Annotated in this window: 33 protein-coding genes (2 of these 33 cut by a window edge); 22 read left to right on the top strand and 11 right to left on the bottom strand. The window is 35.4% G+C overall.

Going from position 1 to position 57,671, the window contains the following annotated elements; all coding sequences use genetic code 11:
* The 3 genes from ACWA1F_RS14550 to ACWA1F_RS14560 form a co-directional block, all read left to right on the top strand.
* Positions 1 to 2,515: the end of a glycine-rich domain-containing protein gene (locus tag ACWA1F_RS14550; RefSeq protein ID WP_456894539.1), read on the top strand. The gene continues 3,032 nt to the left of window position 1, outside the view; the window shows 2,515 of its 5,547 coding nt (coding positions 3,033-5,547); its start codon lies beyond the left edge, outside the window; its stop codon occupies positions 2,513 to 2,515.
* Positions 2,516 to 2,668: 153 nt separating this feature from the next.
* Entirely contained in the window at positions 2,669 to 6,523 is a 3,855-nt protein-coding gene (locus ACWA1F_RS14555) for a T9SS sorting signal type C domain-containing protein (protein ID WP_456894541.1), read from the top strand.
* A 441-nt stretch (positions 6,524 to 6,964) separates the two neighbouring features.
* Positions 6,965 to 12,061, top strand: coding sequence for a T9SS sorting signal type C domain-containing protein (locus ACWA1F_RS14560; RefSeq protein WP_456894543.1), 5,097 nt, complete (start codon positions 6,965 to 6,967; stop codon positions 12,059 to 12,061).
* Positions 12,062 to 12,109: 48 nt separating this feature from the next.
* On the opposite strand, the gene ACWA1F_RS14565 is transcribed toward ACWA1F_RS14560, so the two are convergent.
* From ACWA1F_RS14565 to ACWA1F_RS14575, 3 genes are all read right to left on the bottom strand, one after another.
* The gene (locus ACWA1F_RS14565) at positions 12,110 to 12,976 is read right to left on the bottom strand and encodes a cupin-like domain-containing protein (protein ID WP_456894545.1); all 867 of its coding nucleotides are present in this window, start codon (positions 12,974 to 12,976) and stop codon (positions 12,110 to 12,112) included.
* A gap of 163 nt (positions 12,977 to 13,139) precedes the next feature.
* Positions 13,140 to 13,577: a hypothetical protein gene (locus tag ACWA1F_RS14570; protein WP_306153671.1), complete on the bottom strand. Its 438-nt coding sequence runs from the start codon at positions 13,575 to 13,577 to the stop codon at positions 13,140 to 13,142.
* A gap of 98 nt (positions 13,578 to 13,675) precedes the next feature.
* On the bottom strand, positions 13,676 to 14,623 hold the full coding sequence (locus tag ACWA1F_RS14575; protein ID WP_456894547.1) for a bifunctional riboflavin kinase/FAD synthetase: 948 nt from the start codon (positions 14,621 to 14,623) through the stop codon (positions 13,676 to 13,678).
* Between the two features lie 192 nt (positions 14,624 to 14,815).
* Between ACWA1F_RS14575 and ACWA1F_RS14580 the strand changes: the two genes are divergently transcribed.
* Positions 14,816 to 17,488 carry a zinc-dependent metalloprotease gene (locus ACWA1F_RS14580; RefSeq protein ID WP_456894549.1) on the top strand — a complete coding sequence of 891 codons (2,673 nt, stop codon included), beginning with the start codon at positions 14,816 to 14,818 and terminating at the stop codon, positions 17,486 to 17,488.
* A gap of 19 nt (positions 17,489 to 17,507) precedes the next feature.
* On the opposite strand, the gene ACWA1F_RS14585 is transcribed toward ACWA1F_RS14580, so the two are convergent.
* Positions 17,508 to 18,188, bottom strand: coding sequence for a ComF family protein (locus tag ACWA1F_RS14585; RefSeq protein WP_456894551.1), 681 nt, complete (start codon positions 18,186 to 18,188; stop codon positions 17,508 to 17,510).
* Positions 18,189 to 18,286: 98 nt separating this feature from the next.
* On the opposite strand from ACWA1F_RS14585, the gene ACWA1F_RS14590 reads away from it, so the two are divergent.
* The 5 genes from ACWA1F_RS14590 to ACWA1F_RS14610 all read left to right on the top strand — a co-directional run bounded on the left by ACWA1F_RS14590 (position 18,287) and on the right by ACWA1F_RS14610 (position 24,514).
* Positions 18,287 to 20,164 (top strand): glycine--tRNA ligase, encoded by a 1,878-nt coding sequence (locus ACWA1F_RS14590; RefSeq protein WP_456894553.1) that lies wholly within the window; start codon positions 18,287 to 18,289, stop codon positions 20,162 to 20,164.
* 268 nt (positions 20,165 to 20,432) lie between these two features.
* Positions 20,433 to 21,242 (top strand): LytR/AlgR family response regulator transcription factor, encoded by an 810-nt coding sequence (locus ACWA1F_RS14595; protein ID WP_456894555.1) that lies wholly within the window; start codon positions 20,433 to 20,435, stop codon positions 21,240 to 21,242.
* Between the two features lie 177 nt (positions 21,243 to 21,419).
* Positions 21,420 to 21,677 (top strand): hypothetical protein, encoded by a 258-nt coding sequence (locus tag ACWA1F_RS14600; protein ID WP_456894557.1) that lies wholly within the window; start codon positions 21,420 to 21,422, stop codon positions 21,675 to 21,677.
* Between the two features lie 94 nt (positions 21,678 to 21,771).
* Positions 21,772 to 23,826: a tetratricopeptide repeat-containing sensor histidine kinase gene (locus ACWA1F_RS14605; protein WP_456894559.1), complete on the top strand. Its 2,055-nt coding sequence runs from the start codon at positions 21,772 to 21,774 to the stop codon at positions 23,824 to 23,826.
* Complete coding sequence (locus ACWA1F_RS14610) at positions 23,816 to 24,514, top strand: response regulator (protein ID WP_456894561.1); 699 nt, start codon at positions 23,816 to 23,818, stop codon at positions 24,512 to 24,514. The genes ACWA1F_RS14605 and ACWA1F_RS14610 overlap by 11 nt, the downstream gene beginning before the upstream one ends.
* 87 nt (positions 24,515 to 24,601) lie before the next feature.
* Here ACWA1F_RS14610 and thiL read toward each other — a convergent pair whose 3' ends face one another.
* Positions 24,602 to 25,648, bottom strand: a complete 1,047-nt coding sequence (gene thiL / locus ACWA1F_RS14615; RefSeq protein ID WP_456894563.1) for a thiamine-phosphate kinase — start codon at positions 25,646 to 25,648, stop codon at positions 24,602 to 24,604.
* 309 nt (positions 25,649 to 25,957) lie between these two features.
* On the opposite strand from thiL, the gene ACWA1F_RS14620 reads away from it, so the two are divergent.
* Positions 25,958 to 26,440 (top strand): DinB family protein, encoded by a 483-nt coding sequence (locus tag ACWA1F_RS14620; protein ID WP_456894565.1) that lies wholly within the window; start codon positions 25,958 to 25,960, stop codon positions 26,438 to 26,440.
* Positions 26,441 to 26,470: 30 nt separating this feature from the next.
* Positions 26,471 to 26,968 (top strand): DinB family protein, encoded by a 498-nt coding sequence (locus ACWA1F_RS14625; protein ID WP_456894567.1) that lies wholly within the window; start codon positions 26,471 to 26,473, stop codon positions 26,966 to 26,968.
* A gap of 39 nt (positions 26,969 to 27,007) precedes the next feature.
* Here ACWA1F_RS14625 and ACWA1F_RS14630 read toward each other — a convergent pair whose 3' ends face one another.
* The 5 genes from ACWA1F_RS14630 to ACWA1F_RS14650 form a co-directional block, all read right to left on the bottom strand.
* On the bottom strand, positions 27,008 to 27,964 hold the full coding sequence (locus ACWA1F_RS14630) for a helix-turn-helix transcriptional regulator (protein WP_456894569.1): 957 nt from the start codon (positions 27,962 to 27,964) through the stop codon (positions 27,008 to 27,010).
* A gap of 115 nt (positions 27,965 to 28,079) precedes the next feature.
* On the bottom strand, positions 28,080 to 28,697 hold the full coding sequence (locus tag ACWA1F_RS14635; protein ID WP_306153644.1) for an outer membrane beta-barrel protein: 618 nt from the start codon (positions 28,695 to 28,697) through the stop codon (positions 28,080 to 28,082).
* 232 nt (positions 28,698 to 28,929) lie between these two features.
* Entirely contained in the window at positions 28,930 to 30,726 is a 1,797-nt protein-coding gene (gene lepA, locus ACWA1F_RS14640; RefSeq protein ID WP_456894571.1) for a translation elongation factor 4, read from the bottom strand.
* Between the two features lie 164 nt (positions 30,727 to 30,890).
* Positions 30,891 to 31,592, bottom strand: coding sequence for an NUDIX hydrolase (locus ACWA1F_RS14645; protein WP_456894573.1), 702 nt, complete (start codon positions 31,590 to 31,592; stop codon positions 30,891 to 30,893).
* A gap of 24 nt (positions 31,593 to 31,616) precedes the next feature.
* Entirely contained in the window at positions 31,617 to 32,333 is a 717-nt protein-coding gene (locus ACWA1F_RS14650) for an NUDIX hydrolase (protein ID WP_306153638.1), read from the bottom strand.
* Between the two features lie 638 nt (positions 32,334 to 32,971).
* Here ACWA1F_RS14650 and ACWA1F_RS14655 point away from each other — a divergent pair.
* The 11 genes from ACWA1F_RS14655 to ACWA1F_RS14705 all read left to right on the top strand — a co-directional run bounded on the left by ACWA1F_RS14655 (position 32,972) and on the right by ACWA1F_RS14705 (position 56,707).
* Positions 32,972 to 36,061, top strand: a complete 3,090-nt coding sequence (locus tag ACWA1F_RS14655; RefSeq protein ID WP_456894576.1) for a SusC/RagA family TonB-linked outer membrane protein — start codon at positions 32,972 to 32,974, stop codon at positions 36,059 to 36,061.
* A 12-nt stretch (positions 36,062 to 36,073) separates the two neighbouring features.
* Positions 36,074 to 37,654 (top strand): RagB/SusD family nutrient uptake outer membrane protein, encoded by a 1,581-nt coding sequence (locus tag ACWA1F_RS14660; RefSeq protein ID WP_456894578.1) that lies wholly within the window; start codon positions 36,074 to 36,076, stop codon positions 37,652 to 37,654.
* A gap of 17 nt (positions 37,655 to 37,671) precedes the next feature.
* Positions 37,672 to 38,526, top strand: coding sequence for a hypothetical protein (locus ACWA1F_RS14665; protein ID WP_456894580.1), 855 nt, complete (start codon positions 37,672 to 37,674; stop codon positions 38,524 to 38,526).
* Between the two features lie 136 nt (positions 38,527 to 38,662).
* On the top strand, positions 38,663 to 41,149 hold the full coding sequence (locus ACWA1F_RS14670; RefSeq protein WP_456894582.1) for a glycoside hydrolase family 2 TIM barrel-domain containing protein: 2,487 nt from the start codon (positions 38,663 to 38,665) through the stop codon (positions 41,147 to 41,149).
* A 285-nt stretch (positions 41,150 to 41,434) separates the two neighbouring features.
* Positions 41,435 to 43,834 carry a glycoside hydrolase family 31 protein gene (locus ACWA1F_RS14675; RefSeq protein WP_456894584.1) on the top strand — a complete coding sequence of 800 codons (2,400 nt, stop codon included), beginning with the start codon at positions 41,435 to 41,437 and terminating at the stop codon, positions 43,832 to 43,834.
* Between the two features lie 299 nt (positions 43,835 to 44,133).
* Positions 44,134 to 46,140, top strand: a complete 2,007-nt coding sequence (locus ACWA1F_RS14680; RefSeq protein ID WP_456894586.1) for a glycoside hydrolase family 97 protein — start codon at positions 44,134 to 44,136, stop codon at positions 46,138 to 46,140.
* 225 nt (positions 46,141 to 46,365) lie between these two features.
* Positions 46,366 to 47,922, top strand: a complete 1,557-nt coding sequence (locus ACWA1F_RS14685; RefSeq protein ID WP_456894588.1) for a GH39 family glycosyl hydrolase — start codon at positions 46,366 to 46,368, stop codon at positions 47,920 to 47,922.
* A 97-nt stretch (positions 47,923 to 48,019) separates the two neighbouring features.
* On the top strand, positions 48,020 to 50,254 hold the full coding sequence (locus ACWA1F_RS14690) for a glycoside hydrolase family 3 C-terminal domain-containing protein (RefSeq protein ID WP_456894590.1): 2,235 nt from the start codon (positions 48,020 to 48,022) through the stop codon (positions 50,252 to 50,254).
* Between the two features lie 99 nt (positions 50,255 to 50,353).
* The gene (locus ACWA1F_RS14695; RefSeq protein WP_456894592.1) at positions 50,354 to 51,856 is read left to right on the top strand and encodes a cellulase family glycosylhydrolase; all 1,503 of its coding nucleotides are present in this window, start codon (positions 50,354 to 50,356) and stop codon (positions 51,854 to 51,856) included.
* A gap of 112 nt (positions 51,857 to 51,968) precedes the next feature.
* The gene (locus ACWA1F_RS14700) at positions 51,969 to 53,915 is read left to right on the top strand and encodes a sialate O-acetylesterase (RefSeq protein WP_456894594.1); all 1,947 of its coding nucleotides are present in this window, start codon (positions 51,969 to 51,971) and stop codon (positions 53,913 to 53,915) included.
* Between the two features lie 326 nt (positions 53,916 to 54,241).
* Positions 54,242 to 56,707, top strand: coding sequence for a glycoside hydrolase family 95 protein (locus ACWA1F_RS14705; RefSeq protein ID WP_456894596.1), 2,466 nt, complete (start codon positions 54,242 to 54,244; stop codon positions 56,705 to 56,707).
* 500 nt (positions 56,708 to 57,207) lie between these two features.
* On the opposite strand, the gene ACWA1F_RS14710 is transcribed toward ACWA1F_RS14705, so the two are convergent.
* Positions 57,208 to 57,671: the 3' portion of a hypothetical protein gene (locus tag ACWA1F_RS14710; protein ID WP_456894598.1), read on the bottom strand. The gene runs 208 nt beyond the window's last position; only the last 464 of its 672 coding nucleotides appear in the window; the start codon falls outside the window, past its right edge — the gene reads right to left on this strand; it ends in the stop codon at positions 57,208 to 57,210.

A 57,671-nucleotide genomic window follows, 5' to 3' on the forward strand; every position in this document is an offset into this window, starting at 1 on the left:
GACATCAAATGCAACTTGTGCTACAGGAAGCCCTGCAATGTCAAATCAGATTACAATGACTGTAAACCCAAATCTTCCAGCTTCTGTAACTATTGCGGCTTCTCCGTCTAACGTAATCTGTTCTGGCGCTTCAGTAACCTTTACAGCTACGCCTACTAATGGCGGAACGTCTCCTTCCTATCAGTGGTATAATGGGGCAACAGCGATAACAAATGCTACGAATTCAACATACACAACTACAGGATTGGCAAATTCAAATGTTATAAGTGTTCGAATGACATCAAATGCAACTTGTGCTACAGGAAGCCCTGCAACGTCAAATCAGATTACAATGACTGTAAATCCAAATCTTCCGGCTTCTGTAACTATTGCAACTTCTCCGTCTAACGTAATCTGTTCTGGCGCTTCAGTAACCTTTACAGCTACGCCTACTAATGGCGGAACAGCTCCATCTTACCAATGGTATAATGGATCAACTGCTATAACGAACGAAACGAATTCAACATACACGAGTACAGGATTATCAAATGCAGATGTTATAACCGTGCGCATGACATCAAATGCGACATGTGCGACGGGAAGTCCTGCTACATCTAATGGAATAACAATGGTTGTAAATCCAAAACCTACAACGCCATCAACTTCATTTACAAATGTATCTTGTGGCAATTTAGGAACGATTACACTGAGCGGTTTGCCATCAGTAAACTGGACTGTTAATCAAACAGGTCAAACGGTAACGACGTATAATCGTCAAACTAATGAAACCACTCTGACTATTGAAAATTTACAAGCAGGGACATATCATTTCACGGTTACAAATAATGACACTTCTTGTATTTCAAGTACAGCAGATGTTATAATATCAGACCTCAGAACTATTACAGAGTGGAACGGCTCAGGATGGTCAAATGGTAATCCAGATGTAAACAAAACGGTTAGAATTACTTCAGCAGCTAGCCAGCCTTTTTCTGCTAGTACGCTAAATTTGACAATATGTTCTTTAGAAATTGCGATTACAGGTCCAGATTCACTTATAATTCCATCAAATATGACTTTAACCGTTACAAACGGTATAACAAGTAATGGAAAATTAGTGTTTGAAAGCGGTTCAAGTTTATTACAAGGAGATAACGCTGTAAATTCTGGTAATATTTCGTATAAACGAAAAGTTAGTTTGACTCGTTATGATGTGGTTTACTGGGCAAGTCCAGTAACCGATGCAACGATGAGCATGTACAAGTTTTCTCCAAATACGTTATCGGATAAATACCATTATTGGAATCCTAATAACGAAACATGGGTGCTTAATAGGAATGGTCCAGAAATTATGAAAATAGGAAGAGGTTATAGTATCAGAGCACCTCAGTCTTTTGATCTAGCAACTCCTAGTATATTTGAAGGTACATTTGTAGGGGTGCCAAATAATGGAGATGTGACGGTTACAACTGTAAAAGATAAATTAAATATGATAGGAAATCCTTATCCTTCTGCAATCGATGCAAGTGAATTAATTTTGGAAACGAACAAAGATGTCTTAGGTGCGATATATATATGGTCGCATAACCAACCTCCTCAACGTGTTCCAGGAACTAATACTTTCAGATATATAAGTTCAGATTTTATTGTTTTTAATGGAGTCGGTTCAGTAAGACTAGATGTAGTTAATGGTCCTTTAGATGAATTTGACGGATATGTTGGAGCAGGGCAAAGCTTCTTTGCAACACCAACTGTAAATGAGATTAAATTTAATAATGCGCTTCGTAAAGGAAGTACTGATAATACACAATTTTATAAAACAGCTAAAACCAATAAAATTGAGAAAAATCGTTTGTGGCTAAATATTGCAAATACGGAAGGTGTTTTTAAACAGTTATTGATTGGTTATATGGATGGAGCAACAAATCATAATGATTTGAGCTATGATGCGGAAACGATGAATAGCAACTCATATATTGATTTTTATACGATCAACGAATCTACCAATTTAACTATTCAAGGTCGTGCGCTTCCTTTTGATAATACTGAAGTAATTCCTTTAGGATATAGAACTGGCGTTGATGATAAAGGCGATCGTAATTTTACAATTTCTATTGATCATGCAGACGGATTCTTTGATACTCAGGAAGTGTATTTAGAAGATAAGGTAACAGGTAAAATAATAGATTTAAGAAAAGAGAATTATACTTTCTTTAGTGCAGCAACAACAAATACAACTCGTTTTGTTCTTCGTTATACGAATAAAACTTTAGGAACAGGTGATTTTGAAAATCTTGAAAATTCAGTTTTAGTTTCGGTTAAAGACAAAGCTGTAAAAATTACTTCGTCTAAAGAAACGATAAAAGAGGTAAATATTTATAATGTTGGAGCGCAACAGTTATACAGTAATAACAAAGTGAACGCTTCAGAATTGCAGATCACAAATTTACATTCTTCTGATCAGGTTATATTGGTAAAAATAACTTTAGAAAACGGTCATACTTTTACTAAAAAAGTTGTTTTTTCTAATCTATAATTAAGTAAAAACCGAGATAATAAGAAGTCCATTCCGTAAAAAGAATGGACTTTTTTTATGGACTAAAAATCCCTAAATCTTGGTATTGTAGACTTCACTTCAACTTTATAATTTTAAATTAATTCTTACAAGATTAACTTTAATTATATTATTTTGATTAGAAATTTACTTTATTATCTGATTTTGCTTCTTTTCATTCCTTGTTCAAATCTTTTAGCGCAGCAGGGAAAATTAGATCCCACTTTTAACACATTGGATGATGGGCAAAATGGCGATGGATTTAATGGTGCAGTACGAACTCTCCTTTTACAAAAAAATGGGAACTTGATTGTAGGAGGCGATTACCTCAGTTTAAATGGATTTCCAGTTTCTTATCTTACATGTTTAACACCCGATGGTACAATCGATGAAAGCTTTAATACCGGTAGTGGTTTTAATGGAAAAATCTATGCATCCTATTTACAAGCAGATGGTAAAATTATTTTGGGCGGAAGTTTTACCATGTACAATGGGATTAACGTAGGAAGGCTCATTCGCTTAAATTCTGACGGATCTTACGATGCTACTTTCAACACCACAATAGGAGCAACAACAGGAATTATTTATGATATCGCAATGCAGTCAGATGGTAAAATAATAATTGTCGGAAGTTTTACTAAATATGCCAATACTACAGTAAATCGTGTTGCACGTTTGCTTCCTAATGGAGCGCTCGATTCTTCATTTTTGACAGGATCTGGTTCAGCATTAAATATTACTCATGCTACTATTACCACTGATGAAAAAATAATTCTTACTGGGAATTTTATCACATTTAATGGAAATTCAGCCAATAGAATTGTCCGTTTAAATAATAATGGAAGTTTCGATTCAACTTTTAAAAGCGGAAATGGTTTTAATGATGATGTAAATGCTGTCGCATTACAGCCTGATGGCAAAATAATAGTAGGGGGCAATTTTACAGCTTTTAATGATGTTTCTGCTAATCGAATTATTCGCTTAAATGCTGATGGAACAAAAGATGAAAGTTTTGTAACAGGAACAGGTTTTAGTAAAGAAGGTGTACAAACAATTAAAATTGATTTCAAAGGAAATTTAATGGTGGGCGGGTCTTTTACAGGTTTTTATAATAATATTGAGGTTAATAGAGTCGTTTTTCTAAATGCAGATGGAACTTTAAAATCAGATTTTGATATTGGTTCAGGGCCAGCTTCTGCTTCTGTTTTGAGTTTAGAATTTGATGACGAAGGAGCTTGGTTTATTGGAGGATCTTTTTCTGTTTTCAACGGACTAAACCAAGGTAGGCTGGCTAAAATTGACAGTGGAGGAGAACACGATATTGCTTATTTGTCTTCGGGAATTGGTTTTGATAACTCCGTTTTTAGCGTATTGCCTCTTTCGAATCAGAAAACAATTGTTGGTGGAAATTTTAATAGATTCAATGGAGCGTCGGTTTCAAAAATAACTTGTCTTCTAGAAGATGGTTCTATTGATGCGTCTTTTAACGCTGGAAATTCGGGAGCAAATAATGTAATAAAAACAACAGTACTACAAGCAGATGGAAAAGTCATTATTGGCGGAAATTTTACAAAATACAATGATGTAAATAGTTACAGAATTATTAGGATTTTACCAAACGGAGAAAGAGATAATTCTTTTACCAGTGGAGATGGATTTAATGCCCAGGTTTATGCACTGGCGGTTCAGCCTGATCAAAAAATAATTGCTACAGGTTCATTTACAAAATACAACGGATCAAACTTAAATAACAATAGAGTTATTAGGCTTCTACCAGATGGGACTAAAGACAATGATTTCAATACTGGTTCAGGTGCTGATGGAATTGTCGAAATAGTGACATTGCAGCCTGACGGAAAAATTCTTTTGGGAGGACGGTTTAAAAATTTTAACGATAAGCCTTATTCTGGTTTAGTTCGTCTAAATACTGATGGAAGTATTGATTCAAGTTTTGATATCCAAAAGGGATTTGATAAAAATGTCTATGCAATTGCGCTTCAGTCAGATCAAAAGATAATTATAGGCGGTTCTTTTTTAACCTTCGATGACATTTCTGAAAAAAGGATTGTACGCTTAAACTCTAATGGAAGTCTAGATACGACATTTGATTCTGGTATAGGTTTTAGTAAAGGCGATGTTCGCTCTATATTGGTACAGCCAGATGAAAGGATCTTAGTTGGAGGTGCTTTCTCGGGAACTTATAGAAATACAGCTTCTTTAAGACTTGTTAGATTAATGCCTTCTGGAATTTTTGATAGTTCATTTAGCGCGCCTTTGAATAATACCCTTTATAACATGAAGTTTACAGAAGATTACAAATTACTCATTGGAGGTAATTTTAATTCAGTTGCAGGTGTTTCCAAACATAGAATTGCCCGTTTAAAACTTTGTGTAAATACTACTGTTTGGAATGGGATTTCTTGGACAAATGGCCCGCCTTCAGCAGGAAAAGATGTATACTTTAAAGAAAATTTTCCGCAGTTGACGAGCACTTCCATTTGCGGATGTAACATTGACCAAGGTAAGACCGTAACATTATTGGAGAACAATACTCTAGCAATAGAATTTGCATACACTGGTTCTGGAACTTTAGTCTTAGAAGATTCAGCAAGTTTATATCAATCAGATGATGATATGGTAAATACTGGAATTGTCCGTGTAATAAGAAAAACAAAGCCAGTAATTCGTTATGATATGACGTATTGGTCTTCGCCTGTTAACGAGCAAAAGATGTTCGATTTTTCACCAAGTACTCTTAGAGATAAATACTATTGGCAAGATCCAATTACTGGCTGGAATATCAATTACAATGGAACTATGAATATGATTCCAGGACAAGGTTACTGTATTAGGGCGCCGCAAAATTATTCAATTACAGAGCGTCAAGTATTTGAAGGAGTCTTTAAAGGAGTTCCAAATAATGGAAAAATAGAAGCAGAGCTTAAAGTAAAAGATGGTCATTATTTAATAGGAAATCCTTATCCATCTGCTATAAGTGCAGATCTTTTTATCATAGCCAATTCTTCTAAAATAAAAGGAGCTCTATATTTTTGGACACATGCAACACCGCCTTCCAGTGGTAAATATTCAGCAAATGACTGCGTGGTATATAATCTTTTAGGAGGTGTTGGAATAACTTCGTCATTAAATTCAGATTACACGACTACAGTGCCAGATGGGACAATAGCTTCGGGACAAGGATTTTTTATAGAAAATAGTTCTGAGGGTTTTATAGAATTTAATAACAGTATGAGAATTAAGTCTTTTAATAGCAGTTTTTTTAAACCAAGTAAAGATTCTTCGGCTGAAATAGATAATGAAAAACTTCGATTCTGGCTTAACCTCCATAATGGAAAAGGTCCGCTAAAACAGATTTTGCTGGGCTATGCCAAAGAGGCTTCCAATTCATTAGATTATTATGATGCATTGTCATTTGGTTCAAATCAAGAAATTGATTTTTATAGCGTTTTAGACAATAAAGAACTTGTTATTCAAGGAAGGGCGATGCCTTTGGAAGAGACTGATTCTATTAAGTTGGGATATAAAACAGACGTTAAAGCGACTTTGAATATAGAGATCGATCATCAAGATGCCTTGTTTAATCAAATCAATATTTTTCTTGTGGATAAAACGCTGGATAAACATCATAATCTTTCTGATGGGCCGTATCAGTTTGTTTCAGAAGTAGGGACTTTTAATAATCGTTTTGAAATTATTTATACTAATAAAACTTTAGGAAATAAAGCTTTCGAAGACAACTTTAAAGGGATTTCAGTATCTCTTAAAAATCGAGTAATAAATATTGAATCTTTTAAAGAGAACATAAAAGAGGTTCTTGTTTTTGATGTTTCTGGGAATCAGTTGTATAGAGGAAATAAGTTCCAAACTAAAAAAGTAGCTATCGAAGACCTACACTCCTCACACCAGATTCTATTTGTGAAAATTGTTTTTGAAGATGGAAAATCAACTTCTAGAAAGGTTATTTTTTAAGAAAAATAGAATGCCTGCCGTCTTTTTATACTGTAAATAAAGATTTATGGATAAGTATTTGATTTTTAAGTGTTTAATAAGTGTGTTTTTATAAATTAACAGTTTTTTCTTAATTTTTATATTTTTCCAATATTAGGTGTTAAAATTATATGTTTAATACTACATTGCGAATTTCAATGTAAATAAAATCGTACCTTGTAGTTATATTTAATCGATTAAACGCTTTTTAAACCGACTAAATGCATTTTGTACAAGCCTTCTCAATTTAATTTTTTTTCAAAATAAATGTTTTTTATCTGCCATAAGTTAATTGTCAAAATTGAATCACTTTTATAAATTCTTTTGGCACTTAGTCTTGTGATACGACTAAATGTCTTTCAATTCTACAATTAATCTTTTTTTGAGTTTGAATTTATTTTTCAATTACTAAAATGCCACAAGATGAAAAAAGATTTACTTTTAATGCTGAATTTCCTCAGCTTTTCAACTTTAGTAACTTATATTGAAAAACAGCTAAAATTTGGCTGGAGTTCTAAAATCCTTGTTGTTTTAATTTTACTATTTTCCCATACAGCTTTAAAAGCACAAATTATAACACGTTCAGTTGCTGTTAGCGATCCTTCTTTCCTCTTACCTGCTGGTATTGATGTTGTTACTGTTGAAGCTTGGGGTGCCGGAGGTGCTGGAGGTGCTGCAAGGGTGACCCCATTAGTCGGAAGAAGTGGCGGTGGCGGCGGTGGCGGCGCTTATGCAAGAGGAACAATCACAACAACAGGATTGTCAAGTTTGAACGTTGTAGTTGGACCAGCTACCGCAGGAGGAACTAGTGATGGAGCATCAGGAGGAGCTTCATACATAACGGGATTTACAGGTTCTTTTAATGCGCCTGGTGGATTCGGTGGTAATGCTAATATTGCAACGACCTCTAATCCAACTGGAGGAAATGGCGGTGTTGGAGTTGGAAATCTGGCAACAGGAACAGGAGGAAATGGAACAAATGGTAGTAATTCAGCATTAAGCGCATTTGCATCTACAGGCGCAGGTGGTAATGGAGCTAATTTTGGTTCAGGTGGAGGAGCTGGTGGGCCTTCGCAAAGCGCCGTAATATTAACAGACTTGACAGGGACTAATGGTTCAACTTATGGCGGTGGCGGTGGTGGAGCGATGAGCGCTAATGCATTAAGAAATGGGGGAAGTGGCGCGAGAGGGCATGTTAATATTACTTATACTTGTAAAACATATAGTTTAACCGGTATATCGGCTCCAAATGTTTGTACAGGAACAACTACACAAGTGCAGTTAACAGGTACAGCAGCAAGTCTTCCCGTTGGTACATACACGGTAAGATATAATACAAGTCGGCCAAATGCGGTAGGACTAACAGCAAATATGGTGGTTACAACCGCAGGATCTGGAAGTTTTACTGCAGCAGGATTGAATTCTTTAGGGAATAGTACCATTACCGTTACTTCTTTGACTTCGGTAGATTGTGTTTCTACTCTTATTGCAAATAATGTTGTAAATATAATAGTTAGTGCTTTACCAACGATAACTTTAGGAACTGTTACACCTGTATGCGCAAGCGCAAGTCTTCAAAATGTAACATTACCTTATACTGCAGTAACTAATGATCCAACAAACTATAGTATTACATGGAATGCCAGTCCTACAAATAGTTTTTTGCCAGTTACAAATGCTGCATTAACAGCCAGTCCAATCACTATTGCAGTTCCGGCAGGAACAGCTCCGGGCACTTACACGGGATCGCTAACAGTACGAAATGCTGCTGGGTGCGTATCTGCTGTAGCAAGTAATTTTACCATAACTGTAAATCCGTTACCGACCATAACATTAGGTGCGACTACAGCAGTGTGCGTAAGTTCAAGTGCGCAAAGTACAACATTGCCTTATACTGCTGTTGCAAACTCTCCAACAACTTACAGTATAACTTGGAATGCATCACCTGCGAATAGCTTTGTAGCAATTACAAATGTGGCTTTACCTGCTAGTTCAATCAATATTTCTATTCCTGCGGGAACGGCAGCGGGAACATACACGGGAACTTTAACAGTACGAAATGCAAATGGCTGTGTGTCTTCTGGCAATAATTTTACCATTACTGTAAATCCGCTTCCAACTATTACACTCGGTACTGCGGCAGTGTGTTTTAATGCGTCATCGCAAACCGCAAGCCTGAGTTATAGCGCCGCAACGAATTCACCAACGACATACAGTATAACTTGGAATGCCAGTCCAGCAAATAGTTTTGCGGCAGTTACAAACGTAGCTTTACCGGCAAGTCCAATTAATATTGCAGTTCCTGCTGGAACTCCAGCGGGAGCATATACAGGAATTTTAACGGTAAGAAATGCCAATGGCTGTGTTTCTTCAGCAAACAATTTTACGGTGACGGTAAATCCTTTACCGACCATAACATTAGAGACCGCCGCCACAGTATGCACAAGTCCAAATACGCAAAGCACAACACTGCCTTATACAGCTGTAACGAATTCACCAACCACCTACAGCATAACTTGGAATGCCAGTCCAGCAAATAGTTTTGCGGCGGTTACAAACGTAGCCTTACCGGCAAGTCCAATTAATATTGCAGTTCCTGCTGGAACTCCAGCGGGAGCATATACAGGAATTTTAACGGTAAGAAATGCCAATGGCTGTGTTTCTTCTGCAAACAATTTTACGGTGACGGTAAATCCTTTACCGACCCTAACATTAGGGACCGCCGCCACAGTATGCGCAAGTACAAATGTCCAAAGCACAGCATTGCCTTATACGTCTGTAACAAATTCGCCAACCACTTATAGCATAACATGGAACGCGAGTCCTGCAAATAGTTTTACGGCAATTACAAATCTGGCTTTACCAGCAAGTCCAATCAATATTACAGTTCCAGCAGGAACATCTCCGGGAACTTATACAGGATTGCTTACAGTTAGAAATGCCAATGGATGTGTATCTTCTGCAAATAATTTTACTGTAACGGTAAATCCTTTACCGACCATAACCTTGGGAACAGCCGCCGCAGTCTGTATAAGTGCAAATGTCCAAAGTACAGCATTGCCTTATACTGCTGTCGCGAATTCACCCACAACTTACAGCATAACTTGGAGCACAAGTCCGACAAATAGTTTTGCCGCAGTTACAGACGCAGCATTAACATCTAGTCCCATCAATATTACAGTTCCAGCAGGAACAGCTCCAGGAACTTATACAGGATTGCTTACAGTTAGAAACGCGAATGGCTGTGTATCTTCTTCAAATAATTTTACTGTAATGGTAAATCCTTTACCGACAATAACTCTGGGAACTGCTGTAGCAGTATGCACAAATACAAATGCTCAAAACACAATATTGCCTTATACTGCTGTCACGAATTCACCAACAACTTACAGCATAACTTGGAGCGCTAGTCCTGCAAATAGTTTTGTGGCAGTTACAGACGAATCTTTAACAGCTAGTCCAATCAGTATTTCAATTCCTGCGGGTACAGCAGGAGGAACCTATTCAGGAATTTTAACAGTGAAAAATGCGAATGGCTGTGTTTCGGCTGGCAATAATTTTACAGTAATAATTAATTCAGCTTCTACTCCAACGGCATCGGTAACCCAGCAGCCAACTTGTATAAACAATACGGGAGTTATTACGGTTACTTCGCCTGCTTCGGGAACAGGATATACATACAGTATTGACGGAGTAGATTTTAGTAATACTGCAGGGATATTTACTGGTTTGTCTTCTGGATCTTATGATGTACAAACTAGAAATAACACATCGGGCTGTGTATCAGAAGTAACACAAATTACAATAAATGCCTTTGTTACTAAAGTATGGAATGGAAATGTTGATGCGAATTGGGGAAATCCTGCAAATTGGACTCCTTCTGGAGTTCCTATTGCTTCTGATTGTATAGATATTCCAGACGTAGGAGTTGATCCTATTATTTCAGGAACAAATGCAAGTTTTTTTGCGAGCAGATTAACGATTCAAAACAATGGATCTTTAATTGTAAATGGAACTAATACTATAACCGTAACAAATGAAGTAAATGTACTTGGTAGTGGGGTTTTGATTTTTGAAAATAATTCAAGTTTAGTTCAAATCGCAGATGTAGTAAATACGGGAAATATTATTTATAAAAGAAATACGACCCCAGTAAGACGTTATGATGTTACCTATTGGTCTTCGCCTGTTACTCGTGAGCCCGCATTTACACTATATGATTTATCGCCTAATACACTTGGGGACAAATTTCATAAGTTTAATTCAGTGACGGAGAAATGGATCCTAATTAGAAATGGAGCAGAAGAAATGGTAAAAGGAAATGGTTATAGCATTCGATCACCTCAATTCTACGATTTAAACTCAACTCAAATTTTCGGTGGCGAGTTTAAAGGAGTACCAAATAACGGAACAATTTTAGGGCCGGTAGGGGCTCCTGAAAAACTCACCTTTTTAGGGAACCCATATCCTTCTGCAATTTATGCAGATGAATTTATCTCTGATAATTCAGGTCGCATTTATGGAACCCTTCAGTTTTGGACACACAATAGTGCTCCTACTCTAATTCCAGGGACTAATACTTTTACTTATAGCAGTGGCGATTTTGCTTATTATAACTTATCAGGGAATATAGAAGTAGGAGAAATGGAAGGTACTCCAGCAACAAATCCTGGGAATCAATCCATACCTGCTGGATATATTGCCGCTGGGCAAGGTTTTTTTGCTCAATCGTTAACTGGTGAGCAGGTTGTCTTTACCAATTCGATGCGCGTGCCTAATCTTAATAGTCAGTTTTATAAATCTTCGGCAACTGTAGCCATAGAAAAACACCGTGTGTGGTTAAATTTAACAAATACAGAAGCGGCTTTTAAGCAATTGCTTATTGGTTATGTAACTGGTGCAACCAACTCTTGGGATAATAATTATGATGCAGTTACAATGAATGCCAATCCGTTTGTCGACTTTTATAGCATCAATGATGGAAAAAAACTGGTTATTCAAGGTCGTGCAGTACCATTTGTTGTAACTGACACTATTCCGTTAGGATATAAGTCTACGATTCCAGAAGGTAATTTTACCATTGCAATAGACCATGCCGACGGAGATTTAAGTAATCAGAATATTTATCTGCAAGACAATTTGACAAATACCATCCATAACTTAAAAACAGGAGGTTATACTTTTACTTCAGCACCAGGAACTTTTCTTAATCGGTTTGTATTGCGATATACAAGTTCAGATGACGATAAAACCTTAGGTAATGAAGATTTTGAGAATCAGGATCAGAAAATTTTTGTTTCGGTTAAAGATAAAAACATCAGACTGCAATCTTTTTCTGAGCAGGAAAATCTTCAGGAAACGGCAATTTATGATTCTGGAGGTAAATTGTTATATCAGAAAAAACAAATTGGAAATAGGGAATTTGTAATAAACAATTTTCAATCGGGACCGCAGGTCTTATTCGTAAAAATAACTCTGGATAGCGGTAAAACGATAACGAAAAAAATAGTATTTCAGTAAAATAAAAAGCGGTTGAAAATTTAAAACTCAACCGCTTTTTTATTTTTATTAAGCACTACGCTGTAAATTTTCGTGCGTATTGGTAATCGCCTTTTCATTTTTATAATCAATCCATTTCTGGCCTTGAATTTTTCGCATCATAATATCAAAATGGCGCATGATAAAAACATTGTATGCTGCTTTAGATAAATTGACAATGTTTTTTGGAAACGATCTTAAGCTCATCGAAAATCCAGGTGTCAGGTATTTCATATAATGCCAATATCCCTCAGGCATATAAAGCATTTCGCCATGTTTTAGATTGGTAATATACCCTTCGGCATTTTTGAGCGCTGGGAATTTTTCATAATCCGGATTATCAAAATCAATATCTTCTCTTGAAATTAAGGCATGAGGTACCTTGTACATAAATTTTGATTGACTTGGCGGGAAAATCATATATTGTTTTTCTCCATGAAAATGAAAATGAAGAATATTCGAATAGTCAATATCGTAATGCATGAAAACTTTCGAATTTTCTCCTCCAAAAAATAACATTGGCATTTGCTTGACTAGTTTTAAGCCAATATCGGGCCACAAGAAGTCATTCTTTAATGAAGGAACTTCTTTCATTAAATTGTAAAGAAATATACGGTAATTGGTAGGCTTTTCTTCCAATAAGTCGATATAATCACTCATTTTCATTGTAGTGTGCGCCTCGTTGAATCCGTCTTCATGATTTACAGGTCTGTCATCGTACAAGGGAACGACCGAGTCTCCTGCTATTTCTTTCATATAAGATAATTTCCATTTGCTATAAGCTGGCCAGTCTTCGGTCAATTCTTCAATAACAACAGGAATTTGTTTTTTTACATATTGGGAAACAAAATCTTCTCTTGAGATTTTTTTTACCCTTTCAATTTGTTTTAACTTCATTTTTATAAATAAAAAAATTGCTTATAACTCTCTGCTATAAGCAATTTAAAAATATTTCTCGAGATTTTAGTTCTCTTTTGACTAAAAAATTGATCGGATCGATGCTCAAAAAGCATTATTTAGAAAGGTATTTCTTTAAAATTTACTGTAAGAATTTTTAAAGTTAATCGGCTGCATATTTGTTGTTCCAATACAGCATCATCATCAAAGTAACAATTACAGAAGAGGCAAGACCTTCAAATAATAGGCAAATACAGTAAGTTGGAACTGATGGATTTCCGCCGAACATAAAAGTTTCAGAGAGACCTCTTACATATGCATCTCCGCCTCGGGCGTAACTGTAAACCAATAAACCAAAAACACTCATACATACACCAACCACAGAAGTTGTCATTGCAGAAATAGCGTTTGATAGAAAATCGGTTTCTCCCTCATGAAAATTCATCTGCATGGTCCTATTAACACCGTAGAATATAATGAAAACGTTGAGTGTTCTCAAATAAAACAAATCTGCTAAACCTAGTACATTCATTAATAAAAAATAAATGCCAATTCCGAGGAAAATCAAAAAACCGTTGGTAATTTCTTTAGGTAATTTCATAGTGGTTATTTTTTAGAAGTTAATAGTAAATAATTGAAAAACAGTGGTCTATCAAATTTACTAAAAAAATAACTACGATGATTTAAAAACGGTAAAAACTATGCGGTTTGGTTTTTTAAGGACGAATTTATAAAAGCCAAAGATTCAATTTTATCTTGATTAAGCTGTTCTTTTAATGCGTCTACTGAACTGAATTTTTGCTCTTCGCGAATGTAATGCAGTAACGAAACCTCAATATTTTGATCGTAAATGTCTTTGTCAAAATTAAACAAATGCACTTCAATGGTTTGTTTTTCGCCATTAACAGTCGGATTGAAACCAATATTCATCATGCCAAAAACAGTTTCACCGTTTACAGTTGCCTTAACAACATAAACGCCAATTTTTGGGATTAGTTTATAATCTTCTTCAATGTGAATATTTGCGGTAGGAAAACCAATTGTTCTTCCGAGCTGTTTTCCTTTTACGATAGTTCCGTTCAAGAAATAGTTGTAGCCTAAATATTCGTTGGCAAGTGCCATGTTGCCTTCATTTAAAGCCTTTCTAATTTTGGTTGAACTAACTGAAACATCTTGAATTTCTTCAGCAGAAATCTGCTCTACTTCAAATCCGTATTCGAGTCCAAAAGCAATCAGATCATCAATATTTGCAGTTCTATTGCGGCCAAAACGATGATCGTGTCCAATAATGATTTTTTGTATCTGGAATTTTTCGACCAAAATGGTGCGAACAAATTCTTCTGCGGTTAATCTTGAGAAACTTTCGTTAAAAGGATGAACAATTAAGTTTTCAATTCCAGTAGCTTCCAAAAGTTTTATTTTTTCACTAATGGTATTCAGCAATCGTATCTCCGATTTTTCTTGAAGAACCATTCGCGGATGCGGAAAAAAGGTCAGAACCAAACTTTCGTATTTCCCATTTTCAGTATGCTGCGTAATTCGATCTAGAATTTTTTTATGACCAATATGCACACCATCAAAGGTACCAAGAGTTAAGATTGTTTTCTTGGTTGACTGAAAATCGTTTATAGAATGAAAGAGCTTCAAAACAAATTATTTAAGATGCTGCAAATTTATACTATTCTCTTTTAAATTTAATACTATGCCAAATCGAATTTTAACGTATAACAGATCTTTTTGTGGAAATAAGCCAACTCGTCGATTAAAAAGCAATAATTGTCGTATAGATAATATGATTTCAAATTAATTGAAGTAATTTTGATATTATATTTTAAGAAGATGAAAAAACAACTACTTTGTATATTTTTAATTTTTTGTTTTGCCAATGTGAGTGCACAGGATGTTTTGTGGCAAAAAGTAACTTCTTCATCGCTTTCGCGAAAAGCAGATGGGGTAAGCTCGGGCAAATTATATTTTAAATTAAATAGCAATCTTCTTAATTCTAAGCTGGCTTCAGCGTCTAATAAAACAGCAAAAAATACAGTTTCAGAAATTACGATTCCAAATACTGATGGAAATTTAGAACGTTTTTCGGTTTGGGAATCTTCTAATTTTGATCCGGAATTACAGGCAAAATATCCAGAAATCAAAGCTTATGAAGGCCGTGGAATAGATGATAAAAATGCTAAAATCCATTTTAGCGTTGCACCGATCGGAATGCAGACAATGGTTTTTAGAACAGCAAAACCAACAGAATATATTGAACAAAATCCTGATAATAAATCGGAATATGTTTTGTTTAAAGCACAAGACAACGCAGAGACAAGAAGATTTTTAGATTGTAAAACTATTGATTTAGTGGCTGAAAATAAATTGTCAACAACGGCAAAAACAACTTCTAATGCCAAACAATTTAAAACACTTCGATTGGCATTATCTTGCACAGGAGAATATGCGGCTTATTTTGGTGGAACAAAATCAGGAGCTTTAGCAGGAATGAACGCGACTTTAACTCGTGTAAACGGTATTTTTGAAAGAGACCTTGCTGTAAGAGTAGTTTTAATCGCTAATAACACCGATGTTATTTATACTGATGCGGCTGCAGATCCTTATTCTGTTCCTTCACAAGGAGCTGTCGATGGAGGAACTTGGCCAAAACAAGTTCAAACTACATTAACTAATGTTATTGGTGAGGCCAATTATGATATTGGTCATTTGTTTGGAGGTTCTGGAGGCGGAGGAAATGCAAGCTGTATTGGTTGCGTATGTGTGAGCCCAACTGCCAATGATCCTGTCGGAAAAGGTAGTGCATTTACTTCTCCAGCAGATGCAAAACCAGAAGGCGATAATTTTGATATTGATTTTGTTGCTCACGAAATGGGGCATCAGCTCGGCGGATCGCATACTTTTTCGTATGCAAATGAAGGAATGGGAACATGTTACGAACCAGGAAGCGGATCAACCATTATGGGATATGCCGGAGTAACAAAAGGCTATAATGTTCAAGATCATTCTGACGATTATTTTTCGTATGCAAGCATTAGTCAGATCCAGAATAATTTGGCAGGAAAAACTTGTCCTGTTTCAACACCAATAACTGATAATAATCCGCCTGAGATAATTGCAGGTCAAGATTATACAATTCCAATTAGTACGCCATTTGTATTAACAGGAACAGGTTCTGATCCTGAAGGAAATTCAATAACTTATACTTGGGAACAATACGATAGTGCCACAACGGCTTTTGCGGGAAATAGTTTTGCTTCTCCAACAAAACCAGATGGTCCAATGTTTAGATCTTTTCCACCTACAGCTTCTCCAGTTCGCTACATGCCAGCTTTAAGTTCTGTACTCAATAACCAGCTGACTACAAGTTGGGAATCTGTTTCGTCGATTGCAAAAACAATGAATTTTACCCTTACAGGACGTGATAATGCAGCTTCAGGAAAAGTACAAACTAGTACAGACGCAATGGTTGTCACAGTAAGTGCTTCTGCGGGACCATTTGCAGTAACTTCGCAAAAAGAAGATAATATTGGATGGGCACAAGGATCTGCACAAACAATAACTTGGAGTGTCAACAATACAAACACACTTCCAGGATCATCAAATGTGAATATAAAATTATCTATTGACGGAGGTACAACATTTCCAATTGTTTTGGCAGCTAATACTCCAAATGATGGAACAGAAACAATATTAGTTCCATCGGATGTTGAGGTTTCTACAAATTGCAGACTTTTAATAGAACCAGTTGGAAATATTTATTATGCTTTAAATAGTATGCCTTTTGCTGTAGGATATACGGTTTCTACATCTTGTTCTTCCTATAGTTTTGGCGGTGGGTATTCGACGGGTGATGGCGCAAACGTTAACAAAACAGTTGCTGTGCCAGCTTCTACCGGATCTATTTCAGATGTTAATGTTTCGGTAAATGTGACGCATGCGAGATTTTCAGATTTGACGATGCAGATTATTAGTCCGCTAGGGACAGTTGTAACTTTATTTAATAAAAATTGTGATAATACAAGTTCTACTTTTGCTTTACAATTTGACGATAGCGGATCTGCTTTAAACTGCAATACGACTACAAGTCAAATTGTGATTCCGTCAACAGCCTTAAATGCTTTTAATGGAGAAAATTCTCAAGGAACTTGGACTTTTAGAGTTTACGATGATAAGGTAGGAGCATTAGGAACCATAAATTCTGCTTCAGTAAATATCTGTAACAAAACCTATACTTTAGGAAACGATGATTTTGAAAATGCTGAATTTATTGCCTATCCAAATCCAAACAAAGGAAGTTTTACGGTACAATTTGAGAGAGATTCAATAAGCGAAATTAAAGTTTATGTCAATGATATTAATGGAAAATATGTTTATGACAGAACTTTCCAAGGTTCAGGATATTTTATTCAAGATATTCAATTACCAGATGTACCTTCAGGTCTTTATTTTGTGACGGTTACTGATGGACAAAAGAAAGTAATAAAAAAGATATTGGTAAATTAAACCTAGAATCTTTAAAAGCTTAATGCGCCATAGCCATACAAATTACACTGATTTTTACGCCAGGGATTTTTAATAAAGCTAGCGAACAAGCCTCAATTGTTGCGCCCGTTGTAAGTACGTCGTCAACAATTAGGAAATGTTTGTTGTGATTGGCTTCTGTAAATTCTACATCAAAAATATTCTCGATATTTTCAGATCTTCCTAAAAGATTCTTTTTAGATTGTGTTTTAGAATAGATCTTTCGAATTAAAATATTTTCCTCAAAAGGAATATTAAAACCAGATGCGATTGCTTTTCCAAAAGTCGTAACCTGATTATAACCGCGTTCTTTAAATTTTCTTTTATGAAGCGGAACAGGAATTACGGCATCAAAAGGAATTTCAAGTTGAATTTCCTTTAAATCTTCGGCATACCAGCTTCCCAGTACAACGCCGATTTCTTGATGGCCTTTGTATTTTAAATTATGGATTAATTCCTGAACCATTCCCTTTTTATTAAAATACAAAAAAGTCGATGCAAATTGAATATCAACTTTGCCATAAAACTTTTTTACAGCTTCATTTTTTGAATCTAAATGGTATTGAGTTAGAGGCATTTCATGACGGCACGATGTACAGAAAACATTTTCATTCTGAAGTAAAAGAGCACGGCATCCGCTGCAGACTTTCGGGAAAAACAAATTTATCAGGTAATTAATCACAAAAAGAAAGTTTTTATTTACAAAAATAACAAAATCAATACTTCAATCTTTATAATTTTTCTTTTTTATATAGGGAGTTTTTATATTTTTGCATCACTATGGCAAAACAAGAAGATTTATTTAAGAATGTGGTTTCGCACGCAAAAGAGTACGGATTTATTTTTCCGTCAAGCGAAGTTTACGACGGGTTAAGTGCTGTATATGATTATGCACAAAATGGTGTCGAATTAAAAAAGAATATCCGTGAATATTGGTGGAAATCAATGGTTCAAATGAACGAAAATATTGTCGGCCTTGATGCTGCAATATTGATGCATCCAACAACTTGGAAAGCTTCTGGTCACGTTGATGCTTTCAATGATCCATTAATTGATAATAAAGATTCTAAAAAGAGATATAGAGCTGACGTTTTGGTTGAAGACCATGCGGAAAAAATTCATCAGAAAGCAAGCAAAGAATTTTCAAAGAAAAAATTGAGATTTGAAAACTTTGAAGAAGCCGAAAAATTTTATAATAAATTAATAAATATTTATGAGTTTGAGGAAAATTTTACTTTAGAATTTCTATTTTTTCAGAATTATCTTGTGAATTTTTCCGTTGAATTAATGAATTTTGGAATTGAAGATTTATTGAATAGGGGAAATCTAAATAATTTGGATTTAAAATTAGTAAATAAACTAATATTTTTAAATGGAAATTTTAAATCTTATGATGAATTCTTTAAAACTAAAGATTGTATCAAGAATAATCACGATGATGTTTTAAATTTTGAATTATTTAGACAGATTGAAACAGATTACCCAAAATTTATAGAATTAAGTTATAAAATAAGATATCTTTTAGAAGACGTTAAAGATAATGGAAATATATTTAGGAATCTTTTTAAGAAAAAATCTATTTTATCGAGACTTGCAAAAGGAATGACCGATGATCTTCAGGATGTAAAAGCTCTAATCGAAGAATTGGAAATTGCTGATCCTGAAACGGGTTCTAAAAACTGGACAGATGTGAAGCAATTCAATTTAATGTTCGGAACGAAATTGGGAGCTTCTGCAGAATCTGCAATGGATTTATACTTGCGTCCAGAAACGGCTCAGGGTATTTTCGTGAACTTCCTGAATGTTCAGAAATCGGGCCGTATGAAAGTTCCTTTTGGAATTGCTCAAACAGGTAAAGCATTTAGAAATGAAATTGTAGCAAGACAATTTATTTTCCGTATGCGTGAGTTTGAACAAATGGAAATGCAGTTTTTTGTGCGTCCTGGAGAAGAAATGAAATGGTATCACCACTGGAAAGAAACTCGTTTAAACTGGCATTTGTCTTTAGGATTAGGAAAAGAAAATTACCGTTTTCATGATCACGAAAAATTAGCACACTACGCAAATGCTGCGGCTGATATCGAATTTAATTTCCCATTCGGATTTAAAGAATTGGAAGGAATTCACTCTCGTACCGATTTTGATTTAAAAGCACACGAAGAATATTCTGGAAGAAAATTACAATATTTTGATCCAGAACTTAACGAAAACTATGTTCCTTATGTAGTTGAAACTTCTGTTGGTTTAGATCGTATGTTCTTGGCTGTTTTTGCAACTTCTTTACAAGAAGAAACATTAGAAGACGGTTCTACAAGAACGGTTTTGAAATTGCCAGCAGTTTTAGCGCCAACTAAAGCAACCATTTTACCATTGGTTAAAAAAGATGGTTTGCCAGAAGTGGCTAAAAAAATTATCGAAGACTTGAAATGGGACTTCAATGTTGCTTATGATGAAAAAGATGCTGTAGGACGTCGTTACAGAAGAGCAGATGCTTTAGGAACGCCATTCTGTATCACAGTAGATCACCAGACGCTTGAAGACGAAACAGTAACAATTCGTCATAGAGATACAATGAAACAAGATCGTGTAAAAATTACGGAATTACGAGCTATTATCGAAAATGAAGTTTCGATGAAAAACTGGTTAATGAAAATGTAAGCTTTACCGTTTATACTATAGATCCCAAATTCCGTCAAGGAGTTTGGGATTTTTATTTTTAAAAAAGGCATTTCATCGGCTTTTTTCGCACTTCATCCTTATGTATCAACATTTATGGGTAATGTGTTAACAATGAAGTGTTTAAAATTTTTAAATCCTTAATTTTAAATTTGTAATAACATAGAAAGCAAATTTTTTTCTTCATTACATCAATTAAAAGCTATTTTTTGATTATGATTGCGTAGTGAGAAAACCAATAAAACCGAAATTGAAAAAGTATTCCTATATTATAATTGATGATGACGCTGAGAGTATTTTGAAAACCCAAACAGCCGCTTCAGGTTTTTTAGAATTATCTTTTGTAGGATCGGCATCAAATTTTCAGGACGGTTTAGACTTGGTTTTAGAACATAAACCCGATCTAATTTTTCTCGAAATCGAGCCTAATAATTTATCAAGTCATTTGTCTCTGACTTTTATTAGCGAACTTCATCGTTTTTTTCAGCAGATTCCTAAAATTATTGTAACCACAAAAGAAAAAGAAAAAGCTTTTGACGCTATTCAATATGGCGTTTTCGATTACCTTTTAAAGCCAGTTGCGCCAAACGATTTTTTAAAATCAGTTTTAAAACTTAACAGAGCCAATTTAGAGACTCAAATTACTCCTTTTAGACAAGAACCTACAACTATTACAATTGAGGCGGGAACAATTCCTCAAAACATCCAGAAACCATTAACGATCTGTATAAAATCGTATGGAGATTATCGGTATTTAAATGCTGAAGATATTTGTTATTTTCAAGCCGATAATAACTCAACAGATATTTATTTGAATACAGGTGAAATGATTACGGCATTTAAAACGTTAAAGCATTTTGAAAGTGTTTTAACGTATCCTTTTATTCGTATTCACAACAGTTATGTAATCAATCGAAATTACATTTCAAGAATTCATAGCGGAAACTCAACCTGTTACATAAAAAACTCTTCAAAAAAGATTCCTTTTTCTAAAACTTACAGATCAAATGTCGAGCAAATTATTGCCGATTTTTCTGCAGGAAATTACCTAGAAGTCTAAAAATTAGACGGTTACATTAATTTGCTATCCATTGACTATCAATTGGGTACGATCTACCACAAACTCAATTTTTCGTATAAATTTTTTTCGATCACGGTGTTAGTTTTACACTCTGATTCGCAAGCAAACAGCGAGTCATCTCCAAAAATTAAAACAAAACATTAAAACCCTCAGATCATGAAAAAGACAGCTTTAACATTCGGATTATTTTCTTTAGTAGCAGTAGCAACTTCTTTTGCAAATCCAGCAATTTCTAACTCTTCAAGTGAAAAACTTAGCATTGATCCGCCAATTGCGAGTAGAGGTGGTCAGGGTACAAGTCAAGATGGAAGAAAATTAGATATTTATAAAACAAGCAATTCAGCAAATCTAAATGAAACTAAGACTTTCAATTCTGATAGACAATCATTCGCAAAAAATATTAAATTGGATTAATATAGTTGAAATAACATAAAAAAAGCTGTCAATATTGACAGCTTTTTTTATGTCTTTTAGTTTTGTACTTTTGATTAAATTCAAAAGGGAACTGTTGAAAAATAAATGCTTAATACTTACTTCTATTTTTACTATTCTTTTTGGATGTTCCCAAAAAAAGAATGATGGTGATCATGATACTGCTCAAAAAGATAGTCTTTCTCTATACTTTTCTTTAGCTAATGATATAAATCTTTCCTATAAAGAAAAACAGCTATATAATAAAAAAGCTTTCAATATTATTATGGATCAAAAAGATGATTCTATTAATAAAGCAAATCTTTTTAAAATTGCTAATAGGTATTACAATATGAACGATTGGGATTCCTATAAGAAGACTTCATATCTCATTTTGGATAGGTCAAGAAAGAGTAGGGATTCGGTTAATTTAGCAAAAGCATATACTTATTTAGCAGACTATTATTTATTGAAGTCTGTTCCAGATAGTGCCTATAGGAACTACTACGTAGCGGAGAAAATTTATCTTCATATTAATGATGAATTAAATCTTGCAAAAACGTATTCGAGTAAAGCAAATCTTCAATATCAGGAAGGTGCACTTTTTGAAAGTGAAGTTACCATTTTTAAGGCTTTAAGCATTTTAAAAAAATTAGAAAATGTGAGCAATCAGCTTTATGATTGTTATAATACTTTAGGAATACTTTATAATGATAGGGAAGAATACAATAAATCTTTAGAGTTTCATAATAAAGCATTAGAAATATTAAAAGATAAATCAATTCCTGCAGAACTACAACTGGAGGCAATTTCTCTAAATAATATTGGCTACGTTTACTTAGGGATGAAAAATTACAAAAAGGCTAAATATTATTTTCATCAAGGGTTAATACAAGATGATTTGTATAAGGGTAATCCAAAGTTATATGCAATGCTTTTAGATAATCTGGCTTATGCAAAATTTAGAATGCGGGAATCTGAAGGGCTTCCTAAACAATTTTATCAAGCACTAAAGATTAGAGACAGCCTTGATTTAACATCGGGAGTTATTTTAAATAAAATCCACCTCGCCGAATATTTTGCATTCGTAAAAGACTCAGCTAAGGCTTTGAAATTTTCAAAAGAGGCAGTAGAATTATCACGCTCTAGTGAATCTGCTACAAGTTTATTGGAGTCTTTAAAACAAATTGCTTTAGTTGATCCGAAAAATGCTTCGATATACTCTAAAGAGTATATTGATATTAGCGAGAAACTTCAAAAAACAGAACGCAAAATGGGAGAGAAATTCTCCCGTATAGAGTACGAAACCAACGAAATAAAAGACCAAAACTCCAATCTTCAGGAAAAAAATAAAACTTTGGTTTATGTATTTAGTATTTGTACATTGCTCGGGCTGTTTTTTTATGTTTATAAAACCCAGCAAGCCAAAAACCGTGAGCTTCTCTTTAAACAGCAACAGCAGATTGCAAATGAAGATATTTACAATTTGATGATTTCGCAGCAGAATGAAATTGAGCTTACGCGAATAAAAGAAAAGAAAAATGTTGCGCAAGAATTGCATGATGGAGTTTTGGGACGAATGTTCGGTATTAGAATAAGTTTGGATAGTTTGGATAAGCTTGATGAAGCAGAAGCAGCCTCTAAAAGAAAAAAATATCTCAACGAACTTAAAAATGTGGAGCAGGATATTCGAGAAATTTCGCATGATTTAAATAGAGAAAAATCGGAATTAATTAATAATTTTGTTTCGATTTTAAATAAACTATTTGAAGATCAGCGAAATACGTACAGTTCGAAATTAATTACCGTTTTTGATCCTGAAATTAAATGGGATTTGATAAGTAATATTAACAAAATCAATCTGTATAGAATTGTTCAGGAAGGGCTTCAAAACTGTAATAAATATGCGAAGGCAGATATTATTAAAGTGCAGTTTGAGAAAGATGACGACAATCTGGTTTTAACTATCGAAGATGACGGAATTGGATTCAATACCAGTAAAACCAAAAACGGAATTGGTTTGCATAATATTGAATATCGAGCGAAAGAATGTAAGGGTACAGTTACGATAAAATCTGCCCCAGGAGAAGGAACAATCCTAATTATAAAAATCCCAATAGACCCAAATAATAACCTGCATAATGACATTTGATTTAACCGCCTCAGTTCCGCCACTTATAAAAAAGAATATTCTAATAGTAGACGACCATCCGTTTATTATTGAAGGATATAAAAATGCTATAACCCGTTATAATCCAAAACAATATGAGTTTTTAATTTCTCAGGCGCATGATTGCAAATCAGGTTATGATATAATTGAAGATACTAACACTCCTCATTTTGATATTGCTTTTTTAGATATCAGCATGCCTCCTTATGAAGAAAAAGAGATTTTTTCGGGCGAAGATTTAGCTAGACTGCTCTTAAAAAAAATGCCTTCGTGCAAGATTATTCTCTTGACAATGTATACCGAATTGCTGAAAATTAAAACCATCATTAGATCAATTCAGCCAAACGGTTTGATCATTAAAAATGATCTTACTTTTGACGAATTGCTTTTGGCTTTTGATAAAGTAATGAAAAACGAAAAATATTACAGCCAGTCGGTTGTAAAAATGCTGAATCAAACCACTCATAATGCAATCGAAATTGATCAATATGATAAGCAGATTTTGATTCATTTAGGAAAAGGAGCTTCAATTGAGGAAATGCTCCAAAATATTCCGATTTCTTTGAATGCCATAGAAAAACGAAAAAAACATTTGAAAGAATTACTAAAGATCAAAAACGATTCTGATCTGGATTTGATTAAAGAAGCAAAAAGTAAGGGACTTTTTTAAAGATAAATTTCAAATAAAAAATTCCAAATTCCAATGCTGGTTGCGCCAATTGGAATTTGGAATTTTTTTATTGGAGTTTCTTAAAATTTATTCACTCAAAGCATCCCATCCGCGTGCTTTTAAAGCAATTTTTGTATTGGCGCGGGTTACAAGATGTATTCCTTCATTTTCTTCTGCCATATGACCTATAACAGAGAAATTCGGATTTCCTTTTATTTTGTCAAAATCATTAATGTCGATTGTAAATAAAAGCTCGTAATCTTCGCCGCCATTTATGGCAACCGTTGTACTATCGATATTAAACTCTTCGCAAGTAGAAATAAACTGCGGATCTAACGGCAATTTATCTTCATATAAATTACATCCTACTTTAGATTGTTTACAGATATGCATAATTTCAGAAGATAATCCGTCTGAAATATCAATCATTGCGGTAGGTTTTATTTCAAGCGCATGAAGTAAAGTGCGTACATCTTTTCGAGCTTCAGGTTTCAATTGACGCTCTACTAAATAAGTATAAGGATCTAAATCTGGCTGATTGTTTGGGTTAACTTGGAAAACTTGTTTCTCACGTTCCAAAACTTGTAATCCCATATAAGCAGCACCAAGATCTCCAGTTACAACTAATAAATCAGTTTTTTGTGCTCCGTTTCTGTAAACAATTTCATTTTCATCAGCTTCACCAATTGCCGTAATGCTGATAATTAGTCCTTTTTGAGATGAGGTTGTATCACCGCCAATAACGTCAACTTTATATTCTTTCGCGGCAAGCGTAATTCCTGCAAACAATTCTTCTAGAGCTTCAAGCGGAAAACGATTTGAAACCGCCACTGAAACCGTAATTTGAGTCGGTTTTGCATTCATCGCACAAATGTCAGAAACATTTACCACGACCGCTTTGTAGCCTAAATGCTTTAAAGGCATATAAGCCAAATCGAAGTGAACTCCTTCAATAAGTAAATCTGTCGAAACAACTACTTTTTTATCTTTAAAATCAAGAACGGCTGCATCGTCACCAATACTTTTTAAAGTAGACTCTTGAGTAACATCAAAGTTTTTGGTTAAATGGTCTATCAAACCGAATTCGCCCAATTGTGCTATGCTAGTTCTCTGCTGATTTTTATCTTCAATCATTTGTGTTAAGTTCCAAAGTTATTAAGTTGCAAAGGTACAAAGGATTTTTTTAAAGCTTCTAAGTTTTTAAGTTTCTAAGCTCCTGAGATTTTATAAACGTCGCGTATATCTGTAGAGACGCACTGCAGTGCGTCTACTTTTCGTATGTCCGTGCCGTTTATACACAGTCTGTATAACGTCTGCGCACAGTATTTCCATATTGTTTTATTGGTAGGAAAAATAATTTTAATATATTTTTTTGCTGCTGACAAACTGTTGTCACCGACCCATTTTAATTTTGACATATAGAAATTTTAAAACTTTAAAACCATGAAAACATTAGCAGCACAAGTTATTACACCAGAAGATTTATTGAAACATTGGCAAGGTCATAGAGCTTTAACGCGTCGTGTAATTGAAGCTTTTCCAGAAAAAGATTTCTTCGAATTTTCGATTGGAGGAATGCGACCTTTTGCAAAACTAGTTGACGAACTTTTAGCAATTGCGGCTCCAGCATTGAAAGGAATTGTAAACCGCGATAGCAAACCGTATACAGAAGGGGAGGAAAAGTTAATTTTTAAGGCGCAGTATCTTGAAAAATGGGATCAAGCTACAGAAGAAATCAACAAATACTGGGAACAATTGGCTATTGAAGATTTTAGCGAAACTTTTAATTTATTTGGTCAGTATGAATTTCCTATTATCCATAATATTTTGTATTTTGTTGATAATGAAGTGCATCATCGTGGACAAGCTTATGTATATTTAAGAGCTTTAAACATTGAGCCTCCATTTTTCTGGGAAAGACCATAATTTTTTTTAATTAAATTAAAATTTTCGACTATGAGTTTAAAAAGAATAATGTCCAATTATGCAGATTATAATTTATGGGTAAATCAGCAATTTGTGAATTGGCTTTCGCCGAAATCAGATGAACTGCTTTATACCGAAATGCCGTCAAGTTTTTCGACTATCATAAAAACACTCGATCATATTTGGTCTACTGAAGAATATTGGTTTTCTGTCATTTCCGAATCTTCATTATTAGAAAAGAAAGAAGAGAGCGAATTGTCAAAAGAGGAAATATTTGCTGGATTATTAAATTCCTCTACAAAATTGAAACATCTTATTAATTCATTGTCGGATGAAGATTTAGAGAAAGAAGTGAAAATTGTCAATCCGTGGTTTGAGTGCGAACTGCCCATTTCTGAATATTTACTACAGGTTATAAATCACGGGACTTACCATCGAGGCCAGATTGTAACAATGGGGCGCAATATCGGAATTACAGATGCCACAAATACCGATTATAATTTTTATAATGTTGTAAAACAGCAATAAATTTATAAAAAAACTCCTGAGATTTTCTCAGGAGTTTTTTTATAAAAGTCTTTTTTTATTGATTTCTAATAATTCTAAAACTCTCGCTTTGAGAGATTCTGGTTCTAGAATTTTGGCATAATCGCCAAACATTAAAAACCAGCGCGGAAAACCGTCTTGCAAACTATGAGACATAAACGTCATTTCGATTTCGTCGCCTATTTCTTTTTGAGAAATAAATCCGTGGTATTTTCTTTCGGTAACCAGATATCGTGCGATTTTCTTTTGAACTAAAATTCGAACCTTTGTGGTCGGAATCGTTTCGTTTTTGGTTAAATAAGTTTCCAGAGAATCATGTTCGATCGTGAAATCAAGTTCTGTTTTTTTAAGTTCCAAAATTCTATCCGTTCGAAACTGACGGTAATCTTTTCTGAGGTGGCAATATCCTAAAAAATACCAGCTATTATGATCGTGAAAAACGCCGACAGGTTCTATATTTCGCTGAGTAGTTTCGTCTTTATCAAAAGTTTTATACGTTAAAAGAATTTGCTTTTTCTCGGCAATACTTTCGAACAAAACCGCCAAAGTATTCGGCGAATTATCATTAAACATCGGTTCTCCATCCTGCATTACAATTCTCGATTCGATGTTCGAAAGATAATCTTTATCGTTACTTCTCAAAACCGATTTTAGCTTGTACATCGCCGACGCATAATGCGTTCCTAAAGAAGGATCAGTAAATTTCTGCATCAGTTTTTCGGCTGCAATAAAACTGCTTACTTCTTCGCGCGTAAACATAACAGGCGGAAGTCGGTAACCTTCCATCAAAGCATAACCAACTCCGGCTTCGCTATAAATAGGAACGCCAGAAGCTTCAAGAGTTCTAATGTCTCTATAAATAGTTCTTAAACTGCACTCAAAACGATCGGCTAATTCCTGGGCTTTCACAATTTTTTTAGATTGCAACTGAATGAGAATAGCAACTATGCGGTCAAATCGTTTTGGAGTTTCGTCCATTTTTTAAAGTTTTAAGATTCTGAGATGCTAAGTTACTAAGGTTTGATATTTATAGAACTAAAAAAGCTGTTCCAAATTGAAACAGCTTTTCGACTTTAAATCGCAAAAAAAAAAATTAAAATCTATACAATAAGCCAAATTGCGGCTGATCGAAGATATTTTCAAATAAATTGATGTTTAATTGGAAAGTATCTGAAGAAGGACCATTTTCAGGAGATACACTGTTGTACGCCAAAACATTAGCCAAAACAAAAGTAACAGCAACATTTTTGGTAATAAAATAGTTTAGTCCCACATTAATATCAGCGGTTAAACTATTATCGGTATCACTGCCAACAAGTGGTGTTTCGGTTTTGTTTCTTCCAAAACCTAAACCAGCTTCTGCGTAAGCTTTGAAACGTTTTTTATCCAATTCTAAAAAGTAGTAACGGGCAAAAGCACCAACTCCAAATACATTGGTTTTTACACCTGTTGCTTCCTCTTCATTACTCGAATAATCTAATTTTGCACCAACTGCGAATTTATCATTTAGTAAATAGCCAAATTTAGGACTAAAGCCATAATAATCATTTTCGCCACCTGTACTAATTTTGATCGAACCTTCAAGGAACATATCTCCTTTTTCAAAAGTCACGCCTTTTGCAGAATTCATTTCAGAATCAACTTGGTCTTGCTGTGCATTTGCGAAACAAAAGGTAAAAAGTGCTACAATAACTGATAATTTGGTTTTCATAATCTTACATATTTTTAAATTGTTTGTAAGATTAAAAATACAATAGGCGTTTTTAAAAGCCTTAAAGTTTAGTCGAACGCGTTAATATTGAATCATTCAAGTTAAAATTTGGATAAATTTGTAGGTTTTGTCTTTGTAATTTTAGAAGTAAATACAAATAAAAAACCCAATAACTTTCGCTATTGGGTTCCTCTATATTCTATATTCTTTCCTCTATATTCTAAAAAAAGAACTAGTCATTCAATTTCAAAACAGCCATAAATGCCTCTTGCGGAATCTCTACGTTTCCTACTTGACGCATACGTTTTTTACCTTTTTTCTGTTTTTCTAAAAGTTTACGCTTACGCGAAATATCTCCACCGTAACATTTTGCGGTAACGTCTTTACGAAGTGCTTTAATCGTTTCACGAGCGATAATTTTAGCTCCAATTGCAGCCTGAATCGGAATATCGAACTGCTGTCTTGGAATTAATTCGCGTAATTTCTCGGTCATTTTTTTACCGATGTTGTATGCGTTGTCTTCGTGAATCAATGCAGAAAGTGCATCTACAGTTTGAGCATTCAAAAGAACGTCCAGTTTAACCAATTTAGAAGTACGCATTCCGATTGGTGAATAATCGAAAGATGCATAACCTTTAGAAACTGTTTTTAGACGATCGTAAAAATCGAATACAATTTCCGCCAAAGGCATGTCGAAGTTTAATTCAACACGTTCTGTTGTCAAATAAGTTTGGTTGGTAATTAAACCACGTTTTTCTATACATAAACTCATTACGTTTCCAACGAAATCGGCTTTTGTAATGATAGTCGCTTTAATAAACGGCTCTTCAACTCGATCAAGTTTTGAAGGCTCTGGTAAATCTGATGGGTTATTTACTACTAAAGGTGTTTCTGGATTTTTCTTAGTATAAGCCAAATACGAAACGTTAGGTACAGTAGTAATTACCGTCATGTCGAACTCACGTTCTAAACGTTCTTGGATAATTTCCATGTGAAGCATTCCTAAGAATCCGCAACGGAAACCGAATCCTAAAGCAGCAGAACTTTCTGGAGCAAAAACTAATGAAGCATCGTTCAATTGTAATTTTTCCATAGAAGAACGCAAGTCTTCGTAATCTTCAGTATCAACTGGATAAATTCCGGCAAATACCATTGGTTTCACATCCTCAAAACCAGTAATCATATTCGTTGTTGGTACTTTTGCATCGGTAATGGTATCACCAACTTTTACTTCACGCGCTTCTTTAATTCCAGAAATTAAGTAACCAACGTCTCCTGCAGAAACCACATTTTTAGGAACTTGATTTAATTTTAAAGTTCCAATTTCGTCTGCAAAATATTCGTTGTCTGTAGCCATAAATTTAATTTTCTGGCCTTTTTTGATTTCTCCATTTACAACTCTAAAGATAACCTCAATTCCACGGAATGGATTGTAAACCGAGTCAAATATCAAAGCCTGCAACGGCTCTTCTGGATTTCCTTTTGGAGCAGGAATTTTTTCGATAATGGCAGCAAGAATGTTCTCAACACCAAAACCAGTTTTTCCAGAAGCATGAATAATATCTTCCAATTTACATCCAAGTAAATCGATAATATCATCACTAACTTCTTCTGGATTTGCACTTGGCAAATCTACTTTATTTAAAACTGGAATAATTTCCAAGTCGTTTTCTAAAGCTAAATATAAGTTTGAAATCGTTTGTGCTTGAATACTTTGTGCAGCATCAACAATTAAAAGTGCCCCTTCGCAGGCAGCGATAGATCTTGAAACTTCATACGAAAAATCTACGTGTCCTGGAGTATCAATTAAGTTTAAGATATATTCTTCTCCCTTATAAGTATATTCCATCTGGATGGCATGACTCTTAATGGTAATTCCACGCTCGCGCTCCAAGTCCATGTTGTCAAGCAATTGTGCTTTTTCTTCACGAGCTGTAACGGTTTGTGTAGCGCCCAAAAGCCTATCTGCTAATGTACTTTTACCGTGGTCAATGTGTGCAATAATGCAAAAATTACGTATCTTCTTCATTTGTATATATCAGTTCTCTAAAACGAGTTTTAAGTATTTTTTGGGTTCAAAAACAGACTAAAGCAATTGCTTTAAGCATGTTATTAAGGCGCAAAGATAGCGCAAAGTTTTGGATTCTGGAATCTAGTTGAAGGATAGTTGAGTGTAAAGAATTAAAAATGGCATTAAAATTCAAAATTGAATCCTTTTTCTGTTAATTTCTTGTACATTTCGGGGTCAAATTTATAAAGTTTAGCCGCTCTGTGCGAAACATCTTTTTGCTTTTCATCCAATGCGGTAAGCAGTTTCATGTGAAGCACTTTTCTTCTAAAATTAGATTTGTCCAATTCGATTCCTAAAATTTCTTCGTACAGATGCATTAGCTGCAATAAAGTGAATTTTTCGGGCAGAAGATTAAAACCAATTGGCGCTTGTCGCACGCGGTTTCTCAACTGCAATAAACTAAAATCCAGAATTTCGTTATGGTCAAAAATCAGTTCCGGAATTTCATTGATTTTGTACCATTTTGCTTCGATAACTTTTAAACTCGCTTTGATATTATAATCTTCGCGATTCACCAGCGTATAATAGCCAATAGTTACAACACGTCTTTCCAGAACACGCTGCGGATTTGTAAATGCTTTTAGCTGTTCCAGGTAAATATCTTCAAGTCCTGTAAGTTCCTGCAAAATACGTTGTGCGGCATTATCGGCACTTTCATCTATTTGAAGCCATCCACCGAGTAAACCCCATTTACCCATACTTTCGCCTTGAGCGTGCTGAACCAACAGAACTTCAAGGCTCTCTTTGTTAAATCCGAAGAAAACACAGTCAATCGTGATTCCGTCAACGGCTGGTTTATGATGATTAGTAGTTATTTCTGTCAATTTGTTGTTGTCGTGTTATTAAAATCAGAATTCAAAATTGAATCCTTTTTCAGTTAGCTTTTCATAGATTTCTGGATCAAACTTGTACAATTGTGCCGCTCTGTGCGATACATCCTGCTGTTTTTCGTCTAATGCCACCAGAAGTTTCATGTGAAGAATTTTTCTTCTAAAGTTTGGTTTGTCCATTTCGATTCCTAAAATTTCTCCATACAAATGCATCAATTGCAATAAGGTGAATTTCTCTGGCAGTAAATTAAAACCAATTGGCGTTTGTCGAACTTTATTTCTAAGATGCTTTATACTGTAATCTAAAATTTCATTGTGATCGTAAATCAGATCTGGAATTTCATTGATTTTATACCATTTCGCATCCGAAGCGGTAAAACCTGCTTTGATGTTATAATCTTCTCTTTTTACAAGAGCATAATATCCGATTGTGATAACGCGTCGCAGCGGAAAACGGTCTGGATCTCCAAATGCTTTCAGCTGTTCCAGATAAATATTATCAAGACCTGTAAGCTCATTCAATAAACGATGAGCGGCATTGTCTGTGCTTTCTTTTTTATAAATCCATCCACCTGGAAGTCCCCACTTTCCTTTACTGATACCTTCGGCATGCTGCACCAAAAGTACTTCAAGACTGCCTTTGTCAAAACCGAAAATAACACAGTCAATCGTGATGGCATTCATCGCACTGTTTTCATTTTTCTGAGCAGTTTTGTCGTCTACATTTTCAACCATATATGAGATAAATTTTGACAAATTAAATAAATAAAATCATTATTAACCTTTTTGAAAGCCTTATATTTTTTTTAACGAAACAAAATTTTGAAAATCAAGCATTTAAAAATGTGCTAAAAAACTGCTTTGTTTGTGAGTATTCTTAAACGGCTGATTGTCAATTTTATAAAACGTTGTTTTTTCTTTAATAATTATTTCAATTCTTGTTTAGATTTTACAACATTAATAAAAATGAATTAGGATTAATCAGAATCGAAAAAAAATAACCCTAATATTTTGTTAATATAGAAAATTTGTTTTACACTTGTAGTCAAATTTACCATAAGATAAATTCAAATTGACTATAAGTTTAAAAGGCAAAGATAAAACTTAACTTAAACTTACCACAATTGTTTTTTTAAAAGTTGGTTTCGATTGGTTTTTGGATGTTGACAACAACAGCAAAAAGTAAAATTTAAATCGGCTTTGATAGGATGAAGATTTAGTTTTCAAAATATCTGCTTATAGTCGTTGCAAGTACTAAATGTTAGAAATGAGATTCAGGCCCTCATTTTTGGCATGACCTGCTTGGGAAGTTTTCCAGATTTCTCTTAGGGTAAAGATTACTAACTATAACTTAAACTTAATCAATTCTTATTATGAAAAGCAAAAATTGTATTAAAACAACAAAGCTTCCATATTTTATGGCGGTGCTGCTTAGCGTATTTATGATGCAGTTTGGATTTGCTCAAGAATCCAAAACTGTAAGTGGGACAATCACCTCTTCCGAAGACGGATTTGGAGTTCCAGGTGCAACTGTACAAGTACAGGGAACAAAATCGAGTACTGTTACCGATTTTGATGGAAAATATAAAGTGGAGGCTAAAACAGGAGATGTTTTAGTAATCACTTTTGTGGGTTTCAAAACACAGAATATTACGGTTGGAACTCAAAAAGTTGTGAATGTAGTTTTGAATCCAGAAACTGCAGAACTTAAAGAAATTGTAGTAATTGGTTACGGTACTCAAAAGAAGAAAGTAAATACTGCTGCAACTTCATTGGTGTCTGGAAAAGATATCCAGCAAGTTGCCAGTCTTGATGTTGTAAATGCTTTACAAGGTCAGGCTTCTGGGGTTTCTGTAACTTCATCTTCTGGTCAGCCAGGAGCGAATATGGTGGTAAATATTCGTGGAGCAGGTACAGCAGGAAACAGCGATCCTCTTTATGTGGTTGATGGTGTAGTGGTAGATAACGGAATTGGATATCTTGATCCGTCTGTTATTGAAAGGGTTGACGTCTTGAAAGATGCTTCTGCGGCTTCTATCTACGGAGCAAGAGCGGCAAACGGAGTTATCTTGGTTACAACTAAAAAAGGAAAAGATGGTAAAATGAATGTGTCTTTCAGCTCTTATACAGGTTTTCAGCAAATTGCTAAAAAACTGGATTTGATGAATACACAAGAGTATACAACAATCATGAACGAAGCTCGTGTAAATTCTGGATATGCTCCATTATATTCGAAAGAGCAAATTGCTGGATTTCCAAATCATGATTGGCAGAAAGATCTTTTTAACGAAGGTGCAATGAAACAAAATCACTCGCTTTTGATTACTGGAGGTGACGAAAAATCTACAATTGCAACTGGTTTGTCTTACTATGGACAAGAAGGTATGATTGGTGGTTCTACCAATCAATCTCAATACGATCGTGTTACTTTTTCTGTAAATTCTACTTCTGAAGTAATTAAAGGTTATTTGAAAATTGGTGAAAACTTTACTTTATCAAACATCAAATCAAGCGGTGTTGCAGATGACGGAATCTACAGCAATGCAATTAGAAGTTTCTTAAACGCTGCTCCAATTGATCAGGCGTATGACGAAAATGGAGATTTTGCACGTTCTATTATTTCTCAAGATATCAGCAACCCTGTTGGATCTTTATATTACAACAACTTCAACCAGACTAAAACAAATCGTTATGTGGGTAACATTTTTGCTGAATTGAAATTTGCAAAAAACTTTACTTTCAGAACTAGTTATGGTGTTGATATGACAGATAGCAACTACCGTTCTTTCAGACCTGTTTATTCTCTTTCTTCAAATGATAATAACACGGTTTCTAGCGTAACGCAAAGTGCTACAAAATCTTTAGGATGGATTTTTGAAAATACACTTCAATACAAATTCAACATTGCTGATGCTCATAATTTTGATGTTTTGGTAGGTACTTCTGCCAAAAAGAATACTTCTGATTATATGGAAGGTCAAGGAAGAAACTTGATTTTTGATGATTTTGAGCACGCTTATTTAGATAACGCAAAAGACCCAACATCAAATGTGGTAAAAGGAAATCGTAAAGATTATGCGATTCAGTCATACTTCGGACGTTTATTGTACGATTACAACAATAAATACTTATTCTCTGCAACAGTTCGTCGTGACGGTTCATCAGAATTTGGCCCAGACAACAAATATGCTATTTTCCCATCGTTCTCTGCGGGATGGAATTTAGATAAAGAAGCTTTCTTCAAAGAAAATAAAGTTTTAAATACTTTCAAATTAAGAGCAAGCTGGGGACAAAATGGTAACGACCAATTTGGTAGAAGATTTGCATACCTGTCAACTGTAAACTCAACAGATAAAACGTACCATTTCGGAACGGGAGACGAAACTTTATTAGTAGGTTCAAGTCCAGATCAGTTAGCAAACCGTAACCTTAGATGGGAAACTTCTGAGCAGTTAGACTTAGGTTTTGATGCTACATTATTCACAAACTTTACTTTAACGTTCGATTACTATGACAAGAAAACTAAAGATTGGTTAGTATTGGCATCTATCCCAACTTATGCTGGAGCAACTGCACCTTACATTAATGGAGGAGACGTAAGCAATAAAGGTTTTGAAATTGGATTGTCTTACCGCACACGTTTTGGAAAAGATTGGAATTTTGCAGTAAACGCAAACCTTTCTCGTAACCAAAATGAAGTGTTGAGAATTGCAAACAACGAAGGAATTATTCATGGAGAATCTAACGTATTATTCCAAGGTTTAGACGAAATGAACCGTGTTGAGGTTGGAAAACCAATGGGTTATTTCTATGGATTAAAAACAGATGGACTTTTCCAAAATGCAGCTGAAGTTGCAGCGGGCGTTCAGCCAAATGCACAGCCAGGAGACGTTCGTTTCGTAGATTTAAATAATGACGGAAAAATCGATGCTAACGATAAAACACAAATTGGTGATCCGAACCCAGATATTAACTACGGTGTTAATTTAGAATTATCATACAAAGCTTTTGATTTCTCTATTAATACTTACGGTATCGCTGGAGGGCAAAACGTTTTTGGAGTTCATGATTACACTCGTGCTTATACAAACAACACTACAGAAGTATTAGGCAGATGGACAACTGAAGGAACTTCTAACAGAATTCCAAGAGTAACTTACGGAACAGACGATAACGGGAACTATACTAAATTCTCTGATTTGTATATTCAGGATTCAGATTTCTTCAGAATTAAAAATGCTACAATCGGATGCGATTTGACGAAGTTAACAAACAAATTAAGTTTCTTCTCTAAATTCAGATTGTATGTGGCAGGAAACAACATTTATACTTTCACGAAGTACAAAGGAATGGATCCAGAAATTGGTTTCGGAAACGTAAACCAATCTTGGGCTAAAGGAATTGATGTTGGATATTATCCGCAGCCAAGAACCTATATGATGGGTGTAAATGTTAACTTTTAAATTTTGAAAATCATGAAAACATATATAAAATTATTTGCCCTTTCAAGCTTACTTGTTTTGGGTTCTTGTTCGGAAGATTTTTTAGAAAATGAACCATATACAGATAAAGTAACGGAGAATTTTTATAAAACTCCATCTGACGCTTTTGAAGGCTTAGTAGCGGTTTACGATATTTTGCAGAGAGAAGCTTACGGTACACAATTGATCGTAAGTGAACAAGCTTCTGACAACTGTTTCGGCGGATTTGGAATTGCAGATCCAACAGTAGATTTGCAATGGGACCGCTTTCAATACAATACAGATAAGGATATGAATGCCTTAACATGGACAAATTCTTATCTTGGAATTTACCGAGCTAACATTTTGTTAGAAAATCTGGATAAAGTAAACTGGGGAGCAGACACTGCTTTGAAAACTCGTTACGAAGCTGAAGCACGTTTCTTAAGAGCACACTTTCATTTCCAAGCTGCAAAAATGTTCGGAGATATTGTTCCGTTAGATCATACTGTAACAACAAGTGAGTTTGAATTGCCAAGACAAGCACCAGAAGTTACTTATGCTTTAATTGCAAACGATTTAAAATTTGCTGCAGACAATTTAGGACCAGAAAATTACTCGCAAGCAGGAAATGCAAACTACGGACGCATTACAAAATGGGCTGCCGAAGCTTATTTGGCTAGAACATTTTTATTCTACACTGGAGCTTACAGCAAAACAGATTTGGCTGGTGTAGTAACAAAAGCACAAGTCGTAACTTATATTAATGATGCTGTAAATAACAGTGGGCATGGTTTAGTAGCTGATTTTGCTAATCTTTGGTTAGCGGCTTCTTTCGAAAATTTTGCTGGAGAAGACAATACAGAAATGGTTTGGGCAGTTCGTTTTAACGGATCAGGAAAAGGAAACTGGGATCTTCATGAAGGAAACCGTTTCCAAGTAAACATTGCGCCACGTGGTGGTTCAATCGGAAGATATGCAACAGGATGGGGAGGAGCAACGGTTAATCCTAAATTGGTAAATGCTTACGAAACGGGAGATTCTAGAAAAGCAGCTTCGTTTATTGATTACGCAGGCGAAAATTTAAATTTTGATGCTCAAGCTAGAGAACAGCGTCAGTATACAGGATATTCTTGGAAAAAATATTGTCCGATTACTAATGCAGCAGGAACGGCAGTTGTTGAGGCAAACGGAGGAAATTTCCAAATTGACAACTACCAAGATTATGCTATTATTCGTTTTGCAGATGTTTTATTAATGGCAGCTGAATTGAATTTGGGTACGAATGATGCATTAGCGCAAACAGATTTAGACAGAGTTCGTGATCGTGCTTTCAAAAACACAACACATAGAATTCCAGTAACTAAAACTGCTATTATGGAAGAGCGTCGTTTAGAATTGGCATTGGAAGGATTACGTTATTTTGACTTAATCAGACAAGGAATGCCAGCAATGAAAGCTGCGATTGATAACAATACTGGAGACTCTCAGTTTGCAGTAACCTTTAGACCAGAAACTTTGGGATGGTTTGCTTTGCCACAGTCTCAGATTGTACTTTCGAACAATACTATTCAGCAAAATCCAGGTTGGAATTAATTTAAAACAAAATGACTATGAAACGTATATTATATATTTTAATAGCAGCTGTTACGATTGGTTCGCTGTTATTTTCATGTGAAGCAATTGACGATCGCGAAAGCCTTCCAGCAGTTAATTTGACACCAGAAACCCTTAAGTTTTCTATAACACAAGATGCTACAAACAAAAATCTTGTAAATTTTAAAAGTGATGACCCAACTGTTATTGCATTTTGGAAATATGTAGATGCATCAGGAAATGAATTAGGGCATTCGAACAAAAGCACAGATCAAGTAATCTTGCCTTTTGCAGGAAAATATAAAATCTATTACACAGCTTACACAAGAGGAGGTTCTGTAGAAGCAGCTCCGGTTGAAATAAATGTTCCCGAAAATGATGAATCTTATTTTAGAGATCCAAAATGGGAAATGCTGACCAATGGTGTTGCTGGTAAAACTTGGGTTTTAGATTTCGTTGATCCAGTAGGATGGGCAGGTTTAGATTACCCAGCTGCATCTGGAGATAACTGGAGCTGGCTGCCAGACTATGCAAGCAATTCTTGGGTAATGGCTAATAAAGATTGGGGTCAAATGTATTTTGATTTGAACGGAAATTATAATACATCGGTTACGCAAACAGCGATTGCAAACAACACTCAAACAACAAAAAAAGGAACCTATTCATTTGATATTGCAAATAATAAATTAGTTTTTAATGGTGGAGTAGAAATGCTTTATGGTGGAGACTATTATGGAGACTGCAGCAACTGGATCAGTGTAAAAGTAGTTGAGCTTACAGCAACTTCTATGAGACTTGCTGTTATACGAGACAAAAGTAGAACTGGTGAAGGAGTTTGCTTAATTGTATTCCACTACAAGCCAAAATCATAAGTTAGTTAGTTTTGAAGTCTCAGTTTTAAACATGTTTATAACATGCTTTAAGACTGAGACTTAAATTATTTTATGAAGAAATAAATGAAATCGTTTTTTATTTCTATCTTCAAATTCCAAAAAATAAAAAGTACCTATGCATATTAGAAAAAACATAAAAAATATACGTTTATGGGCAATCGCAGCTGGAGTTCTTTTCTTGAATTCCTGTGCTAAAAAAGAAGATGCATTTGTAAACCGAAAAGTTTCTTTTAATACTGATTGGAGTTTTCATCTTAATGATAGTATAATTGATAAAGACACTATCGGAACTTCAACCAAATGGAGAGCTTTAAACGTACCTCACGATTGGAGCATCGAAGGAAAATTTGATGAAAAAAGTCCTGGCGGTTACGGTGGAGGATCGCTTAACGGAGGTTTAGGCTGGTACAAAAAAACATTTAAAGTTGCTGCACAAGACAGCACAAAAGTAACTTCAATTACTTTTGATGGCGTTTACAGAAACAGTGAAGTTTGGGTAAACGGTCATTATTTAGGAAAACGTCCAAATGGCTATATTGGCTTTCAATATCAAATCTCTAAGTTTTTAAATTATGGAGAAAAAAACAACGAAATAATTGTTAAGGTTGACAATTCAAAACAGCCTAATTCACGCTGGTATTCGGGTTCAGGAATTTTTAGAAATGTCTGGATCGAAACCACAGATAAATTGCACGTTGGATTATGGGGGACTTATATTACAACTCCAAAAGTTACAGCAGAAAAAGCTTCGGTAAGTATTGAAACGACGATTAAAAATCAATACAAAGAAGCTAAAAAGGCAACTGTAATCACAACTATTTTTAAAGAAGACAAAGAAGTAACATCAGTTACTCAAGATATAACAATCAATGCTGGTGAAAACCAAACTTTGAACCAATCGGTTGAGGTTGAGAATCCTATTTTATGGTCGGATGAAAAACCAGAATTGTACACAGCAGTTACGGAAATTTCGCTTGACGATAAAATAATAGATCAATACAAAACGACTTTCGGGATCAGAGATTTCAAATTTGATTTGAACAAAGGTTTTATTTTGAATGGAAAACAAGTCAAAATAAAAGGAGTTTGTATGCACCACGATTTAGGTCCGTTGGGTTCAGCAATCAACACACGCGCTATCGAACGTCAGTTGGAAATCCTGAAAGAAATGGGCGTAAACGGAATCAGAACTTCACACAATCCTCCCGCTCCAGAACTTTTAGAGCTTTGCGATAAAATGGGTTTCATTGTGATGGACGAAGCTTTTGATATGTGGAAGCAAACTAAAACCAAATACGATTACGGCAACGATTGGGACAAATGGCACAAACAAGATTTAATTGATCAATTGTTACGCGACCGAAATCACGCCAGTATTTTTATGTGGAGTATTGGAAATGAAATTCCAGAACAATGGAGCCAAACAGGTGTTGAAATTGCAAAAGAATTAGCAGTCATTACGCGCGAGTACGATAAAACACGTCCGTTGACTGCAGGAATGAATCCGCCCGTAAACATGAATATTGATGCGGTGACTTTGCAATTTGAGAAAAAGGATGTTTCGATTAATCCGCTTGCTGGATCTGGAGTTTTAGATTTGATTGGCTACAATTACGCGCATCAGACATTCGAACATCATCTGAAAAATTTCCCCAAAACCCCTTTCATTGCAACTGAAACGACTTCAGGTTTACAGACAAGAGGTTATTATGACGCTGTTTCAGACACGATTAAAAAATGGCCTGTTCGTTGGGATCTTAAATTTACAGAAGGAAATCCAGGAAATACCGTTTCGGCTTACGATCAAGTGCAGACACCTTGGGGATCTACACATGAAGCGACTTGGAAAATCATTAAAAAACACGATTTCTTGGCTGGAATGTATGTTTGGACAGGTTTCGATTATATTGGAGAACCAACTCCGTACGAATGGCCATCAGTTAGTTCGTATTTCGGAATTGTTGATTTAGCCGGTTTCCCGAAAGACGTCTATTATATGTACCAAAGTGAATGGACAACTAAAGACGTTCTTCATATTTTCCCGCATTGGAACTGGAAAGCTGGACAAACCGTTGATGTTTGGGCATATTACAATAATGCCGATGAAGTTGAACTTTTCGTAAACGGAAAATCTGTTGGAAAAAGAGCTAAAAAAGGTGATGATTTACACGTAATGTGGAGAATTCCTTTTGAAGCAGGAACGCTTAAAGCGATTTCTCGTAAAGGCGGAAAAGTAGTTTTAGAAAAAGAAATTAAAACCGCTGGAAACCCTTCACAATTAAAATTAACTGCCGACAGAGCTTCAATCAAAGCCGACGGAAATGATTTGTCTTTTGTAACGGTAGATATTTTAGATGCTAATGGAACTTTAGCGCCAAATGCCAATAATGAAATTAACTTCTCATTAAAAGGAGACGGAAAAATTGTAGGCGTTTGCAGTGGAGATCCAGTAAGTCACGAACCGTACAAAGGAACAAAACACACGGCACTGGCTGGAAAATGTTTGGTGATAATTCAATCTTCAAATAAAACAGGAAGATTAGAATTAACCGCTAAAGCAAACGGATTAAAACAAGCTGCAATTGTAATTACAGCAGAATAATAAGTTTGCGCTCCTGCAAGGTTTTCAAAACCTTGTAGGTATGAATTTAACGAACAGATTTTAAAAAGAAAATATAACCACAAATTACACAAATTCCCGCTAATTAAATTTGTGATAATTTGCGCAATTTGTGGTTAAAAACACATACAGCTATGTGCTTTTAAACAAATGAAATGCCTTTTTAACGCAAAGAAAAGCTATGATTCTATGTGTTAAAAATTAGTAAAAGTTTAAACCTACAAGGTTTTGGAAACCTTGTAGGATGAAAAAATAAAAAAATAATCAATGAAAAAATCACATTTAAAAACCTTGTTCTCGATTTGTGCTTTTGGACTTCTAACCGTTCCAAATGCTTCAGCACAAATTCAGAATGCAGACGTATTAAACGCACCGATCGATATCAGCAAAGATTTTCAGAACTATTTGAATACCTTTTATTTTGCAGATGAATTGGCATCTTTTGATCCTGCGACAGGAAAAGGAACAATTAAATATTTAAGATACAATTACAAAACGCGTCAGGCTTTCAACAACATGATGATGAAACCCGATGTGGAGAAAGCAAACGAATTCCCAACAACAGAATACGCAGAATCTCCAGTTTTGCCGTTCGAAATTCAATTTGTTTCTGATAGAACTATTAGAATCAAAACAACTTCTGGACCGCAATTTCATCCGCAAAAGGAATCTCTAATGTTGGTTGACGGCGTTGCGCCAAATCACCCAGAATTATGGAAATATGCTAAAATTGAAGGAGGTCATAGCTATACAAGTAAACACGGAAAAGTCGAAATTTTGACAAAACCGTGGCACGTAAAAATCTACGATGAAAAAGGAAAACTTTTGACAAGTACACTTCACGATACAGACTTTAAAAATACCTATACACCAACACTTCCGTTTTCTTATGTTCGCAGAAACAGCGATTATTCAAGAAGTATGGGCGCTGCATTCAGTTTAGAGCCAGACGAAAAAATATTTGGTTGTGGAGAATCCTTCACACAATTCAACAAACGCGGTTCAAAAGTAGTTTTATGGACGGATGACGCGAACGGAATCCAGAATGAAACCATGTACAAACCGATTCCGTTTTACATGAGCAGCCGTGGTTACGGAGTTTTCATGCACCATTCAACACCAATTACAGTGGACTTCGGAAAGTACTTTTCTAGTGCCAACGAAATGTATATTGGCGACGACGAAGCCGATTTGTTTTTCTTTATCGGAGAACCAAAAGACGTTTTAGATCAATACACTAATTTGACGGGAAAAGCAGCTATGCCGCCACTTTGGTCATTTGGATTCTGGATGAGTCGTATTACGTATTTCTCAGAAAAAGAAGGACGTGATGTTGCCAGAGATTTAAGAAAATATAAAATCCCAACAGATGTAATTCACTTTGACACGGGTTGGTTTGATGTCGATTGGAGAAACAATTACGAGTTTGCAAAATCTCGTTTTCCAGATGCAACCAAAATGATGTCTGATTTAAAGAAAGACGGTTTCCAAGTTTGTCTTTGGCAATTGCCGTATTTCACTCCAAAGAATACCTTGTTCCCAGAAATTATGGACAAGAATTTGGCGGTAAGAGACCGAAAAGGCAATCTTCCTTATGAAGATGCGGTTTTAGATTTTTCAAATCCTGCGACAGTTACTTGGTACCAAGGAAAATTGAAAAAATTATTTGATGAAGGTGTGGCCGTTTTCAAAGTTGATTTTGGAGAAGCTGCTCCACCCGACGGAATTTACCATTCTGGAAGAACAGGTTTCTACGAGCATAATTTATATCCATTAAGATATAACAAAGCCGTTGCCGAAATTACGCAGAAAGAAAAAGGTTATACTTTAATCTGGGCGAGAAGTACTTGGGCAGGATCTCAGCGTTACCCGTTACACTGGGGAGGAGATTCTGAAACAACCAACGGCGCAATGTCTGCAGAATTACGCGGCGGACTTTCATTAGGTCTTTCAGGATTCAGTTTCTGGAGCCATGATGTGGGAGGTTTCGCTACTAAATCTCCTGAGAATATTTACAGAAGATGGACACCATTTGGAATGTTGACTTCTCACGTAAGAAGCCATGGGGAACCGCCTCGCGAACCGTGGTTGTACAGCAAAGATTTCTTAGAAGGATTTAGAAAAGCTGATAATATGCGTTACGAATTAATGCCATATATCTATGCACAAGCTAAAGAAAGTTCAGAAAAAGGATTGCCGATGATGCGTGCTTTATTCGTAGAGTATCCAAACGATCCAGGAGCTTGGTTAATTGATAATCAATATTTATTTGGTTCAAGTATGTTGGTAGCGCCACTTTTTGAAGAGGTTGAAGAAAGAGACGTGTACCTTCCAGAAGGAACGTGGATCGATTACCAAACTAAAAAAGTATACCAATCAGGATGGCATAAAATCAAAGCGGGTGAAATTCCGATTATTGTTTTGGTAAAAGACGGAACTGCAATTCCACATATCGGTTTAGCGCAGTCTACAAAAGATATGGATTGGAGCAAATTGACTTTAAAAGTTTACGCAAGTGATAAAACAAATGCCGCTTCCGCGAAAGTTTACCTGCCAAACGGAGACGCTTTACAAGAAATCAAAGTAACCAAAAACGGAAACAATTTCGAAGTAAACACAAATCCATTAAACGGAAAAACCACTTTCAAAACAGAGTGGGTTAAGTAAAAAAGTTATAGCCACGAATTCACGAATTTTATTTTTTATAATTCGTGGCGAAAAAAAGTATAACCACAAATTACACAAATTTCCGCAAATTAAAATTTGTGATAATTTGTGCAATTTGTGGTAAAAAAATAAACACATAGAGACATAGTCCGGAAGCTTCGGGATGAATTTAAACAAGTGAAACGCCTTTTTTAAGATTCCAATAAACTATGACTCTATGTGTTTAAAATAATCTAGCCAAAGATTTTAATTAATAAAATTCGTGAATTCGTGGCTAAAAAAACATAATTCCAAAAAACATGAAAAACTATCTAATTCTCCCAGCCGTACTGCTTTCGATCACAATCGGATACAGTCAGAAAACAAAAAATGCTTACGAACTGGCTTCGCCAAACGGCCAGAATAAAATCAAATTTGAGTTAGTAAAAAATGCTCCAAAATATGGCGTTTCACACGGAAAAACCGAAGTGATTTCACCATCAGATATGGGATTTTTACTAAAAGGAAATGAAGATTTAAGTACCAATTTCGAAATCAAAGGAGCCAAAACTTCCACTTTTGATGAAACTTGGGAACAAGCTTGGGGAGAAAAGAAAAACATTAGAAATCACTACAACCAATTGGTAGTCGATTTACAGCAGAAAACAGGAAACAAAAGAAAATTACAAATCCAGTTTAGAGCTTTTGATGACGGAGTAGCTTTTAGATATGTGTATCCAAAACAAAATGTAAAAGACAGTATTTTCATCATGGATGAAAAAACTACTTTCAACCTAAAAGAAGATGGAAAAGCATGGTGGATTCCGGCAAACCGCCCAGACCGTGATGAATATTTATTTAAAGATGCTCCAGTAAGTACTTTAGATACAGTTCTAACACCGCTTACAATCGAAAGCAAAAGTGGATTGGCTTTAAGTTTTCACGAAGCCAACTTGTATGATTTTGCAAGTATGACTTTGGTAAATACAAAAGGAACAGAACTAAAATCAGATTTAGTGCCTTGGGCTGATGGCGTAAAAGTTCGTGTAAAAGATACGTTCACTTCTTCTTGGAGAACGATTCAAATTGGAGAAAATCCGGGAGAATTGATTACTTCTTATTTGATCTTAAATCTGAATGAACCAGACAAATTAAAAAACACAGCTTCTTATTTCAAACCATACAAATATTTAGGAATTTGGTGGGGAATGCACATCGGGAAATATACTTTCTGGGAAAGTGACAAACAAGGTGCAACAACCAAAAATGCTGAAACTTACATTGACTTTACAGCAAAAGAAGGTTTCAACCACTTATTAATCGAAGGTTGGAACAAAGGTTGGACGCCGGCTTGGTACGAAAATCGCATGCACATGTTCAGCTTCACGAAAAGTGCCGACAATTTCGATTTAGAAAAAGTAGTCGCTTACGGAAAAAGCAAAAACGTAGAATTAATCGGATACCACGAAACAGGTTCAAACTTAATCAACTATTTAAAAGAAGTTGACGAAGGTTTTGCTTTATACAAAAAACTTGGAATTCATACCGTAAAAATCGGTCACGTAGGATCTAAACTGAACATGAAACAAATGCACTTCGGACAATTTGGAGTAAATTATTTCAGATACATTTTAGAAAAAGCAGCGCAATATGATTTAGCCGTTTTATATCACGAATCAATTAAAGATACGGGAGAAAGAAGAACATATCCGAACATGGTTTCGAGAGAAGCAGCACGCGGTCAGGAATACAACGCTTGGAGCGAAGGAAATCCGCCAAACCATTTGAGCATTATTCCTTTTACAAGATTACTTTCTGGTCCAATGGACTTCACACCTGGAATTTTTGATGTTGAGGTAAAACAAGGTTATCCAGGAAAAAGAATTCAGGGAACAGTGGGGCAGCAATTGGCATTGTACGTAGTGCTTTATTCTCCGATTCAAATGTTGGCCGATCTTCCAGAAAACTACGAAGGAAAACCAGCTTTACAATTCTTAAAAGATGTTCCGACAGATTGGGAAGATACTAAAATCGTAGAAGGAAAAATTGGTGAATATATTACAACAGCTAGAAAAGACAGAAAAAGTGCTGATTGGTATTTAGGAACTTTAACGAATGAAAAACCAAGAAAAGTAGAGGTTTCATTATCATTCTTAGATCCAAACGCCACTTACGAAGCGCAGATTTATGTAGATGCTGAAGGAACAGATCAAAAAAATAATCCAGAAGCAGTTGCCATTTCGAAGAAAACAGTAAAAGCTTCAGATAAATTGCAATTGAATTTAGGCGGTGCCGGCGGTGGAGCGGTGAGATTTAAGAAATTATAATTCGTAGAGACGCACAGCAGTGCGTCTAACATATAATTAGACAATAAAATATTTAGCCACAGATTAAAAATCATTAAAAGATTTATGCTCTCGCAGATTTAGCAGATCAAACAGATTTTTTAATATTGAATTCTGTGTAAGAAATATAACCGCAAATTTCACAAATTTTCGCTAATTAAATTTGTGATAATTTGTGCAATTTGTGGTTAAAAAAACCATTTCCAAATGAAAAAACTTTTAATAGCAGCAGTTTTAATTAGTTCAGTCCATTTGATGGCACAAAACAGAACCATTAAGGTTGATTACAACAAATCGGCTGGAAAATTGAACACCATGTTTAAAGAATGCATTGGAGCGGGAAGAGCAAACGAAGGACTTCGCGCCGACTGGCAACAGCAATTGGCACTGACAAAGAAAGAATGTGATTTTAAATACATTCGTTTTCATGGTTTATTGTCTGATGATATGGCGGTTTACCGTGAAGATTCAAAAGGAAATCCAGAATACAACTATCAGTATGTCGATGTTTTGTTCGATTATATTTTGAGTTTAAAAATGAAACCATTTGTCGAATTAGGCTTCATGCCGAATGCACTGGCAAGCGGAAAAGAAACTATTTTTTGGTGGAAAGGAAACGTTACACCTCCAAAAGATTATAAAAAATGGGAAGATTTAATTAAAAATCTAACCCAGCATTTTACAGAAAGATACGGAGTTGAAGAAGTAAAAACATGGTATTTTGAAGTTTGGAACGAACCAAACTTGTCTCCAGGTTTCTGGTCAGGAACTCAGGCCGAATATTTCAAATTATACGATTATGCAGCCCGTGGCGTAAAAGCGGTAAACGCGGCTTATAAAGTTGGCGGACCCGCAACGGCGGGTGCAGGATGGGTTCCAGAAACTATTGAATTTTGCGAAAAAAACAATGTTCCAATGGATTTCGTTTCAACTCATACATACGGCGTAAACCAAGGGTATTTGGACGAATTTGGAACTTCGGGAACCGTTTTGAGTCCAGACGAAAACAGCATTAGCGGAGACGTTATCAATTCGCGTAAGCAAATTACCAATTCGGCTAAACCCAATTTAGAATTGCATTATACCGAATGGAGTTCTTCTTATACGCCCGCAGATCCAATTCACGACAGTTATCATTCAGCAGCGTATATTTTGCAGAAATTGAAACAAGTCGGCAATGCAGCGAATTCTATGTCATATTGGGTTTTTACCGATATTTTTGAAGAACCGGGTCCAAGATTCACACCTTTTCACGGCGGTTTCGGGTTATTGAATACGCAAGGAATCAAAAAACCAGCGTATTTCTCGTATCAGTTTTTAAATAAATTAGGAGAAACAGAACTTCAAAATGCTGATAAAACTTCATGGACGACTAAAAATGCAAAAGGCGATGTGCAAATTTTGCTTTGGGATTTTACTAATACGCATCCAGGCGAAAAAATGTGGAATCAGACGTATTATGTTAAAGATCTTCCATCAAAAGAAAAAGGAACTGTAAAAGTAGAAGTTGACGGATTGCAGAAAGGAAAATATACTTTAGAAATTTATAAAGTAGGCTACAAAGTAAATGACGTTTATGCAGATTATCTGGCTTTAAATAAACCTAGCCAGTTAACGCGTGAGCAGGTCAATTCGATGAAAAAGAAAAATAACGGCGATCCAATTGCAACAGAAAAAATTACAATCGACGCAAAAGGAACTTTTTCTAAAGAATTAAAAATTAATGAAAATGATGTTGTTTTTCTAAATTTGGTAAAACAATAAATGAAAAACAAAAAACCACAAACATATAATATTAACTGGATTTACAGATCGCGCGTGAGGAATCAAAATCTTTAAATCTAAAAACATCTAACTATCTATGAAAAACAAAATGATAATGTTGTCAGCGGTTGTTTTTGCCTTATTTGCTTCTTGTAAAAATGATGCACAGACAGCAGCTTCAAATTCGGCACAAACCGAAGAATACGTAGGAAAAGAAATCGGAACAGAGCATGACGCAGAAATCGACAAATTGATTTCGCAGATGACTTTAGAAGAAAAAATCGGAATGCTTCACGGGAACAGTATGTTTGCTAACGCAGGCGTAAAACGTTTAGGAATTCCGGAATTAAAAATGGCAGACGGACCGCTAGGAGTTCGTGAAGAAATTTCACGTGACAACTGGGCGCCAGCAGGATGGACAAACGATTTTGCAACTTATTATCCAGCAGGCGGAGCATTAGCAGCCACTTTTAATGCAGAAATGGCTCATAAATTCGGAAGCAGTTTAGGAGAAGAATTACGCGCAAGAGACAAAGACATGTTACTTTCACCAGCAATTAATATTGTGAGAACACCACTTGGAGGAAGAACGTATGAGTATATGTCTGAAGATCCGTTTTTGAACAGGAAAATTGCGGTGCCGTTGGTAGTTGGTTTACAGGAAAAAGATGTTATGGCCTGCGTAAAACATTATGCGGCAAACAATCAAGAAACAAATCGTGATTTTGTAGATGTACAGATTGACGAGCGTACACTTCGCGAAATTTACCTTCCAGCTTTTGAAGCAACGGTAAAAGAAGGAAAAGCATACAGCATTATGGGCGCTTACAATAAATTTAGAGGAGAATATTTATGTGAGAACGATTATATGCTAAACAAAATCCTTCGTGATGAATGGGGATTCAAAGGAGTCGTAGTTTCGGATTGGGCTGCGGTTCATTCTACAGCAAAATCTCTTAAAAGCGGTTTAGATATCGAAATGGGAACTCCAAAACCATTCAACGAATTTTGGTTAGCAGATAAATTAATTGCTGCAGTAAAATCGGGAGAAGTTTCAGAAAAAGAAATTGATCTTCATGTAAAACGTATTTTACGCGGTTTATTCCATATCAAAGCAATGGGCGGCGGAACACGTGCAAAAGGAAGTATCGCAACCGAAGCACATTACAAAGACGCTTACGAAATTGCTGCTGAAGCTATTGTTTTATTAAAAAACGAAAATAATGCGCTTCCGCTAAAATTAGACGGAGTAAAATCTATTGCTGTAATCGGAAACAATGCGACAAAGAAAAATGCCCTTGGCGGATTTGGAGCGGGTGTAAAAACAAAAAGAGAAGTTACGCCTTTGGAAGGTCTAAAAAACAGATTGCCTTCATCAGTTAAAATCAATTATGCTGAAGGATATTTAGAGCGTTATGACGAAAAAAATAAAGGAAACTTAGGAAATATTACTTCTACAGGACCTGTTACAATTGATAAAGTTGATCCAGCGAAAATTAAAGAAGCAGTAGAAGCAGCTAAAAATTCTGATGTTGCCATCATTTTTGCAGGTTCAAACCGTGATTATGAAACAGAAGCTTCAGACAGAAGAGATTTACATTTGCCTTTTGGACAAGAAGAATTAATCAAAAAAGTATTGGCTGTAAATCCGAAAACAATTGTAGTAATGATTGCGGGTGCTCCGTTTGATATTAATGAAGTAAGCCAAAAATCTTCAGCTTTAGTTTGGAGTTGGTTTAACGGTTCTGAAGGAGGAAATGCTTTGGCAGATGTTATTTTAGGAAAAGTAAATCCATCAGGAAAATTGCCTTGGACAATGCCTAAGAAAATTCAAGATTCTCCTGCGCATGCCACAAACAGTTTCCCTGGAGACAAAACAGTAAATTACGCAGAAGGACTTTTGGTAGGATACCGTTGGTTTGATACTAAAAATGTAGCGCCGTTATATCCTTTCGGTTACGGATTATCATACACTACTTTTGCTTTAGAAAATGCAAAAACAAACAAAACCGATTACGCACAAAACGATGTTATTGAAGTTTCGGTTGATGTTAAAAACACAGGAAAAGCAGACGGAAAAGAAGTGGTTCAAGTATATACTTCTAAATCGGATTCTAAAGTGACACGTGCTTCAAAAGAACTGAAAGGTTTCAAAAAAGTAGCAGTTAATGCAGGAAGTTCAGAAACAGTAACAATTAAAGTTCCTGTAAAAGAATTAGCGTACTACGATGTTACTTCAAAAAAATGGGTAGTAGAACCAGGAAAATATACTATTAAAGTAGGAACGTCTTCAAGAGACATCAAAAAAGAAATCGCAGTAACAGTTAAATAACCCAGTTATTCTTCTTCTTTATTATAAATGAAATTGACGCCAGCCTATTTAAAGCTGGCGTTGATTTTAAAAACTTACACTTAACTTAAACCAAACCAAATGAAAATACCAATCAAAGATTACATATTGAGTCTAGTTTTATGTTTTGCTTTTTTAGGAGTTTTAGCCTGCAGTTCAGACAAGGAAGAAAATCCTCCAGTAAGTATAAAATCGTTAGGAGCCAGTACAGATAAAATTGATTTTGAAAGCAAAGAAAAAACTATTGAAGTAACTGTTAATTCTAATGGAATTGCATGGACTTTGACAAGTCCTGTAAGTTGGATAAAATTAAGCCAGAGCGCTGGAAGTTCAGGAAGTACAATCGTGAAAATTACCGCTTTAGAAAATACAGCTGCATCGATAAGAAATGCGGTGGTTACATTAACAGGAAGTCAAGTTCCGTCTGTGTCAATTTCAATTTCACAGGCAGCGGCTGAAGCAACAACCTTATATCCAAGTTACAATACCAATCCGATTGCGACAGACGCTTCGGGCATGGGAAGTTCGGCAGTTGAATTGGCGGCCAAAATCAAATTAGGTTGGAATATCGGAAATACTTTGGAAGCAACAGGCGGAGAAACCGCTTGGGGAAATCCGAAAGTAACAAAAGCTTTAATCGACGCTGTAAAAGCAAACGGATTTAATGCTATTCGAATTCCGTGTTCGTGGAATCAGAATTTAGAAAACGCTGCGACAGCAAAAATCAAAACCGATTGGTTAAATCGTGTAAAAGAGGTCGTTCAATATTGTGTTGATAACGATATGTATGTTGTAGTGAATATTCACTGGGACGGCGGCTGGCTGGAAAACAATATTACCGAAGCCAAAAAAGTAGAAAATAACGCCAAACAAAAAGCTTTCTGGGAACAAATCGCAACGCACTTACGCGGATTCGACGAGCATTTACTTTTTGCAAGTGCCAATGAACCTGCTGTTGAAGATGCCGCACAAATGGCCGTTTTAAATTCCTATCACCAAACTTTTATTGATGCGGTTCGTTCGACTGGAGGGAAAAATGCAACTCGTGTTTTGGTTGTTCAGGGTCCAACAACCGATATTGAAAAAACAAACAAATTAATGACTACATTGCCAGTAGATAAAGTTACGGGCAGAATGATGGTCGAAGTGCATTATTATTCTCCTTGGAATTTTGCCGGTTTAACCAAAGACGAAACATGGGGTAAAATGTTCTACTATTGGGGAGCTGGTTTTCACTCCACAATCGATACGGAACGAAATGCAACTTGGGGTGAAGAAGCCGATCTAGAAAAGAATTTCAAACTAATGAAAACGCAATTTGTAGATAAAGGAATTCCGGTTTTGTTAGGAGAATTTGGAGCAATTCGCAGAACGACTTTGACAGGCGATGCTTTAATACTACATTTAAATTCGAGAGCGTATTATTTAAAAACGGTCGTGAAAACAGCAAAAGCAAACGGACTTTTACCTTTTTATTGGGATGAAGGAAGCATCGGAAATAATGGTTTTGGAATTTTCAACAGAAGCGATAATTCTGTCTTCGATACAAAAGTTTTAACCGCTTTAAAAGAAGGTTTACAGTAAAAAATCTTTTAAAACCATATAAGTGATATAAGTAAATGTAATTACAATAGCTAATTTAAATTTAAAAAATCTTATATCACTTATGTGGTTTAAAAAACATAAAATTAGAAAAATGAAAAAAATAATTGTTTTTATTTTATTGATAGTTAGTGTTATAGCTAATGCTAATGTTAGAATGCCTTTACTGTTTTCTGACGGAATGGTATTGCAACGCAACAAACAAATTCCGATTTGGGGTTTTGCAGATGCGAATGAAAGTGTCGAAGTGCATTTTAACAAACAAATTAAAAAAACAACAGCCGATAAAAACGGAAAATGGACGCTAAATTTAAGCCCAGAAAAAGCTGGCGGACCATTCGAATTAATCATTATCGGAAAAAATAAGATCACCATCAAAAATGTTTTGGTTGGCGAAGTTTGGATTTGCAGCGGACAATCGAATATGGAATTTCAGGTTTTTAAAACGATGAATTCAGAAAAAGAAATTGCAGATGCCAATTATCCAATGATTCGTCATTTTGGCGTGGCGCAAGATTTAAGCGGAACTCCGAAAGACGATTTAAAGCAAGGAAAATGGGAAGAAGCTAACAAAGAAAACGTTGGTAATTTTACAGCGGTAGGTTATTATTTCGCCAGAAAATTATATTCAGAATTAAAAATTCCAATCGGAATCATTAATACTTCTTGGGGCGGAACCAATGTAGAAACGTGGACAAGCCGTGAAGCTTTCGAAAAAAGTGACGAATTTAAATCGATGATTGCCAATGTTCCAACGGTAGATATCAATGCTATTTTTGAAACGTATAAAAAATCGGTTTTAGATAATCTGAAAAAAGTGCAGGGATTTGAAGTTTCGATGGAAAACGAAGAGCAGTTTAAAAACGCCAATTTTCAAGATAAAAACTGGCCTGAAATAAAAGCGCCTTCACTTTGGGAAAACCAGCAAATCGGAAACATCGATGGAATTGTCTGGATGCGTAAAACTATAATTTTAACAGCCGAACAAGCCAAAAAAGAAGCCGTTTTACATTTAGCAAAAATAGACGACGAAGACAAAACCTATGTAAACGGAGTAGAAGTTGGAACCAATAATCTTTGGGATGCAAAAAGAATTTATAAAATTCCAGCAAATGTGCTGAAAGAAGGAACAAATGTAATTGCCGTTCGTATTACAGATTATTCTGGAGGCGGAGGAATCTATGGCGATCCATCCAACTTAAAAATCGATTTTAAAGACACCAATCTTCCGCTTGACGGACTTTGGAAATTCAACGTGATAAAAGTTAGAATCGAAGTTTCGCCAAACAGTTATCCATCGTTATTGTACAACGCGATGGTGAATCCGTTGGTTCCGTATGCAATTCAAGGCGCTTTATGGTATCAGGGCGAAGCCAATGTTTGGCGCGCGAAACAATACAAAAAAGCATTTCCGTTAATGATTAACGATTGGAGAAGCAAATTCAAACAAGGCGATTTTCCATTTTATTTTGTGCAGTTATCCACTTTCGACGAATTCGGAGGCAACAGTCAAAAAGGAAGCCGTTGGGCAGAACTTCGCGAAGCACAATCAGAAACTTTAAAATTGCCCAATACCGGAATGGCCGTGACAACCGATATCGGAAACGCAAAAGACATTCATCCAACCAACAAACAAGACATTGGTTTACGTTTGGCGTCAATCGCAATGAATAATATTTACGGTAAAAAACAAGTTCACAGCGGACCAACTTATAAATCTAAGGAAATAAAAGGAAATCAAATCATCCTAACTTTCGATAACATCGGCAGCGGACTTTCAACGCCAAATAACGATGAATTAAAAGGTTTCGAAATCGCAGGTGCAGACAAAGTTTTTCATTCCGCGAAAGCGATAATTAAAGACAACAAAATCATAGTTTCGAGCGAAAAAGTTCAAAATCCAGTTGCCGTTCATTACGGTTGGGCAGACGATGATACGGCAATCAATCTTTTCAATAAAGAAAAATTCCCAGCATCACCATTCAGAACCGATAATTGGGAAATGGTTACAGAAAATGAAGTTTATAAAGTTAGTAAATAAGTTCTTAGTTTTTAGTCCTTAGTTCTTAGAAATGAATAATATTTGGGCGTGACCCTACCGAGATAAGAAGGCAAACATACTTTACGAAAATACGCCTTCTTATCTCGGTAGGGTCGGGCTATCCGGGCTACTTCGGTAGCTTCCTCCTATCCCTCACGCAAGCAAAGCATTAATGGACGTTTTGTTTGTCATTCCGAGGAACGAGGAATCGCACTAGGAATTCCGCAAAGAGAATTATCAATCTTTGTAGATTTACGAGTGTGATTCCTCGTTCCTCGGAATGACAAAATAGGAGACGATAAATAAAAACCAAAACAACAAAGCCTATGAATTCAAAAATCATAAAAAAAACATTTTACATTTTACTTCTAACATCTTTCTGCACAAAAGCACAATCCACTCATAAATTGTGGTACAAACAACCCGCAGAATTCTTTGAAGAGAGCCTGGTTTTAGGAAACGGAAAAATGGGTGCAACGGTTTTTGGTGGCGTGAATTCAGATAAAATTTATTTGAATGATATTACGCTTTGGTCGGGTGAGCCTGTTTATCCTCTTATGAATAGTAAAGCATATAAAAACCTACCCGCAATTCGTGAAGCGCTTAATAAAGAAGATTACAGGTTAGCTGAAGAATTGAATAAAAAAATTCAAGGAAAAAACTCAGAATCTTATGCCCCACTTGGAACATTAGAAATAAAAAACCATCATACAGGAAAAGCTTCAAATTATTATAGAGAGTTAGATCTTGCAAATGCGACTTCAAAGATTAGTTATGAAATCGATGGTGTAAAATTTACGAGAGAATATTTTGTTTCGGCGCCAGATCAAATTATGATTATTAAATTGACCAGCAGTAAAAAAGGGGCTTTAAGTTTTGATTTGCAATATAGTAGTTTATTAGAATCAAATATTGAGGCAAAAAAGAATAGTCTAGCTCTCAACGGGCGTGCTCCAATGCACGAAAACCCAGGATATTTTGAATATACTGAGGGATATCTCCCAGCAGGTTATTTTGATAAACAGAAGGCATTTGCTCATTTAAAAAAAGAAGCTTTAAATAAGCAAAAAATTATAAAAGGTACTCGTTTTACTTCTTTATTAAAAATTAAAAATACGGATGGAACAATCGTAAACACAGATTCAGCTTTAGGTTTGAGAAATGCGACCGAAGCGATAATTTATGTTTCTGTAGCAACCAGCTTTACAGGATTTGATAAATCGCCATCAATTGACGGAGTATCGGAACCAATAGCCAAAAAGGAATTAAATAAAGCTTTTTCAAAATCCTATGACAAATTAAAAACCGCGCATATAGCCGATTATCAAAAATTCTATAATCGTGTCAATTTAAATCTAGGAAAAACAACTGCACAAGATTTACCAACAGACGAACGTTTATTGCGTTATGCTGACGGAAAAGAAGATAAAAATCTCGAAATTCTGTATTTCAATTACGGACGTTATTTATTAATTAGTTCTTCCAGAACATTAGGCGTTCCTGCTAATTTGCAAGGACTATGGAATCCGCATTTGAGTCCGCCTTGGAGCAGTAATTATACCATGAATATTAATCTGGAAGAAAATTACTGGCTGGCAGAAAACACCAATCTTTCAGAAATGCACAAATCTCTTTTGAGCTTTATTAAAAATCTTTCTGTGACTGGAAAAGTTACGGCTGAAACTTTTTATGGAGTGAAGACAGGTTGGGCTGCGGCGCACAATTCAGACATTTGGGCAATGACCAATCCGGTTGGACAATTCGGAAAAGAAGATCCGATGTGGGCTTGCTGGCCAATGGCAGGTGCGTGGCTGAGTACGCATATTTGGGAACATTATATTTTTAGTCAAGATCAAGATTATTTAAAAAATGAAGGTTACCCGCTAATGAAAGGCGCGGCCGAATTTTGTATGGGATGGCTAGTAGAAGATAAAAATGGAAATTTGATTACAGCTCCGTCAACTTCGCCAGAAAATCAATATAAATTGGCTGATGGTTTTGTTGGAGCTACATTTTATGGAGGAACAGCCGACTTGGCAATGATTCGTGAATGTTTTGATAAAACAATTAAAGCTGCTAAAATTTTAAATATTGACGCCGAGTTTGTAAAAAAAATGGAAGCAGATTTAGCCAATTTGCATCCGTATCAAATTGGTAAAAAAGGAAATCTGCAAGAATGGTATTTCGATTGGGAAGATAATGACCCAAAACACCGTCACCAATCACAACTATTCGGACTTTTTCCTGGGAATCATATTACACCGATTAAAACCCCTGATTTAGCGGAAGCATCCAAGAAAACTTTAGAAATAAAAGGCGACGAAACTACAGGTTGGTCAAAAGGTTGGAGAATCAATCTTTGGGCAAGACTTTGGGATGGAAATCGTGCGTATAAAATGTACCGCGAATTACTGCGCTACGTTGATCCTGACGGAAAGAAAACCGAAAAACCAAGAAGAGGCGGAGGAACATATCCGAATTTATTCGACGCGCATCCGCCGTTTCAAATTGATGGAAATTTTGGAGGAGCAGCGGCTGTTGCAGAGATGTTGGTGCAATCAGACGAAAACGAAATTAGATTACTGCCTGCTTTACCAGACGCTTGGGAAGAAGGTTCTGTAAAAGGCCTTTGCGCTCGAGGCGGATTTGAAATCGAAATGAACTGGAGCAATAAAAATCTTCAAAAACTGATTGTTTCTTCTAAAAAAGGAGGAAAAACAACTTTGATTTTGGGAGATAAAATAAAGAGAATTGTTTTGAAAAAAGGGGAAAATAAAGAGATTGTTTTTTAAATAAATTTGTCACCCTGAGCGAAGTCGAAGGGCGTGCCAATTGGGGCGTGGCTTCGACTCCGCTCAGCCTGACAAACGATATAAACCCGACAGGTTTCTAAAACCTGTTGGAATTTGTTGTTAAAAATGCTTCAGAGAAGAATCATATTTATAGAAAAATAGTTTCAAAACTTAAAGAGCTCCAGCGGAGCGACATATTATTCATTAGGAATAAATTTATATGTCGCTCCGCTGGAGCTCTTTTATAATGGCATGATTTAATTTCTATAAATATTTCACTCCTCCGGAGTTTTCTTCTTATTACTTCTGACCTTGAAAAGGTCAAATATTTATAGAAAGTGACATTGTCTAGACGTACGACCCCGAAGGGGTCGAATAATTAGGTGCGTAAATTTTTTATATAAACATATAATCCCTTCAGGATTAACTGTAAGTCGAGTAAACCCGACAGGTTTTTAAAACCTGTTGGGTTTAAACTTTGTATCGAATCAATTAATTAATTAATCCAATTTATTATATCCTAATTGCACATAAAACGGAATCATTGGTGTGGTTTTAAAATCTTGTGTTATTACTTTTCCAGCTCTTAAAGTGAGATCGCTTTTGCTGAAAGAATAACCGCCTTGAATTCCAAAATTAAAATTTCCTCCAGTTGTGGGTTCGTACCAGCCATTTTTAACTTCTGGATAAACATCTTTATAAATTTCAGAATGTTTAAAATGCGTTACAATCGCTTTATCAAAACCAAATTCTCCTGCGACAAACCATTTAGGTTTATAATAACCAATTGTAATCGAAGCATCGGCACCAAAATTTTGTAAAGTCACAATCGGATTTCCATAACGTCTGTAAATGCCATGAATAGCTGTGCTAAAACGAAAATTTTCAATTTGATAAATATGTATTTGTCCACCAATTTTGGTTTTAAAATCATCAAAAATAACTTCGCCAGATGCAAAAGAAA

It is taken from the genome of Flavobacterium erigeronis (genome assembly GCF_054075165.1).

Bases quoted from the DNA above. Each gene is read 5' to 3' on its own strand.
- ACWA1F_RS14560 (WP_456894543.1), top strand. From the start codon at position 6,965: ATGAAAAAAGATTTACTTTTAATGCTGAATTTCCTCAGCTTTTCAACT.
- ACWA1F_RS14565 (WP_456894545.1), bottom strand. From the start codon at position 12,976: ATGAAGTTAAAACAAATTGAAAGGGTAAAAAAAATCTCAAGAGAAGAT.
- ACWA1F_RS14570 (WP_306153671.1), bottom strand. From the start codon at position 13,577: ATGAAATTACCTAAAGAAATTACCAACGGTTTTTTGATTTTCCTCGGA.
- ACWA1F_RS14580 (WP_456894549.1), top strand. From the start codon at position 14,816: ATGAAAAAACAACTACTTTGTATATTTTTAATTTTTTGTTTTGCCAAT.
- ACWA1F_RS14590 (WP_456894553.1), top strand. From the start codon at position 18,287: ATGGCAAAACAAGAAGATTTATTTAAGAATGTGGTTTCGCACGCAAAA.
- ACWA1F_RS14600 (WP_456894557.1), top strand. From the start codon at position 21,420: ATGAAAAAGACAGCTTTAACATTCGGATTATTTTCTTTAGTAGCAGTA.
- ACWA1F_RS14610 (WP_456894561.1), top strand. From the start codon at position 23,816: ATGACATTTGATTTAACCGCCTCAGTTCCGCCACTTATAAAAAAGAAT.
- thiL (WP_456894563.1), bottom strand. From the start codon at position 25,648: ATGATTGAAGATAAAAATCAGCAGAGAACTAGCATAGCACAATTGGGC.
- ACWA1F_RS14620 (WP_456894565.1), top strand. From the start codon at position 25,958: ATGAAAACATTAGCAGCACAAGTTATTACACCAGAAGATTTATTGAAA.
- ACWA1F_RS14625 (WP_456894567.1), top strand. From the start codon at position 26,471: ATGAGTTTAAAAAGAATAATGTCCAATTATGCAGATTATAATTTATGG.
- ACWA1F_RS14630 (WP_456894569.1), bottom strand. From the start codon at position 27,964: ATGGACGAAACTCCAAAACGATTTGACCGCATAGTTGCTATTCTCATT.
- ACWA1F_RS14635 (WP_306153644.1), bottom strand. From the start codon at position 28,697: ATGAAAACCAAATTATCAGTTATTGTAGCACTTTTTACCTTTTGTTTC.
- lepA (WP_456894571.1), bottom strand. From the start codon at position 30,726: ATGAAGAAGATACGTAATTTTTGCATTATTGCACACATTGACCACGGT.
- ACWA1F_RS14650 (WP_306153638.1), bottom strand. From the start codon at position 32,333: ATGGTTGAAAATGTAGACGACAAAACTGCTCAGAAAAATGAAAACAGT.
- ACWA1F_RS14655 (WP_456894576.1), top strand. From the start codon at position 32,972: ATGAAAAGCAAAAATTGTATTAAAACAACAAAGCTTCCATATTTTATG.
- ACWA1F_RS14660 (WP_456894578.1), top strand. From the start codon at position 36,074: ATGAAAACATATATAAAATTATTTGCCCTTTCAAGCTTACTTGTTTTG.
- ACWA1F_RS14665 (WP_456894580.1), top strand. From the start codon at position 37,672: ATGAAACGTATATTATATATTTTAATAGCAGCTGTTACGATTGGTTCG.
- ACWA1F_RS14670 (WP_456894582.1), top strand. From the start codon at position 38,663: ATGCATATTAGAAAAAACATAAAAAATATACGTTTATGGGCAATCGCA.
- ACWA1F_RS14675 (WP_456894584.1), top strand. From the start codon at position 41,435: ATGAAAAAATCACATTTAAAAACCTTGTTCTCGATTTGTGCTTTTGGA.
- ACWA1F_RS14680 (WP_456894586.1), top strand. From the start codon at position 44,134: ATGAAAAACTATCTAATTCTCCCAGCCGTACTGCTTTCGATCACAATC.
- ACWA1F_RS14685 (WP_456894588.1), top strand. From the start codon at position 46,366: ATGAAAAAACTTTTAATAGCAGCAGTTTTAATTAGTTCAGTCCATTTG.
- ACWA1F_RS14690 (WP_456894590.1), top strand. From the start codon at position 48,020: ATGAAAAACAAAATGATAATGTTGTCAGCGGTTGTTTTTGCCTTATTT.
- ACWA1F_RS14695 (WP_456894592.1), top strand. From the start codon at position 50,354: ATGAAAATACCAATCAAAGATTACATATTGAGTCTAGTTTTATGTTTT.
- ACWA1F_RS14700 (WP_456894594.1), top strand. From the start codon at position 51,969: ATGAAAAAAATAATTGTTTTTATTTTATTGATAGTTAGTGTTATAGCT.
- ACWA1F_RS14705 (WP_456894596.1), top strand. From the start codon at position 54,242: ATGAATTCAAAAATCATAAAAAAAACATTTTACATTTTACTTCTAACA.